Source organism: Clostridium sp. AM27-31LB, assembly GCF_003480745.1.
GTDB lineage: Bacteria > Bacillota > Clostridia > Lachnospirales > Lachnospiraceae > Butyribacter > Butyribacter intestini.
In genome coordinates, this window is record NZ_QUJS01000005.1 from 58093 (window position 1) to 115763 (window position 57671).

The 57671-nt window shown below is 37.1% G+C and carries 50 protein-coding genes (2 of these 50 only partly in view); 14 read left to right on the forward strand and 36 right to left on the reverse strand.

The features are described 5' to 3' along the window. The 7 genes from DW721_RS08725 to DW721_RS08755 all read right to left on the reverse strand — a co-directional run. A protein-coding gene (locus DW721_RS08725; RefSeq protein ID WP_118745507.1) for an oligopeptide transporter, OPT family crosses the window boundary here: on the reverse strand, positions 1-722 show its start. Its footprint begins 1183 nt before the window's first position; the window shows 722 of its 1905 coding nt (coding positions 1-722); it begins with the start codon at positions 720-722; the stop codon falls past the left edge of the window. Positions 723-918: 196 nt separating this feature from the next. Continuing rightward, positions 919-1413: a DNA-deoxyinosine glycosylase gene (locus DW721_RS08730; protein ID WP_055944717.1), complete on the reverse strand. Its 495-nt coding sequence runs from the start codon at positions 1411-1413 to the stop codon at positions 919-921. 44 nt (positions 1414-1457) lie between these two features. After that, a complete protein-coding gene (locus DW721_RS08735) occupies positions 1458-2672 on the reverse strand; it encodes a hypothetical protein (protein ID WP_118745508.1) in 1215 nt (404 codons plus the stop codon). A 93-nt stretch (positions 2673-2765) separates the two neighbouring features. Then, on the reverse strand, positions 2766-3302 hold the full coding sequence (locus tag DW721_RS08740) for a sigma-70 family RNA polymerase sigma factor (protein ID WP_118745509.1): 537 nt from the start codon (positions 3300-3302) through the stop codon (positions 2766-2768). A 300-nt stretch (positions 3303-3602) separates the two neighbouring features. Beyond that, complete coding sequence (locus DW721_RS08745) at positions 3603-4337, reverse strand: peptidylprolyl isomerase (protein ID WP_022014916.1); 735 nt, start codon at positions 4335-4337, stop codon at positions 3603-3605. 81 nt (positions 4338-4418) lie between these two features. Next, positions 4419-4748 carry a type II toxin-antitoxin system RelE/ParE family toxin gene (locus DW721_RS08750; RefSeq protein ID WP_118745510.1) on the reverse strand — a complete coding sequence of 110 codons (330 nt, stop codon included), beginning with the start codon at positions 4746-4748 and terminating at the stop codon, positions 4419-4421. Continuing rightward, positions 4745-5068 carry a type II toxin-antitoxin system Phd/YefM family antitoxin gene (locus DW721_RS08755; protein ID WP_055944726.1) on the reverse strand — a complete coding sequence of 108 codons (324 nt, stop codon included), beginning with the start codon at positions 5066-5068 and terminating at the stop codon, positions 4745-4747. Before DW721_RS08755 ends, DW721_RS08750 begins: the two co-directional genes overlap by 4 nt. Before the next feature lie 907 nt (positions 5069-5975). Here DW721_RS08755 and DW721_RS08760 point away from each other — a divergent pair. Beyond that, positions 5976-6554 carry a sigma-70 family RNA polymerase sigma factor gene (locus DW721_RS08760; protein WP_243020492.1) on the forward strand — a complete coding sequence of 193 codons (579 nt, stop codon included), beginning with the start codon at positions 5976-5978 and terminating at the stop codon, positions 6552-6554. Continuing rightward, positions 6547-8043, forward strand: coding sequence for a hypothetical protein (locus DW721_RS08765; RefSeq protein WP_118745511.1), 1497 nt, complete (start codon positions 6547-6549; stop codon positions 8041-8043). The genes DW721_RS08760 and DW721_RS08765 overlap by 8 nt, the downstream gene beginning before the upstream one ends. 11 nt (positions 8044-8054) lie before the next feature. Here DW721_RS08765 and DW721_RS08770 read toward each other — a convergent pair whose 3' ends face one another. From DW721_RS08770 to DW721_RS08795, 6 genes are all read right to left on the reverse strand, one after another. Then, the gene (locus tag DW721_RS08770; protein ID WP_118745512.1) at positions 8055-8237 is read right to left on the reverse strand and encodes a hypothetical protein; all 183 of its coding nucleotides are present in this window, start codon (positions 8235-8237) and stop codon (positions 8055-8057) included. A 64-nt stretch (positions 8238-8301) separates the two neighbouring features. Continuing rightward, positions 8302-10080 (reverse strand): methyl-accepting chemotaxis protein, encoded by a 1779-nt coding sequence (locus DW721_RS08775; protein WP_118745513.1) that lies wholly within the window; start codon positions 10078-10080, stop codon positions 8302-8304. 773 nt (positions 10081-10853) lie between these two features. Beyond that, on the reverse strand, positions 10854-12410 hold the full coding sequence (locus tag DW721_RS08780; RefSeq protein ID WP_118745514.1) for an alpha-amylase family glycosyl hydrolase: 1557 nt from the start codon (positions 12408-12410) through the stop codon (positions 10854-10856). 45 nt (positions 12411-12455) lie between these two features. Continuing rightward, a complete protein-coding gene (locus tag DW721_RS08785) occupies positions 12456-12764 on the reverse strand; it encodes a GxxExxY protein (protein ID WP_347560367.1) in 309 nt (102 codons plus the stop codon). 189 nt (positions 12765-12953) lie between these two features. Next, positions 12954-14738 carry an oleate hydratase gene (locus tag DW721_RS08790; protein WP_347560369.1) on the reverse strand — a complete coding sequence of 595 codons (1785 nt, stop codon included), beginning with the start codon at positions 14736-14738 and terminating at the stop codon, positions 12954-12956. A gap of 547 nt (positions 14739-15285) precedes the next feature. Next, a complete protein-coding gene (locus DW721_RS08795; RefSeq protein WP_182436279.1) occupies positions 15286-17538 on the reverse strand; it encodes a glycogen/starch/alpha-glucan phosphorylase in 2253 nt (750 codons plus the stop codon). Positions 17539-17907: 369 nt separating this feature from the next. On the opposite strand from DW721_RS08795, the gene DW721_RS08800 reads away from it, so the two are divergent. Next, entirely contained in the window at positions 17908-18780 is an 873-nt protein-coding gene (locus DW721_RS08800; RefSeq protein WP_118745517.1) for an AraC family transcriptional regulator, read from the forward strand. Positions 18781-18785: 5 nt separating this feature from the next. Here the strand turns inward: DW721_RS08800 and malQ are convergent, their stop codons facing one another. From malQ to DW721_RS08840, 8 genes are all read right to left on the reverse strand, one after another. Continuing rightward, a complete protein-coding gene (gene malQ / locus DW721_RS08805; protein WP_118745518.1) occupies positions 18786-20270 on the reverse strand; it encodes a 4-alpha-glucanotransferase in 1485 nt (494 codons plus the stop codon). A 181-nt stretch (positions 20271-20451) separates the two neighbouring features. Further along, on the reverse strand, positions 20452-21453 hold the full coding sequence (locus DW721_RS08810) for a LacI family DNA-binding transcriptional regulator (RefSeq protein WP_022014263.1): 1002 nt from the start codon (positions 21451-21453) through the stop codon (positions 20452-20454). Positions 21454-21574: 121 nt separating this feature from the next. Continuing rightward, positions 21575-22405: a carbohydrate ABC transporter permease gene (locus tag DW721_RS08815; RefSeq protein WP_022014264.1), complete on the reverse strand. Its 831-nt coding sequence runs from the start codon at positions 22403-22405 to the stop codon at positions 21575-21577. Next, positions 22405-23247 carry a sugar ABC transporter permease gene (locus tag DW721_RS08820; RefSeq protein WP_022014265.1) on the reverse strand — a complete coding sequence of 281 codons (843 nt, stop codon included), beginning with the start codon at positions 23245-23247 and terminating at the stop codon, positions 22405-22407. Before DW721_RS08820 ends, DW721_RS08815 begins: the two co-directional genes overlap by 1 nt. Positions 23248-23508: 261 nt before the next feature. After that, entirely contained in the window at positions 23509-24843 is a 1335-nt protein-coding gene (locus tag DW721_RS08825) for an ABC transporter substrate-binding protein (RefSeq protein ID WP_022014266.1), read from the reverse strand. A gap of 458 nt (positions 24844-25301) precedes the next feature. Next, positions 25302-26324 (reverse strand): DnaJ C-terminal domain-containing protein, encoded by a 1023-nt coding sequence (locus DW721_RS08830; protein WP_055945640.1) that lies wholly within the window; start codon positions 26322-26324, stop codon positions 25302-25304. Positions 26325-26566: 242 nt separating this feature from the next. Continuing rightward, positions 26567-26995 (reverse strand): Hsp20/alpha crystallin family protein, encoded by a 429-nt coding sequence (locus DW721_RS08835; RefSeq protein ID WP_118745519.1) that lies wholly within the window; start codon positions 26993-26995, stop codon positions 26567-26569. Positions 26996-27213: 218 nt separating this feature from the next. Next, the gene (locus tag DW721_RS08840; protein ID WP_118745520.1) at positions 27214-28125 is read right to left on the reverse strand and encodes a CorA family divalent cation transporter; all 912 of its coding nucleotides are present in this window, start codon (positions 28123-28125) and stop codon (positions 27214-27216) included. Positions 28126-28299: 174 nt separating this feature from the next. Between DW721_RS08840 and DW721_RS08845 the strand changes: the two genes are divergently transcribed. From DW721_RS08845 to DW721_RS08895, 11 genes are all read left to right on the forward strand, one after another. Beyond that, complete coding sequence (locus DW721_RS08845; protein ID WP_118745521.1) at positions 28300-29256, forward strand: TAXI family TRAP transporter solute-binding subunit; 957 nt, start codon at positions 28300-28302, stop codon at positions 29254-29256. A gap of 94 nt (positions 29257-29350) precedes the next feature. Further along, positions 29351-30538, forward strand: a complete 1188-nt coding sequence (gltS, locus tag DW721_RS08850; protein ID WP_118745522.1) for a sodium/glutamate symporter — start codon at positions 29351-29353, stop codon at positions 30536-30538. Positions 30539-30563: 25 nt separating this feature from the next. Then, positions 30564-30761, forward strand: a complete 198-nt coding sequence (locus tag DW721_RS08855; protein WP_055944796.1) for a hypothetical protein — start codon at positions 30564-30566, stop codon at positions 30759-30761. A gap of 222 nt (positions 30762-30983) precedes the next feature. Next, positions 30984-33038, forward strand: coding sequence for a methyl-accepting chemotaxis protein (locus tag DW721_RS08860; protein WP_118745523.1), 2055 nt, complete (start codon positions 30984-30986; stop codon positions 33036-33038). A gap of 177 nt (positions 33039-33215) precedes the next feature. Then, positions 33216-34580, forward strand: coding sequence for an MATE family efflux transporter (locus DW721_RS08865; RefSeq protein ID WP_055944802.1), 1365 nt, complete (start codon positions 33216-33218; stop codon positions 34578-34580). A gap of 170 nt (positions 34581-34750) precedes the next feature. Next, complete coding sequence (locus tag DW721_RS08870; protein WP_118745524.1) at positions 34751-35917, forward strand: ABC transporter substrate-binding protein; 1167 nt, start codon at positions 34751-34753, stop codon at positions 35915-35917. A 166-nt stretch (positions 35918-36083) separates the two neighbouring features. Continuing rightward, positions 36084-36968 carry a branched-chain amino acid ABC transporter permease gene (locus DW721_RS08875; protein WP_022015512.1) on the forward strand — a complete coding sequence of 295 codons (885 nt, stop codon included), beginning with the start codon at positions 36084-36086 and terminating at the stop codon, positions 36966-36968. A 14-nt stretch (positions 36969-36982) separates the two neighbouring features. Continuing rightward, a complete protein-coding gene (locus DW721_RS08880) occupies positions 36983-38041 on the forward strand; it encodes a branched-chain amino acid ABC transporter permease (RefSeq protein WP_022015513.1) in 1059 nt (352 codons plus the stop codon). A 1-nt stretch (position 38042) separates the two neighbouring features. Next, positions 38043-38804, forward strand: a complete 762-nt coding sequence (locus tag DW721_RS08885; protein WP_118745525.1) for an ABC transporter ATP-binding protein — start codon at positions 38043-38045, stop codon at positions 38802-38804. A 126-nt stretch (positions 38805-38930) separates the two neighbouring features. Then, the gene (locus tag DW721_RS08890) at positions 38931-39641 is read left to right on the forward strand and encodes an ABC transporter ATP-binding protein (protein WP_118499098.1); all 711 of its coding nucleotides are present in this window, start codon (positions 38931-38933) and stop codon (positions 39639-39641) included. Between the two features lie 187 nt (positions 39642-39828). Then, positions 39829-40452 carry a cytidylate kinase-like family protein gene (locus tag DW721_RS08895; protein WP_022015516.1) on the forward strand — a complete coding sequence of 208 codons (624 nt, stop codon included), beginning with the start codon at positions 39829-39831 and terminating at the stop codon, positions 40450-40452. A gap of 253 nt (positions 40453-40705) precedes the next feature. Here DW721_RS08895 and DW721_RS08900 read toward each other — a convergent pair whose 3' ends face one another. The 15 genes from DW721_RS08900 to DW721_RS08970 all read right to left on the reverse strand — a co-directional run. After that, positions 40706-42103, reverse strand: coding sequence for a M14 family zinc carboxypeptidase (locus tag DW721_RS08900; RefSeq protein ID WP_118745526.1), 1398 nt, complete (start codon positions 42101-42103; stop codon positions 40706-40708). Positions 42104-42248: 145 nt separating this feature from the next. Further along, positions 42249-43952, reverse strand: a complete 1704-nt coding sequence (locus DW721_RS08905; protein WP_118745527.1) for an AAA family ATPase — start codon at positions 43950-43952, stop codon at positions 42249-42251. A 401-nt stretch (positions 43953-44353) separates the two neighbouring features. Then, positions 44354-45295, reverse strand: a complete 942-nt coding sequence (locus tag DW721_RS08910) for a thiamine pyrophosphate-dependent enzyme (protein ID WP_022015520.1) — start codon at positions 45293-45295, stop codon at positions 44354-44356. 12 nt (positions 45296-45307) lie between these two features. Further along, positions 45308-46489: a pyruvate ferredoxin oxidoreductase gene (gene porA, locus DW721_RS08915; protein WP_118745528.1), complete on the reverse strand. Its 1182-nt coding sequence runs from the start codon at positions 46487-46489 to the stop codon at positions 45308-45310. After that, the gene (locus DW721_RS08920) at positions 46489-46794 is read right to left on the reverse strand and encodes a 4Fe-4S binding protein (RefSeq protein ID WP_055944819.1); all 306 of its coding nucleotides are present in this window, start codon (positions 46792-46794) and stop codon (positions 46489-46491) included. Before DW721_RS08920 ends, porA begins: the two co-directional genes overlap by 1 nt. Before the next feature lie 402 nt (positions 46795-47196). Next, positions 47197-47802, reverse strand: a complete 606-nt coding sequence (locus DW721_RS08925) for a 2-oxoacid:acceptor oxidoreductase family protein (protein ID WP_022015523.1) — start codon at positions 47800-47802, stop codon at positions 47197-47199. Positions 47803-48084: 282 nt separating this feature from the next. Next, on the reverse strand, positions 48085-48921 hold the full coding sequence (locus DW721_RS08930; protein WP_118745529.1) for a Cof-type HAD-IIB family hydrolase: 837 nt from the start codon (positions 48919-48921) through the stop codon (positions 48085-48087). Positions 48922-49022: 101 nt separating this feature from the next. Further along, positions 49023-49247 (reverse strand): hypothetical protein, encoded by a 225-nt coding sequence (locus tag DW721_RS08935; protein ID WP_118499106.1) that lies wholly within the window; start codon positions 49245-49247, stop codon positions 49023-49025. Positions 49248-49700: 453 nt separating this feature from the next. After that, positions 49701-51446 carry an ABC transporter ATP-binding protein gene (locus tag DW721_RS08940; protein ID WP_118745530.1) on the reverse strand — a complete coding sequence of 582 codons (1746 nt, stop codon included), beginning with the start codon at positions 51444-51446 and terminating at the stop codon, positions 49701-49703. Next, entirely contained in the window at positions 51446-53311 is a 1866-nt protein-coding gene (locus tag DW721_RS08945; protein ID WP_118745531.1) for an ABC transporter ATP-binding protein, read from the reverse strand. Before DW721_RS08945 ends, DW721_RS08940 begins: the two co-directional genes overlap by 1 nt. A gap of 325 nt (positions 53312-53636) precedes the next feature. Next, positions 53637-54779 (reverse strand): class I SAM-dependent RNA methyltransferase, encoded by a 1143-nt coding sequence (locus DW721_RS08950; protein WP_118745532.1) that lies wholly within the window; start codon positions 54777-54779, stop codon positions 53637-53639. A gap of 70 nt (positions 54780-54849) precedes the next feature. Next, a complete protein-coding gene (locus DW721_RS08955) occupies positions 54850-55206 on the reverse strand; it encodes a hypothetical protein (RefSeq protein WP_022013795.1) in 357 nt (118 codons plus the stop codon). Next, positions 55207-56589 carry a DNA repair protein RadA gene (gene radA / locus DW721_RS08960; protein ID WP_022013794.1) on the reverse strand — a complete coding sequence of 461 codons (1383 nt, stop codon included), beginning with the start codon at positions 56587-56589 and terminating at the stop codon, positions 55207-55209. 91 nt (positions 56590-56680) lie between these two features. Beyond that, positions 56681-57094 carry a hypothetical protein gene (locus DW721_RS08965; protein WP_055944836.1) on the reverse strand — a complete coding sequence of 138 codons (414 nt, stop codon included), beginning with the start codon at positions 57092-57094 and terminating at the stop codon, positions 56681-56683. A 468-nt stretch (positions 57095-57562) separates the two neighbouring features. Further along, on the reverse strand, positions 57563-57671 hold the 3' portion of the coding sequence (locus DW721_RS08970; RefSeq protein WP_118745533.1) for an ATP-dependent Clp protease ATP-binding subunit. The gene runs 2342 nt beyond the window's last position; 109 of the gene's 2451 nt are visible here — the last part of the coding sequence; the start codon falls outside the window, past its right edge; its stop codon occupies positions 57563-57565.

The window sequence follows — 57671 nt, forward strand, 5'->3', positions numbered from 1 at the left end:
CATCCTACAATAGCTCCGCCAAACATATATGAAGCAACTCTTGAACCACAGATGTAACCTACACCAATGAGAGCAGGCAGTACATCAAGTCCGAATGCTGATCCCTTATAAACTGAAATATCCCAGCTTATCTCTGACGGGAATAAGATAAGTCCATCTGTTACAAACTTATAAAGTGCTGAGATACCAAGACCTGAGAATACAAGTTTTGATTTGCTTCCGCCTTCTTCACCTGCAAGAAGAACCTCTGCACAGGCTGTTCCCTCAGGGAATGGAAGATTTCCATGCTCCTCAACGATAAGTGCCGTACGGAGCGGAATCATAAATAAAGTTCCGATAACACCACCTGCGACAGCGAGAGCTGCGATAGTGAAGAACGAAGGCATCTGGATAGATGAATCTTCTCTTGCCCACATATAAAGTGCAGGAAGTGTAAAAATTGCACCTGCGGCTAACGATTCACCCGCTGAACCGATAGTCTGAACCATGTTATTTTCAAGAATTGAATCTTTCTTTAAAATAAAACGAATGACACCCATTGAAATAACTGCTGCCGGTATAGATGCCGAAACTGTCATACCTACTCTAAGTCCGAGATAAGCATTTGCAGCTCCAAATACTACAGCAAGAATAATACCGAGAATAAGTGCTGTCGGTGTAAATTCTGGCATGACCTTGTCCGCGGGGATAAACGGCTTAAAGTCATTTTTTTCTTTGCTCATAAAAAGTCTCCTTTTCCTTTTGTATAATTAAACTAAAAATGTTACATGACTGTTGCAACAATAACATATTATATATATATGACCTCCCAGCATCATATACACAAAATATATTATAAGTACAGCCATTATATAATTATATTATAGACCAGAACTATTTACAATAGTAATTTTATCTTTTGATGTAAAAATTATACATTTAAATCCACATTTGCCAACACTCTAAAAGCCTTTCTAAACTGTAAGCCGCATTTGCAGGACTTGTAGATGGAAGTTTTATTATCTCTCTTCCGGTTTTACCATACTGGTATTTCATATAAAGTTCGTATGCCTTGCCGCCATTTGCATATATCCTGTCAATGTCAGCATTGTCTAAAATAACCGACAGGTCAACGGGCACAACATTTTTTATCGAACTGTCACTCGAACCTATAATATCACACTCAGAGATAACATCCCACACGGCTATATGATTTCTGAGCAACATCTGTTTTTTCTCCTCAATAGTCTGCGGGACAATGTCCTCATCACATAACGCCGCAATAAGTTTCCAAAACCTGTTCTGCGGATGCCCGTAATAAAAATTGTTCTCCCTTGACTTTACCGATGGAAGTGTCCCCAAAACCAGTATTTTTGAATTTTTATCAAAAACAGGCTCGAATTCATGTTTTATATGTGTGTACTCACTATTCATCTTTCATTATCTCCCTATCTTTCAAATATTTTCTCATAAAAATTTCAGATTGTGAAACTATTATAGTTCTTTTTTATAATCTTTTTAAGTGCCGCCGCATTTTCATCCGAAAGTTTCAAATATACTCCGGCTTTATGTTCAGGCTCAATATAAACATCAATGTTATTTTCGTCAAGTATTATTCCAAATACGCAAAGCTCACCCGCATTATTTTCAACCGCCAGATAATAGCACTTATCAGGATTCTCTTTTGCCGTCATTACAAACTTCTGCTTATACATATCTCTGAGTTCAAAATAATTTCCTTTTGTAAGAAGTTTATAAAACTCATTTCCTGATTTTTCATCCGCCCAAACGGCAAGTCTCTTATCAGGATTTTCTTTAGATTTTGCCTTAAATCTTTCAAGCATTATCTCACGAATTGCACTTCCGTCTTTTATGTCCATAATCTCCTTAAAATATTCCTCCGGAGAAATCCCACTCTTTGCACCTGATTTTTTTCTGTCTTTTATACTATGTTCTTTCAGACTTTCAATTCCAACACATTTTCCGATATACATCGCATCTGACCTGTCTTTATATAAAATAAACTTTCTACTGTTACGCCCACCTATAAAATATATACTTCCAACTGAATACTTGCTGCCCTTTGGAGCATTTCCCAAAAACGGCGTCAGCTTCTTAGTCTTATCCGCTTTTTTCAGTTCAATTCCCTTTTGTGTAATCTTTTTTTCTTCATCCTCATTCAGTTGATAAAGACTGTAAAGATAACCATTTTCCGAATAACTCTTTGTATCAACACAGACCGCAGTATTCTGCTGATTATAATAATGCCACTGCTGTTCTTCTTTTGTATTAATGCCGAGGTCTGCATCGTCATCACCCATCATTATATAATCCTGACGCAGAGCATAACGCTCCCTTGCGGTACTGCACACACTCTCAAGCACACTTGTCTCACCTGTCTGCTTTTGGCTTCCCATGTATATATAACCTATTGCAAGCCCTGCTATCAATACAAAACATACGACCGCAATACATATAATATGTGCCTTTGAGCGTGGATTTTTTATCGGCAGCCTGCTAATGACAGAATATATCTTATCTTCAAAAATCTTATCATCATTATATTCAAAATCAAAATCTCTCATGGAATTTTCCAAATCCTTCTCACTATAAATCTTAAAAGCTTTTCTTATAATCTCATCACTGCCTTTAAATCTATTTTTTTCAATAACACTTCTTATGCTACTACTCATAACGCTCACTCCTTTCTTCCTATTCAGAAAATTGCGAAACTATCATAAACTTTAATTAAATTGTATAAATATAACAAATAGTTAGTTTCACAATCACCAAAGACTTTTTAACAGCTTCTTTCTTCCACGGTTTATCTTCGACCGCACCGTATTATATGGAATTTCCAGTAAATCCGAGATTTCTCTCGTACTCATCTCATTTAAATAAAACAGCGACAAAACTTCACGGTAAGTAAAGTCAAGTTTATTTATCTCTTCCACAACTCTTTTTAACTCCATCGAGACAAGTATCTCATTTTCTATGTCAACATTCCCTGCCTGCTCTGTTATGTCCTCAATATTTATATTCGACTGTCTGCTTCTCTTGTTTTTTCTGTATATGTCAATGGCACAATGGCTTATGACCGTATATACAAAAGCTGCTGTTTTTGCTTCATCGTCAAAGTCTATGCAATCTGTATGTCTTGATATTGCTATTATGCTGTTTTGCACAGCGTCCTCAGCATCCTCACGCTGGTTTAAAATCTGCATTGCCCTGTAATACATTCTGCTGCCGTATAACTCATACACTTTTTCAAGTTTTTGTCTCTGTTCTTCTTCCCATTTTTTTGCTTTGGTGCCGTTTGACATTTTTTTCACCTCCCCAGTGTACTATGTACTTTTTATTTCTAATATTTATAACGGCACGGATATAAAATTTGATGCAGAAATAAGTATAAAATTTATATCTGTATGCAACATTCCTGCCATAAAAAGAGATTTAACAATACAATGAATAAACTTCAATATTGCCAATTACCTTTTTATAACTGAACTGTAACATTAAAAAATGCAAATTTCATTTTATGGCTTTATCAAAGACAATTTTTCTTCAAAGCCCTATGAAATTTGCATTTTATTGTGTGTTGTAAGGATTATTTTTTATTTTTTCTATTTGCAGTATTTCTCTCTGAGTTCTTTAAGTTTACTCTGGTATGTTTCCTGCTGTTTTTTGTTTACAAGATAACCTTTTACCTGCTCTGCTATACTGTCGTACTCAGGTACTTCGCCCTCGTTTTTGTCATCGACCCAGATAAGATGGTATCCGAACTGTGTTTTTACAGGACCTATTACTTTGTTTAGTTCCCCGTCAAATACGGCATTTTCAAATTCTTTTACCATCTGGCCTCTGCCAAATGTTCCAAGACTTCCGCCTTTCTGTGCTGATGGGCAGGTAGAATACTCTTTTGCCGCATCTTCAAAACTTTTTGCTCCTGATTCGATTTCTTCTTTTATCTGATTTGCCTTGTCCTCATTGTCTACGAGTACATGTTTTGCCGTTGCAGATGCTTTTGATGCAAATTCTTTTGAGTGACCTAAGAAATACTCTTTTGCTTCTGCATCTGTTACAGAAATGTCTTTTAAAAGGTCTGCCATAGCTATCTGGCTTAATATATCTCTCTTTGCCATAACCATTGATGTTTTAAACATCTCTGTCTCGTCTTTCTTTTCTTCCTCCCCGTACATTGCAAAAAGGCAGATTTCTTCTAATCTTTCCTCGCACTGCTTACGGAACTCAGGCATACTTCTATACATCTGCTGTTCCTGCGGCATACCTGAAATAAATGTGTCGATATCGACATCTGTTATCGTGTAATTTCCAATTTTAGTATTTGTTTCTGACATCTTTATCCTCCGATTTTTTGACAAATGATAGTCACTATTATGAGGGAATACAACAAAAGTTGCAAGTGTTTTTGCTCTTTTTTATAAACCATGCTTATTTCTTCTTTTTGCTGCTTCTCTATAAACCTGTTCATCAGTTCTTGCAGAAACAACAATAATCTTCATTACTCCATCCACACGCTCAATCTTATAAACAACTCTTATGCCTAAGTTTCTAAATTTTATTTTCATTAAATTAGTAAGATTTGTACCACTTTTATTACCTAAAGGCTTTCCATATCCGCCCTCCTCAGCAGGCAATGGATTTTTGCTTACTTTTGAAATGCCTTTTAATACTTGTATTTGAGCCGAATGGTCGAGTTTCTTCATATCATTTTCCGCTTCTTCTAAAAACTCAATATTCCATGTCATTCTATATCTACATCCTCCGCATCCAAAAGTTCATCTTCACTTATCCCAAGCTCATTCATTACAGTATCAAGTGAAACCGTTTTATTATTCCCATCAGCCTCCAAACGCCTGTTAGCTTCCAATAAAAGATAATAATCTTCTTCTATTTCAGTTAATCTTGTATATTCCTCAGGTGATAATATAATCGCCGATGGCTGATTATTTTTTAAAACTATCAATTCATTTTCAGAATGTAATCTGTCAAATATCTTAGCCGCCTGACCTTTATTAAACTGCGAAATAGGAACAAGACTTTGTAATATATCTGCTGCAATAGCCATAATAACCCTCATTTCTGCACACATTTTTTGCATAGTATCAAATATAATATATTTTCCACTTAAGATTTGTGCCAAGTGTGCAAAACACAAATCCGTTACTTTATTTTACTTATATTATATTCAGATTCGCTGCAAAAATCAATAAATATTACTTTTAATTTTCTATTATATTGTAACAGTTCAGCCCAAAAAAGATAAGTCAATAATACATGAGCTTGCTCAATGTATTATTGACTTGTTTTTTGGGGCTGAATAGCCTTTCATTTATGAAATGAAGTAAACACAAGCTGCATAGCAGCGACTGACAGCTTGCTGGCAGGTTTACGAATGTAATAAATGAGAGGCTGAACTGTTACATTATATTTTCATATATATTTAACATCTCATTTTAATATGCAAATTTTCAAATAATTACAAAACTATCATAATCCTTGATTAAATTGTGCAACTAACACAACATACAGTCAATTTATCAATTATCTATACAAACTTTTACAGATATTTTCAACTTTACCCTGTGAGATTTTCCCATAAAACCGTAGATTATAAATGACAGATAAAATACTTACCTGAATTTCTCTAAGTATCCAATGTCTGTCATAAAGAAATGACGTCTTTTCTAACAAATAGTCGCTTGCGACTCTTTGGCATTTGAGCGGAATGCGTAGCATTTACTTCTTTTCCGCGAAATGTGCATTCTCACGGAGTGTTTTTTGTGTTATAAAAAACATACTGCCGTTATAATACAACAGAATGTTTTTTCACATTTGATTATGCAGGGGATAAAATCAGATAACGATGCAGCGATATGCGGCATCAATTTTAAGCAAAATCCCTTTGAGCATGGCATTATTTTATGCTGCAATAATAACTATGTGCCGATTACGGCACAGAAACGAGGTTTACAATGCAAAACAAAAACAATGATATTTCCGATAAGGAAATAATATCATTATTTAACGAACGTTCCGAACAGGCAATAAGCAAGACAAGTGATAAATACAAAAATCTCTGCTTTAAGATTGCAAATAATATACTAAACGACAAACGGGACAGTGAGGAGTGTGTTTCTGATACATGGCTGGCTCTCTGGAACAATATTCCGCCCAAGTCACCAAATCCCCTTAAAGCCTACATATGCCGTATTGTCAAAAATCTTTCTCTTAAACGCTACGAATACAATTCGGCAGGCAAGAGAAAAAGCGAATATGAGGTGTCACTTGACGAACTCAACGATTGTCTGGACAAAAATAATGATACTTTAAAACAGATAGAACAAAAACAGCTCATTGAAACCATAAATGTATTTTTGAAAAAGCTGCCAAAAGAAAAACGCATCTTATTTATAAGACGATACTGGTTTATGGAGTCTGTTAAACAACTCGCAAAAGATTATGGAATATCTGAAACAGGAATTTCCATGCGGCTTTCAAGAATACGCAGCGAACTTAAATCTCATTTGATAAAGGAGGGTTATTATGACTGATAAAGATTTATTTAATGCGATAAATGAATGCGATGACAGTTTTATTGAAGAAACGATAAATGACTGTGATAAAAAATTTATTGAAAAAACGGCAAATAAATATGATGAAAAATTTACCGAAGAAACAACAAATGAACAGACCAATAATTTTAATAATAAACAAAAAGAAATAAATGGTTCGGCAATAACACCGGGAAAAAATTTCCGCAGAAATGAAAAATCTGATAAACCAAACAACAGACCGTCATTTATAAAAAGATGCCTGCCATTCACAGGACTCCCACTTATAAATGCCGCCGCCATCCTTATACTCGTGCTTGCTGTCGGATTTGGTGCTGCTGCCGCAACATCCGGCAAATTTCACAACTGGATTTTTACGGCATTTTCAAAACAAGACATACAAAAAGCCGAGCTTAACACTTCTGCACCCGACAAAATTTCTTCTGATAACGGACAGAGTACGGCTTCAAATCCTGACAATAACATAGACATAAAAGCCGACAAAAATAACCATCTGTCTCTTGGCAAAAATATCGACCTTGTCGGAGATAAAGAAAGTTTCATATACAAATATCACAAAAATGGCGATGACGAGATAGTAGACGAGGTATATTCCATTCAGGATAACGGTCTGTCAAAACTTGCGATAAAAACATTTTCAGGTACTTATTATGGTAGCAGCTTTTCTTTTGATTATTCTGTTATAAATAAAGAGATATTTGCATTTAACCAGACCGGAACTTTAGACAGCGTAGACTCTGTCATAGACGGCGATACTATTTATGCCCATTTTTCAAAAGTCAAAGGTGATACTATACTAAAAAGCAGTGTCGCAAAGCTGAACCTTAAAACAGGAATAATAGACAAATTTACTGACGACACCAAAATATGCAACTCAAAAATGTCTCCAAACGGAAAAATGATATTGTTTAATTACCGTACTGAGGGATACTGGACCGCCTTAGATACATCGACAGGCAAAGAGAGAAAAATCCCCGGCATAGACGGATATAACCACACAAACGAAATAAAATTTATTGACGATTACCATGTACTGTCACTCTTAGTAATTTCCACGGGAAATAATGCAAAGACATACAGTGAGCAGATTTGCACAAACCTTATAGACCTCACAACCGGAAAGACTCTGCACACTTACAAGGATTACGGAGAGATAAATGTTTTATGGAATTATAAATACAATGAAAAAAATAAATCATTGAAAGTTTACAATATAACAAATAAAAGCAGTTTCACAATTCCTGATATGAAATCAGAGGATATAGCTGCTGCAAACGGAAACTATGTACTTTTCGGTGACCTCGAGGAGCCTGACACATTCTGTCTATGCAACCTTGACACACATAAATATATCAAGTTTACGATACCAAAAGAACTTCGTTCAGATATAGAAATGTACCTCTCCGCCGTTAAAAGCAAAATGCTCATAACCGACGGAAAGGATGCCTATCTTGTGCAGTGTCCGTAAACTCATATCTACTAATTTCTTTCCTGTGCAAGATACTTTGACTCTTTTCCTGTCATATGCTCTATCTCTATACATATGACACACAATGCCTGTAGCTCAGAATCTATCTCCTTTTGCATTTCTTCTTCAAATCCGGGGCGGTACTTCTGGGCTATAAGTTTTGTAAGTCCTTTTATTTTGTGGTTAAATTTCAATACTATCTTAGCATAAATTTTAATAAATTGTTTTATTTATGTCTAAACTGCATCTACACTCTATCTAAATTTTGAACTTAGCAACTCCCTCACTGAGTTTATTCGCTCTCTCCTCTGCCGTCTTTGAGTTGTCATTGACAACTGAAGACCTTTCTGCAATCGAAACAGTCCTGTTTGCTATGTTCGTCGTTCCATTAGCACTCTCCTCAGTGGCAATGCTTATACCCTTTATCGAATCAAGTATTGATGAGATAGATGCCAGCAATTCTTCTGATGTAGCACTAAAATCTGATACAAGTTCGTTTACACTTGTCGCATCTTCATTATAAAATCCAGCAAGCTCATCAAATTTATGATAGCTGTCAGTAACATCCGTCTCAACAAATTCAAGCATTTGCTGTGCATCACTCTTAAGATTTTCAACTGCATTTTTTACGGCATCCGTCACACCCTGTATATTTTCAACATTTTCTTTTGACTGTTCAGCAAGTTTTCTTATCTCGTCTGCAACAACAGCAAAACCTTTTCCTGCCTCACCCGCTCTTGCTGCTTCAATAGATGCATTAAGTGAGAGAAGGTTTGTCTGTTCTGTAATTTCCATGATAGAATCGGCAAGTACATTTATCTGGTCTACAACTTTTGCATCCTCCATCGCTTTTTCAAGTTCACTCTTCATGGCTTTTTTTGTCTGACTTGCTTTCTCTCTTATAGATGCCACATTTTCTTTACCTTCTTTTGCTCTCTTATATATCTGTTCAACATGATTTGCACCATCCTGTGCTCTCAATGCAATATTTTTTGCCGCATCCTCTATCTCATGCGACATCGAATCTATACTCTCTGTCGTAGCTGCCGTTTCTTCCATTGATGCCGCAACTTCCTCTGTCGTTGCAGAAACATCCTCTATATCAGAATTAAGCAGTCCCATATCATTTGTTATCTCACCTACTACATTCTTTATGTCACCTGCACCTGTTTTCACATCACCTATCAGTCTTGAAAGATTTGCACGCATAGTCTCAAGTCTGTTTGCCAGAATACCAAAGTCATCTCTCCTTTTTAAATACTTATCATCTATTTCGCTTGTAAAGTCACCACTTTCAAGTACACCAAGCTCTCTGCCAACAGCTTCAAGCGGCTTAACTATATTTGCGATTATAAGGATTATAATTGCAATGAGCACAATTCCTATCGTACCATTTACGGCAATATAGATTTTTGTCATGTTGTTTGAATATTTTGTCAGTTCATCATGTCTGACCGCAACTGTTTTGTCTATATCGTCTGTATAATTTCCTGTTCCGATGACCCAGTCAAATTCCTTATAATAATATGTATAAGAACGCTTTGGTGAAGGCTCTGTCTCTCCCTCCTTAGGAAAATAATAGTTGGTATATGCCTCGTTATTCTTAACAGAATCCTCTATCATCTGTTTAACCATGGTAAATCCCTTTGAGTCTTTTGTATTCATACGGTTTGTTCCCTCAGTGTCACTTCCAAGAAGAACTACATTTGTTCCGTCAGACTGGTCTACCCAGAAGTAGCCGCTGTCACCGTATCTCATATCACGAATCTCATCAGCAGCATTTTTCTTAGCAAGCTGTTCTGTAAGAATCCCGCTCTTATACTGACCGTAATAGTGTTTTGCGACAGATACTGCCGCCGTAACTTCCGATTTGATGCTGTCATCATATGAACTTCTTATACTGCCCTCTATCTCAGCTACAGATTCGTTGTTTTGATTTTTCATGCATATGGCTGAAAATATAGTCCCAAATAACAAAATTACAAGAACCCCTGTCATAATAAGTAACATTTTAAACTTTACTTTAATGTTTTTCATATTATACCTCATTTCTGCACACATTTTTTGCATATCAAGTTTGTGTCAAGTGTGCACAGACACAAATCTTGTGTGTGAAAAATCATTTTTTCTACAATAAAATCCTGCATATATGTATTTTTCACACTAAAATCCCTTTTTTCTTTTTTGAAAATCGAACAAATTATTATCAATATTTTTTGTGCAACTTCAACATATCAATTATACAACTTTTTTAATTTTTATGCAACTTTAACATGATTTGAATTATTTTTACTGGTAACAGTTCAGCCATAAAAAGATAATTAGCAATACAATGAGCTTGTTCATTGTATTGTTAAGTACCTTTTTATGGTAGAATAGCCTTTCATTTCTGAAATGAGGTCAAAGCCCTCGCGAGCACGCTCAGATGGAACAAATTTATTTGTTCCATCCTCACTTTGCTTTCGCGTAAATAAACAAAAGCTGCAAAGCAGCGACTGACAGCTCGCTGGCAGGTTTATGAATGTAAGAAATGAAAGGCTGAACTGTTACTTTTACTGTAATTGCTTTTATACAGAGTAATTTGTTTAATTCTGAAATTGAGCATACAAAAAACTATTGTAAATAAATGAACATACAAAAAATGGACAAATAAACTTCCACATTGAATGTGGTAAGTTTTTTGTCCGAGTTTTTTATGATGTTTATAATATTTTGTAAAGCGGATATTCACAATCCGCTTTGCTTTTTACCCATAACACTATCAGCTGCTGTCGCAGCATATCATAAATGGCTTCCCTGATAGTTTTACATTACGCAAGTTTTATAAACGCTGCTGTCTGTCCTGATGCCTTTACGGTCTTGCCGTCACTTTCCACGCTTCCGCCGAAGCTGTAGATTGTTTCTCCTGGTTTTGCGTCAAATTCAAATGTTACTTCTTTTGCTGACGGATTTATAACAACAAGAATTTTCTCATCTTCACTGCTTCTTACATAAGCAAGAGGATATGTATCTTTCTTTGCTGCTACGAATTCTATCTCACCTTTGCTTAAGAGTGCCGTGTGTTCTTTTCTTATTTTTATGAGTTTCTTTATCTCATTGTAAAGTGAATTTTCATCTGCCGCCTGATTTTTGACTGTCGGACGATTTTCATCACTGTCCTGTGCGATATAGAGCATTTCTTTCTTTGCATTGCTGAAACCTGCATTTAAACTGTCATCCCACTGCATAGGTGTTCTTGAACCTGTTCTTCCATATCCGCCCTCTACTGATGTAAGTCCTTCTACATATTTCATTCCGATTTCATCACCATAATAGATAAACGGTGCTCCAGGCATTGATAAAAGGAACGCAAATGCAACTTTAAGTTCATCACCTTTTACTTCCTGTGAAAGTCGTCCCATATCATGATTTCCTGATGGAATACACATAAGTCCTTTCTTTTCTGATTTCTCATAATTTTCAAGGTACTTTTCTACAAAGGCTGATACATCACCTTTTCCTCTTGATGAGAAGAACGGTTCTTCACATCGGAACAAATCATTGTAATGAGATGGTCCAAAATGAAGAAGGAAATCCATATGAAAACCGCCCTGAAGTGATTTGTCAGGCTCTCCCCATTCTGAAACCATAGCGGCATTTGAAAATTCTTTATCGAGAAATTCTCTTACATTCTGCCAGAGTTTTATCGTTCCTTTTCCGTCCTCATCATTTTTTACAAGTGAGCCTGCCATATCTACCCTGAAACCGTCTGCCCCCATCTGAAGCCAGAAACGCATAACATCTTTCATTGCTTCAAGTGTGGCTTTTGGTCCCTCATCATCCATAGACTGCTGCCACGGACGCTCAGGCTTATAATATCCGTAATTAAGTGCCGGCTGGTGTGAGAAAAAGTTGACTGCACATGAACCGTCTCTGTCTGAAATTCCTCTGATGCAGCCCATCCCCTGTGGTTCTTCCCAAATACTGTCAGTCCATACATATCTGTCCGTAAACTCATTCTTTTCAGCTTTCATGGACTGCTTAAACCACTCATGCTGCACGGAAGTATGTCCCGGAACAAGGTCAAGGAGTATGTGCATATCTCTCTTGTGTGCCTCTTTGAAAAGATTTGCAAGGTCCTCATTTGTGCCGTATCTCGGTGCAACCATATAGTAGTCCTCAACATCGTAACCCGCATCACCAAAAGGTGATTTGAAACATGGATTTATCCATATGGCATTACAGCCTAAATCCTTTATGTAGTCAAGTTTCTCCGTAATACCATTTATGTCACCTATACCGTCAGCATTTGTGTCATTGAACGACTGCGGATAGATTTCATAAAAAACTGCGTTGTCAAGCCACTTTGGTTCATTTATATTGTTCATTTTAGTTCCTCCTGTTTTCTCGTTATTTGTTGTATTTTACTTCTTTTACACCATTACTTCAAGTATCTTCTTACACTTATAATCCAACTCATTTACCCCTGTTTTTTTGTTCTTATCAAAGTTAAAACTAAGCAAATAACCTTTATCCTGTTGATAATACTCAAGATAATCAAACAACTGCTTTTTCCCCCGTGAATTATATTCATCTCCATGCCAGATTTTTAACTCAATAATAAATCTTCTGCCTTTGTAATCTGCTATTATGTCAGAACGCCTGTTATTTCTTGTCCGGGCTTCAATATAATAGCATCTGGTATTTAGAATTGTACCATAAATCAATACATCTTTTTGCACATGATGAACAATACTGTGTTCATTGTACCACAATTTAGAAAAAGTGTGTAAGCTGCTCTAAATAAAACTTACACACTTTTTGACTATTTTTATAGCATTGAGCACTATTTCATTTTAAGTCTAAATCCTTACAGTCAAGCGGATATTCGTGGTACGCTCTGCTAATCGCTCAAAACAGTATTTCAAACCTTACCCCTCATTCAAAACACCATGCTCTTTTAAAAGTTTCTCTATATCTGTTCCCTTAATTTTCTTTAAGACCGCATTTTTCACCATATTTAACGGCTTTGGAAGTTCCATGTCAAGCGGTGACTTTCCATCCATAAGTCTTACCGAACTCTCAACCAGTTCTCTTATATCATATGTGCTGCCCCAGACTTCAGGTACTGCCCTGTCTACTCCACACAATCCGTAAACCGCCTCCATAGCTGTTCTTACTGAATATTCCGTTGTGAATATCGTATCTCTCGGTGTCTCGGCAAACTGTCCTAAAAATGCGGCATTTACACTTCCGTCAGGGATAACATCCGGTCTGTCTCCTTTTCTTCTCGGCATAAAGAATGCAGTTATATAAGGAAGCATTGTCGGTATGCAGTTTGTGTGCTCTTTTGCAAGCTCATCAATCTCATTTACAGGGACTCCAAGATGGTAAAGCCACTCTGCCGCAATCTCCCAGCCACAGCAGTCTTTCATCGGTTTTCTTATATAATCACCGACAGCATCAGTAAACAGACCGTAAACCCATATACATACTTCATCCTTTTTCTGTTTTTTGAACTGTCCCTGCCTGTTTATCGTCCAGCTAAGCAGCCATGAAGAATCCTTGCAGCTCACAATTCCGCCAGTGACAACTTTCCCTGAGCGTGAATCTCTCTTGCATATCTTCTCTATATATGAAATTATCTTTTCATCCGATGTTGTAATGGTTGCCGATTCCCATTTTGACTTTTCAACATCCGAACAGAACTTTTCAGGATTTCCAAATGCCATGTCCTGCCTTGCGATATTTTTCCAAAGACTCCAACAGCCGCTTTTTCTTATCTTTGCACTACCTGTCGGTGCGTGTTCATGGTCGCCGTATATTGTACTTTCCGTGCAGCTTCCGTTTGTGATGAAAACAAGGTCATTATCTGTAAGTTTTATTTCTTCATTTTTGCCCGCCACTACACACTCAATAGTTTTCGCTGTCTTTTTCTTTCCGTCAATGTCAAATATAACATTTGTTACCTCAGTGTTAAATTTAAATGAAACACCTGCATTTTCAAGATATTTAAGCATAGGCATTATAAGTGATTCATACTGATTGTATCTTGTAAATTTTAATGCTGAAAAATCGGGAAGTCCTGCTATGTGATGGATAAATCTCTTAAAATAGAGTTTCATTTCCAATGCACTGTGCCAGTTTTGAAAAGCGAACATTGTTCTCCAATAAAGCCAGAAGTTTGAGTCAAACACTTCATCATCAAAAAAATCTTCTATCTTTTTATCATACAGTTGTTCATCGGAAGTAAAGAACAATCTCATAATCTCCATACATCCCTTGCGGCTAAGTCCAAACTTTCCACCAAGTTCTGCATCTTTCCCCCTGTCTGTTGTGACCCTGCAAAGCGAATAATTTGGGTCTTCTTTATTCAGATAATAAAATTCGTCCAAAACCGACTCGTCTTTATTTTCCAAAGATGGAATACTCCTGAACAAATCCCACAGACATTCAAAATGATCCTCCATTTCACGACCGCCACGCATTATATATCCTCTCGAAGCATCGTTTATACCGTCACACGCTCCGCCGGCAATATCAAGTGCCTCAAGGATATGAATATTTTCTCCCGGCATCTTTGCATCCCTCACAAGAAAGCATGCTGCAGCAAGTGCACCAAGACCACTTCCCACGATGTACGCCGATTTTTCCTCGATACCGACCGGCTTTTTTGGTCTTGCAAATGCTTCGTAGTTGCCGCTTGCATAGTAAATGCCTTTGCTGTTCTTATCGTATTTTCCACGCTCCGTGTTCTGATAGTCAGATTTTTCATAATTATCTTTAGCATTGCCTCTGTTTTTGCTTTTAATCTTTCCATCACTATCATCAACATACTGACACCATTTTTCAATAACTCTATCCGACATTGACTTTTTGTCATCATCTTTTCCATTTGAATTTTTACATCCGCACGAACCACTGTCAGAGTCATTGTCTTTTGCAAACTTAGCCTTATACAAAGCCGCTGCTCCCGCTCCGACAGCGATAACAGAAGCTGTTTTAATAATTTTCTTATTCATGTTAATCTCCAATCTACTGCACATATTTTGTGTTACTGTAAAATCCAGTCATTACATTATTCATGAATAAGTATTTCCAAAAAAACAAAAAATATGCCCGAAATCCCCCATCAGTACATCTTCTGATTTAGGAAATTTCAAGCATATTTTTTATGCCTTACGGCAATCTATTTTGTTCCCATTTTTTACAAGTCAAGTTGATATTCGTAATACTATCTGCTACTTTCCTGATAGTGTTAAATTACAGTTTCCAAATATCCTCATTGTACTGTGCAATAGTTCTGTCTGATGAGAAAAATCCTGCCTGGCTTATATTAACAAGCATCTTCTTTGCCCAAGCCTCTCTGTCGTTAAAGTCAGCATATGCTTTTTCCTTTGTCTCTACATAACTGTCAAAGTCAAGGAATGTCATAAACCAGTCTTTGTTTAAAAGTTCATTTTTAAGACGGTTAAGCTGTGTTTCATCACCAATTTTAAGCATTGCATCACCTGTAATAAAATCAACCGCCTCTTTGAGTGCAGGATTTTTTTCATAGTAATCTCTTGATACATAGTCAGAGTTTGCGTAATGTGCTATTACCTCGTCACTCTCTGCTCCGAAGATGTAAATATTGTCATCACCTACAAACTGGTGGATTTCTACATTTGCACCGTCCTCAGTACCAAGTGTGATTGCTCCGTTAAGCATGAATTTCATGTTTCCTGTTCCGCTTGCTTCTTTTGATGCAAGTGAAATCTGCTCTGATATATCACACGCCGGAATAAGTCTTTCTGCCATTGTTACATTGTAGTTTTCTACCATAACAACATTTAGATATTTATTTACCTCAGGATCATTGTTGATAATCTCCTGCAAACATAAGATAAGGTGAATTATATCTTTTGCTATAATGTATGCCGGAGCTGCTTTTGCACCAAATATTACTGTGATTGGTGTCTCAGGTATGTTCCCTTTCTTAATCTCAAGATATTTATGAATTACAAATAATGCATTTAACTGCTGGCGTTTGTATTCATGCAGACGCTTAACCTGAATATCAAATATTGAATTAGGATTAAGTGTGATATTCTGAGTTCTCTTTATATAATCAACAAAATCTGCCTTGTTATCAGTTTTTATCTTAAGAAGTGTGTCGAGTGCATCCTTATCAGAAAGATATTTTTCAAGTTTCTTAAGTTCCTCTGCATCCTTTTTGTAACCGTCACCAATCCATTCTGTGAGCTGGTCTGTAAGTTCAGGATTGCAATGAAGAAGCCATCTTCTGAATGTGATACCGTTTGTTTTATTGTTAAACTTCTCAGGATAAATCTTATAGAAGTTGTTAAGTTCTGATTTTTCAAGGATTTCCGTGTGAAGTGCAGCTACACCGTTTACACTGAAGCCGTAATGAATGTCGATATGAGCCATATGTACTGTATCATTTTTGTCAATGATAACCACACTCTCATCATCAAAGCGGCGGCGTACTTTATCGTCAAGCACCTCTATAATAGGCACAAGCTGTGGTACAACTTCCTTAAGGAATGAAATAGGCCATTTTTCAAGTGCTTCTGCGAGAATTGTGTGGTTTGTATATGCACAAGTCTTTGAAACAATCTCGATTGCCTCATCAATATCAATTCCCTCTTCCATAAGCAGACGGATAAGCTCAGGTATAACCATTGTAGGATGTGTATCATTTATCTGGATTACTGCGTAATTATATAAATCGTGGAGGTTACTTCCCTTTTTCTTACACTCATCTATTATAAGTTTTGCACCATTGCTTACCATGAAATACTGCTGGTAAATTCTGAGTTTTCTTCCGTCATCATCACTGTCATCAGGATAAAGGAATAATGTAAGATTTTTCGCAATATCTTTCTTATCAAAATCAATTCCATCTCCTACAATACTATCATCTACAGTATCAAGGTCAAACAATTCAAGTTTATTTGTTCTGTTGTCATATCCTGTTACATCTATCTCATACATTCTCGACTGAACAGTAAAATCTTTAAATTTTACAGGATAGCTCACATCTGTTTTTCTAAGGAATGTATTCTCCTCAATCCATGGATTTGCAGTCTCTTTCTGCTTATTATTCTCAAATACCTGCTTGAATAATCCAAGATGGTAGTTAAGACCAATACCAGAACCGTTAAGTCCAAGGCTTGCTATCGAATCAAGGAAGCATGCTGCAAGACGGCCAAGACCACCATTACCAAGTGAAGGCTCTGCCTCAATCTCCTCAATCTCTGCAAGACTTATGCCGTTGTCAGCAAGGACTTTCTTTACATCAGCATAAATTCCAAGATTTATAAGATTGTTAGAAAGAAGTTTTCCTATCAAAAATTCTGCCGAAATATAATAAACTTTCTTTCCTGTGTCCTCCTGCACTTTTTCCTCTGACATATCTTTCGTGATATTTAAAAGTGCAATATAAATTTCCTGTTTGCTGCTGTCAGCAATACTTTTTCCAAGCTTCTGCTCTAAAGTGTTTTTGATATCCATAATAATCCTCCATTTTACACGCATTGTTGTTTACTTTGTAACATAAAATTCTCTATCTCTTATCCATATCCTTATTCACAATAAAATGTGAATTTTTAATTCCTGTCACCTGACACATTTTTATGTGCGGCAACTCTCTTAACTTTGTGACTATAATATATCATTTTAGTAAGTGTACTTCTTGTCTTTTCCTAGCACGATATGATACAATACTATCATTTAGAGATATTTTTTTAACGGACGCGAAACTGTTATGTGCTGTGATGATTGTGTATCTGTAGCAAATAATACCGTCGGCACGCTTTCGCTATGTTGTCACCGTGTAACAGTACATAAAGGGTGCAAATTATCTTTTAGGAGGTTTTACATATGAATGAAATTGAAAAAAATAAATACCATGAAACAAAGACCCATTCCAGTGCGGAATTTTTATTTAATACTTATCCATGTTCTATCCCTATTGATTTTCCGAGTGTTCCCCTGCACTGGCACAATGATATGGAACTTATTGTTATCAAGCATGGTTCGGCTAAAGTTACGCTTAACCTTACTACGCATCAGCTATCGGCAGGTGATATCCTTGTGGTTCTCCCTGAAAATCTTCATTCTATTGATTGTGCTATCGGCGATAAACTGGAGTACGAAAATATTATTTTTAAAAAGGAACTTCTCAGTTTTGTGACAAATGATATAACCATGTCCAAATATCTGACTCCTTTTTTTAATGGTGATTTTCCTATTGTAACTCATGTGCATATGGGATATTCTTTTTATTCCCATTTTGTGAAGATTATAAATACTATGGATGTTCTGTGTGATAAAAAAGAATTTGGCTACCAGCTTGCCATCAAGTCATGCCTGCTTGAACTGATACATATCATGATAAGACATCCGCCTAAAACGGAAGTTAATAAAAAATCGGAAAAATCGGTGGATAAAATAAAAGAAATACTTACTTATATGGAGCAGCATTATAATGAAGAAATTCCGATTGAAAAGATAGCTGATATATGTCATTACAGTCCGTCACATTTTATGAAGTTTTTTAAAAATCATATGGGAACAAGTTTTATTAAATACCTTAATGATTTTCGCCTGATAAAAGCACGAACCAGACTGCTCACCACTGAGGACACCGTGCTTGAGATAGCCGGTGACTGTGGTTTCAACAATCTGTCGCACTTTAACAGGCTTTATAAAAATAAGTATGGGATAACGCCGTCTATGACGAGGGAAATGTAAATTTCCTAAATTCTACCATACAGCTTCATCTCATGATGAAGTACATCTGCCAGCGTATCATTATATACTCCCGGCAGGCATCTCCAGCTCCAGTTTTTATCACTGAGTGTTGACGGTGTGTTCATTCTTGCATCTTTTCCAAGTCCAAGAATGTCCTGCATCTGCATAATTGCCGTATCCGCAACGCTTGCCCATGCCGTACGCATCATTCCCCAATGATATCCTTCTGCTTCTGAAAGACGCATATATTTCTTCGCATATTCTGCATCTTCTTCTGATATTTCATCAATCCATCCAAGAATTGTCTCATTATCATGTGTTCCTGCATATACAACACAGTTTTTAGGATAGAGATGAGGCAGATATCCTGACTCCGTATCCCTGCTGTCAAATGCAAACTCAAGAACTTTCATTCCCGGAAATCCTGTATCTTTAAGAAGCTTTCTTACTGAATCCGTCAAAAATCCGAGATCCTCTGCTATGATTGGAAGTTCTCCAAGTTTTTCTTTTATAACATTGAACAAATCTATTCCAGGTCCTTCTTTCCATTCTCCGTTTCTTGCAGTTTTGTCACCATATGGGATAGAATAATATGCATCGAACCCTCTAAAATGGTCTATACGAAGCATATCATATATCTGCGTCTGATATGCTATTCTGTCAACCCACCAGTTATAATCCTGTTCTTTCATGACTTTCCAGTTAAACAAAGGATTACCCCAAAGCTGACCATCTGCTGAAAATCCATCAGGCGGACATCCTGCCACACTTATCGGCATAAGATTATCATCAAGCTGAAACTGTTCGGGATTTGCCCAAACATCTGCACTGTCACTTGATACATAAATAGGAATGTCACCAATTATTTTAATTCCATTTTCATTTGCATAAGCTTTTAACTTTTTCCACTGTGTAAAGAATAAAAACTGTACACATTCCCAAAACTTTATCTCATCTTTTAACTTTTCTCTTTCTACTGCAAGAGCTTTGTTATCTCTTTTTCTAAGAATTTCCGGCCACTCAAGCCATGATACTCCATTTTGCTCGTCTTTTATTGCCATAAATAAAGCATAGTCAGAAAGCCATTTATGATTTTCTTTTCTAAATTCTGTAAGCTCTGTCTGATATTTTTCTTCTGCAGTCTTGGCAGCCTTCCTTAAAACTCCAAATCTCTTGTTGTATAGCAAACCATAATCTGCTTTCTCCGGGTTCCTGCCCCAATCTATATTTTTATACTCATCTTTTTCAAGAAGTCCGGCTTCACTAAGTTCATCAAGATCTATCATATACGGATTTCCGGCATATGATGAAAATGACTGATACGGCGAATCTCCATAACTTGTTGGACATATTGGTAATATCTGCCAGTATGATTGTCCTGCCTTATGTAAAAAGCGGACAAATTCTCTTGCTGCCTCTCCCATTGTTCCAATACCGTAAGGTGATGGCAATGATGTGATAGGCATTAAAATTCCTGCTTTTCTCAAAATATTTTCCTCCTTTTACACTTTTGAAATATAAAACTGTTATAGGCAGTGATGATTTTTACGCTATAACAATACCGACACGCTCCCGCTATATGTCGGCTAACATTATCTGTTATATATGCAAAGTCCAATAACATCATAATGTCAATTTCATATATATTTTTTATGTGATGTACTTTAATACTTATAAATTTCTTACACTTTCTCTTTCAAGAAGTTTAAATGGTATAGATACATCCCGTCCTTCATCCGGGTAATGTATCTGTCGCAACATAAGCTCTACTCCCTCTCTCGCCATTTTTTCCGTGTCTTGTTTTATAGTCGTAAGTCTTGGAATACAGTAATTTGAAAGACTTATCCCGTCAAATCCTATGACCGATATGTCATCCGGCACTTTTTTTCCTGCATCGCATATTGCACGCATCGCACCAACTGCTATCGTATCACTCAGTGCAATGACTGCCGTAACATCCGGCATATTCTTTAAAAGTTTTTTCATTGCCTGATATCCGTCCTCCATAGAAAATCGACATTGCACATAACCTTTTTTCTCATCAAACGGTATATTATTTTCCTGAAAACTCCGAATACATCCCGCATATCTTAGAGAACTTATCTGTGTTGCCGACAATATTCCACCTACAACACCTATCTTTTTATGACCTTTTTTTATAAAATAACTGCCGACTTTATATGCTGCTGCCTCATCATCTGTATAAAATGATGAAAGATTACTTATATTAAGACTTCCGGCACTATTTGTGACAAGAATACAAGGTACATCTATTCCTTCAAATTCATCAAAATAATCAAGATTTCCGCCGAGAAATATAATTCCTTTAGGATTTCTTTCACGACACAGCATAAGTGCACATTCCACTTCGTTTGCATCTTCATCTATATATGATACTTCTGCAATTTCTCCATTTTTTGAAAGGAGCATTTGCATTTTCTCAAGAATATCTGCAAACAGCATATTTTGATTTCCCTTTACAATGATTGAAAGCGATGACGCAGCCTGCCTCTTTAACTGCCGTGCATTACTGTTAGGCTGAAAATTACTTTCTTCTATAACTCCCATTATCTTTTTTCTTGCTTTGTCACTGACATCAGAATGATTGTTCAATACCCTGGATACAGTCCCTATACCATATCCTGACAATCTGGCGATATCTTTTATAGTCATACATTTGCCTCACTTTTTTATTTCCATGATATTTAAGAACTTTTTAGTCCCTAAAACACCTTTATCAGATAAAGTACCATATGACTTCATCTGATAAAGTATATTTCATGCAAAATGTATTTTAACCTTTAACGGCTCCGGCTGCAACTCCTTTGATGATATATTTCTGACAGCATAAGTAGAATACTATAACAGGGATAACTGCCATGATAAGACAAGCCATAATAGCACCCATATCAACTCTTCCGTAACTTCCCTTCATATACTGAATGATAATTGATATTGTCTTATATTTCTTTATATCAAGTGTAAGATATGGAAGAAGGAAATCGTTCCAAATCCACATTGCCTCAAGTATTCCTACAGATATAAGAGTAGGTTTCATCATTGGTACTACAACGCTGAAGAATGTTCTTATAGGACTGCAGCCGTCAATCATAGCTGCCTCCTCAACTTCAATAGGAATTGATTTTACAAATCCGCAGAACATAAATACCGCAAGACCTGCACCAAATCCAAGATATATTATCAAAAGACCCCATGGTGTATTAAGTCCAAGTGAATCTGCCGTTCCTGATAAGGTAAACATTACCATCTGGAATGGAATTACCATTGAGAATACACAAAGAAGATAAATTGCTTTTGTAATCTTTGTCTGTACTCTTGTGATAAACCATGCACACATTGAACAGCACACAAGAATAAGAACTACACCGCCTACCGTAATAAATACAGTCCAACCGACAGCCTTAATAAATTCATATTTTGTTATTGCCTCTTTAAAGTTCTCCAATCCGACAAAATTCTTTGATGTCGGCATTTTAAAAGGCTCAAGATTGATAAATGTCTTTTTCTTGAAAGAGTTCATCAATACAACAATAATTGGTGATACAAATATAATTGAAATAACCGTAAATAATAATGTAGCCAAAATTCCTTTTACTTTTTTCATTACTGCTGCACCTCCTTACTTCTTGTAAGTCTAAGCTGTAACATACTGATAACTATTACTGCAAGGAAGAAGATAACTGCCTTAGCCTGACCTACACCTTCATATCCAACTCTTCCATAGAATGTATCATAAATATTCAATGCAAGCATCTCCGTTTTATGAAGCGGCTCACCACCCGTAAGTGAAAGGTTCTGGTCAAAGAGTTTGAATGAGTTTGTTATTGTTAAGAATGTACATATTGTTATCGATGGCATCATGTTTGGAATAGTTACATGGAAAAGTCTCTTCCAAGCGTTTGCACCATCAATCATAGCAGCTTCTCTTAATGAATCAGGTATTGCCTGCAGACCCGCTATGTAAACTATCATCATATAACCTATCTGCTGCCAGCAGATTAAGATTACAAGACCCCAAAATCCTAATTTTGCATTAAGTTTTAATGCCATATCAAAATGACTGAATATACCATCAAATATAAGCTGCCATATATATCCAAGTACAATACCGCCAATAAGGTTTGGCATAAAGAATATTGTTCTAAAAATATTAGTTCCCTTAATTTTCTGTGTAAGTGCAAGTGCAAGTGCAAATGCAAGAACATTAACAAGTACAAGCGTCACTATCGCAAATACTGCCGTAAATCCAAATGCATGAGGGAAGGTCGTATCCTTAAATGCTTCGATATAATTGCCTATTCCCACAAAATCAGCATCCTTGATAGTGGTAAATTTACAAAATGATAAATAAATTCCTTCGATAAATGGCACGATAAATCCTATCATAAATGCTGCCATAGTAGGAAGCACAAATACCGGCCAGTATTTTCTTATTGCTTTTTCCATAATAATCCTCATTTCTGCACATTCCACTGTGCATAGCACAAAATGCATTGCCGCTCACTGTCCTGTGAACAGTAACCAAAATACAGTTGATTTATTAATATTTGTTCCCTTATTGTCATTACTTACACTACTATTTATGCAAACAATAACTCATTTTTAATAGAGGGGAAACATTTTACCGTTTCCCCGCCTATAATTTCTATCATGTCACTTCACGGTCTATACCGCAATTTAACAACTAAACTATTACCATTCCGGCATTTATTTCTTAGCTGCTGCTGCTTCTTTCTTCCAGCCATCTACAAATGCTTTCTTTACAAGATCCCAGTTTGCATCAGTCTGCTTAGAAGCATATGTTGTAAGTGCAGAGCCAAGGTCGTTCTTCCACTTCTCAGATGGCATAGTTGTAAAGTTCCATGTTACAGGTTTTTTACCCTGTTTTACATAATCGTTTGCAATGTTTACAAGCGGATTATCTGAAGTAAGGTTCTTTTTAAACGGAATAACAAATCCCATTCCATCCTGTCCTGATGGCATAGCTCCTGCTGCACCACACATACATTTTACTGCTGTATCATCTGTTACACACCAGTTCATGAAATCAAGTGTTGCCTGAATATCCTCTTTTGATGCTTTCTTATTTACACACCAGTAGTTCTCTGTACCTGTACAAAGTCCCTGGTTTTCCTCTCCGTCTGCACCAATATAGATAGGTAACATTCCAAGATTATCATCTCCAAGGTCTGCTATATCTGAGTATGCCCATGTACCATTCTGATAGAATACTGCTTTCTCTGTAACAAATTCTGCAACTGCATCATCACCAGTCTTTGTGCTAAGCTGTTTAGAGCTTGTTGTGGAATTGTTAATATATAAATTCCAGATATTGCGATAGTTGTCAAGATATGTTCCCTTGATGGCATCTGTATTCTCGATTCCATCCTTCTGATACTCATAGTAAATAGGAAGGTTTGCAAGATGTGTCTTGAATCTCCAATCTGAACTTCCATCCATACCTGCTGATGTAAATGCTGAGAATCCAAGGTCTTTGCTTCTCTTTGTTATGTCTTCTGCAACTTTCTTAAGATCATCAAAGCTCTTTATGTCATCCTGTGTATATCCGGCTTTCTTTAAAAGATTTTTGTTGTAAATGATACCATAAGATTCTATAGCATATCCGATACCATCAACTGCATCACCATCTTTTAACAAGAAATCATCACTTGTAACCTGTTTTGCAATATCAGAATCCTTAAGGTCATAACAATAATCTTTCCAAGATGCAAGTCCAACCGGTCCGTTTACCTGGAACAATGTTGGTGCTTCGCTCTTACCCATCTCACTCTTTAATGTTGTCTCATACTGGTTAGCTGCTGCAGTTACTACATTCACCTTAACACCTGTTTTATCTGTGTAAAGCTTTGCAAGTTCCTGCCACTGTGCATCAGCTTCAGGCTTGAAGTTTAAGTAATAAACTGTTCCTTTAGCTTCTTTCTTACCACTTTCCTTTTTATCACTTGCACCGCCACAGCCCGTAAGTGCTGATGCTGTCATAACTGCTGCAAGTCCAAATGCTACAAGTCCTTTCTTTCTCATAAATATCCTCCTAAATTATAATATTGTTGTTTCCACTGTTTATATTTTAAATAACTTTAAAATACTTTACTTTTTCATGGAAACGGTTTTGGAAATGTTTCTGGAAATGTTTCCATTTCGTTGTAACTAAAATATATAACATTTAGATAAAAATTGCAATATTTTTTTTTTAATTTTGTGCTTTTTGTCACTTTGCACAAATTTGTATTATTATTATGCTCATTTCAGACGCTTTTTTATGCACTTTTACTATATTTATTTTTACAGAGTGAACATTTGCCATTTATAAACCATCAAAAAAATGGCATCACACTACTTTACAAGCATTTTCCTATTCAATAAAAAAGCAATACAATCCTTTTTTTCAGATATGTATTGCTTTCTCTAAGCCAATAAAACATTATTTTTCTAATTCTAATGCTATTCCTTATGTGTATTTTAACCAAAATCTTCACATATTATGCAGTATTTTTACATAAATTGCGGTATTCCATAAGTTTATCCCGTGCACTCCTGCTTATGTGTTTTGGCACTTCTATTCCTACCGTGACATACTGGTCACCATAGGTCTTTCCATCCTTTTTAGATACAACACCTTTTCCCTTAAGGCGTATCTTCGTGCCGTACTGTGTTCCCTCTTTTATCTTACACTCTACATCGCCATAAAGAGTGTGAACACGCACATTTCCACCAAGAACTGCCGTTGTGTAAGGCACATTTACTTTTGTATATATATCCTGCCCTTTTCTCTCATAACCCGCTTTTTTACCTACTTTAACCCTGAGGAATAAGTCTCCGTCCTCTGCTTTTCCTATACCCGGATGACCTTTCCCTTTAAGTCTTATACTGTTTCCGTCGTCAATTCCAGCCGGTATATGAACTTTTAGCGACTGCTCATTTCCTGTACTGCCATTATGCAAAGTAATCACCTTATCACATCCAAATACAGCCTCATCAAATGTTACTTCTATGTCTGCCTCTGCATCATCGCCTCTCATATCATAACCAAATCCCGATTCCTGACCTCCTGTACTGTAAAAATGTGCTCCTGAAAATCCGTCATATCCTCCAAAATCTCCCCTTTCACGAAAGCTGCCATGACCACCAAAACTTCCACTTCCTCCAAAGTGACCGTCATTAAACAAATCGCCAAATATGTCACCAAATATATCCGATGCATCTCCCGTAAAATGATACTCTCTATGCATTCCGTCTGCGTTATAAGACTGACCGCCTCCCGGTGAAAATCCCTCTTCAAATGCAGCGTGACCAAACTGATCATAAAGTTTCTTTTTTTCAGCATCACTAAGTACATTGTATGCCTCTGTGACTTCCTTAAACTTCTGTTCAGCCGCCGCATTTCCCGGATTCATATCAGGATGATATTTCTTTGCCAGCTTACGATATGCTTTTTTTATCGTCTTATCATCAGCATTTTTGTCTATTCCAAGAACCTTATAATAATCCTGCTTTGCAGCCATAAGAAACTCCTCCTTTCTCATTTTCCGGTAATTGCCAAACTGCTTATATGTTATGTTACTTGTGCATATAAGCAGTTTCGCAATAACCTGTTTCAATTTTAAAAGGAGCGATTCTTTACCGCTCCTTCCATCACCTTTATCTAATATATGATAGTACAATTTTAAAATACGAAGATATATTAAGATATACATTCAGAACCTCTTTTTGACAATCCTGAATATATTATCCAATCTTATATCTATTACAAAATTGAGATATATTTGTCTTCTTCTTTCTGCGGTAATGCTTCTTTCTTTGGTACATTTAATGTAAGCACACCGTTTTCAAATTTTGCTTTTATATCTTCCTGTGTAAGTTCTTTGCCTACATAGAATGTTCTGCTGCAATTTGAATATACTCTCTCTCTGCATATATATCTGCTGTTTTCATCTTCTACTTTATTGTCTTTATCTGATGCGGCAGTGATTGTCATATATCCGTCTTTTAATTCAGCTTTTATCTCGTCTTTCTTAAATCCCGGCAGATCAATGATGACTTCAAAACCATCTTTGCTTTCTTTTATATCTGTTTTCATCAATCCGCTGTTATAATAATTCTTTTTGTAATTTCTTTCAGGTGCATCAAAAAATCCATCCATTAAATCATTTGCAAAAATACTAGGCATTAACATAATCAATCTCTCCTTCCAAAAATCTGTTACCGTCTGCATCTGTGATGCCGTTGGTAACTAAAACCTTATTTATTTTAATATTGTTTGTTTCTCTGTTGCTGATTATGTTATACTACTTTTATTAGCACTCGTCAATAGCGAGTGCTAATAATTTTTGTGAACTTTTTGTGAACTCGCTTTGTTTCTTAGTAACAGTTCAGCCCTTCATTTATGACACACTACCAGTATTTCTTTCTTTTAAAAACCACAAGACTCCCCACAACTATCAGCACACTTATACCTATAACGGTCGGATAAGCGTATTTCAGCTTTAACTCAGGCATATATGAAAAATTCATGCCGTACCAGCCTGCTATCAGTGTCAGTGGAAGAAAGATAGTCGTTACTATCGTAAGCATCTTCATTACATCATTCTGATGTATCTCTATCTCCGACTGATAAACATCCTGCACCTGCATCGCATATTCCCTTAATATCTGCGTTTCCTGTGCTAGTCTTGTCATTTTTTCCGAATACATCTTAAAAAGTTCCACCGTTTCTTCCGTGAAAAATTCTTCTTCATTGCCCGCAAGTTCATCCCCCGCTTCTGCGAGCTGTGTATAATAATGATAAAACCTCGCTATTATCTTTTTCAATTTCAAAAGACCTATATTAAATTTGTCGGACTGTTCTTTCATTACCTGCTCTTCTATCCCGGTTATTTTATGCTCTATTTTCTGCAAAAAAAGCAGCTCATCTTCTATAAATGACATAAAAAAATCATATATAAATCTTTCCAGTGAATAATCTTTTGCTATGGCATGCCCGGATATTCTTATTATATTTTTATCAATCGAATCATCATCACTTAATATTATTACCCTGTCTTTCAATATATATATTGCAAAAAGTTCATCCTTTTTTCCATATTCTTTTGCAGGCATCTGAAAAGTTCCATACAAAAAATCCCTGTGGCTCTCCATCTTGCAAAAATGAATTTCATCAACAGTATGCCATATTCCACACTTTTCCCACAATATTTTTTCATTGTCCCACTCAGTCATCTTAAATACACCGACACATTCCCCACTGTCCCAGAATGTGCCGAGGTCGATTTTAAATATACCATCCTCTTTTATCTTATAATACATTTGTTTACCTTCTTTATTTTATATTATGTGCTCCCGTTATCTTCTCAAAACAAAGATTTTCTAGAGTACACCATATTATTTCCCTTTAAATTCCTTTTTATTTGTTTTTTCTTAAAATTTATTGTAAAATGCTTAATGGATTTTTTGAATACTATATGAAAGGACGATTTATATATGAAGAAAAAGATATGTCTCCTGCTCTGTCTCTCGCTGGTGCTTCTATCGGCATGCGGCAGAAAGTCAGACAATATAAGGTTTGGTGCTGCCGATATAGGCGGTATGTACTATGCTTTTGCGAGCAGTTTTTCGGGTGCCGTATCAAAAGACACTTCCGATTACAAATTTGAAGTTAAAAACACTGCCGGATCTGCGGCAAATTTAAGACTTTTATCCGACAAATATATAGACCTCGGTATCGCACAGGCTGACCTTATAAAAGATGCCTATGACGGCACAGGATATTTTAATGGCAATGTCTGCAACGGTTACAAGGCGGTAGCCGCTCTTTACACCGAAGCCTGCCAAATAGTTGTAAAAGCAAATTCTGACATAAAAACGATTGATGACCTTCAGGGTAAAAAAATCTGCATAGGTGCTGAAGAATCCGGTACTGAGATCAATGCAAAGCAGATACTTGAATTAAGCGGTCTAAATTCAAAACTTGTTGAAATGGCAAACCTTGATTATACGGATGCCGCAAAACAGCTTGCAAACGGCAGGATTGATGCTTTTTTCTGTACGGCCGGTGTTCAGACAACAGTTATATCCGAGCTTACAAAAGAATGTCGCATAAAGATTTTAAATATTGATGATAAGTGTATTAAAAAACTTATTACTGCTTATCCTTATTATTGCAAATATGAAATTCCTGCAAACACATATGCGGGTCAGACTGAAAGCGTAAATACAATAGGTGTTAAATCAGTATTGCTTGCATCTGATAATCTTTCTGAAAATGCAGTAAAACAGTTTACTGAAACATTTTTCAAACACAGCAAAGATTTGCAATATGCAACCTCACTTGAGCTTATAACTGATGAAAAGACTGCTGTTTCAGGCATTGATATTCCTTTCCATCCGGGTGCAGCCGCATATTACAAAGAAAAAGGCATTACTGTTAAGACAAAATAAATAATGATAATAAATCATAAGCTATTTACTTATGAGCGAGGATAAATTGTTTTTATATATCATTATAATAACCTGCTTAGAAACGAGGAACTTTATGAAAATTCAATTAGATATGTATCAGACTCTCGCAGCAGCCGTTCTGGTACTTTTACTTGGAAATTATTTAAGAAAAAAAATAAACTTTTTGGAAAAATTCTGTATTCCGGCACCTGTTATCGGCGGATTGCTATTTGCTATCTTTACTTGTATATGCTATACCACGGGAATTATTGAATTTTCCTTTGATGATACGCTCAGAGAAGTCTGCATGGTATTTTTCTTTACATCAGTAGGATTTCAGGCAAATCTTAAAGTTTTAAAAAGTGGTGGAAGATCCCTGATAGTCTTTCTCGGTCTTGTCATTGTGCTGATATTTTCCCAGAACCTGCTTGCCATAGGACTCTCAAAACTGCTTAATTTAAACCCTCTTATAGGTATGTGTACCGGTTCGATACCTATGGTCGGCGGTCACGGTACTGCCGGTGCATTTGGTCCGGTTCTTGAGGATTTCAACATACAGGGAGCAACGACTATCTGTACGGCAGCCGCTACTTTTGGACTTATAACAGGAAGTCTTGTGGGTGGTCCTATTGGAAAGCGTCTTATTGAGAAAAGAAAACTTATGGACAATGTTCCGACTGAGGATGACAGCCTTCTGGTCGAAGATGAAGAAAAGCACCAGCGTCATACAAATATGTATGCAGCCGCAGTATTTCAGCTTATACTTGCAATAGGACTCGGTACGATATTCTCGTATTTTCTCACAAAGACCGGTCTTACATTTCCTATCTATATAGGTGCAATGCTCGCCGCTGCACTTATGCGTAATATTACCGAATATTCAGGTAAAGGAACAATTCATATGGGTGAGATAAACGACCTCGGCGGTATATGTCTTTCACTCTTTCTCGGAATGGCAATGATAACATTAAAGCTCTGGGAACTTGCCACTCTCGCCCTGCCGCTTGTTATCCTGCTCGCAGCACAGACGCTTCTCATATGCGTATTCACATACTTTGTCATATTCAATGTTATGGGAAGAGATTATGATGCAGCCGTGCTTTCTGCCGGAACCTGCGGCTTTGGTATGGGTGCAACACCAAATGCCATGGCAAATATGCAGGCTATCTGTGACCGCTATGTCCCGTCCGTGAAAGCTTACCTTATAATTCCGCTTATCGGAAGTTTATTTGCGGATTTTATCAACAGTCTTGTTATTACATTTTTCATCAATATACTATAATAATTTTTAAATGGAGGGATTTTTTATGTTTCATTGGAAAAATAAAAAAAAGGAAAAACATGATGAAGAACAACACGATTATGCTCTAACTTTTGACAATGTAGCAATTCCGGAAGTTCATACACACAAGACACACGAGGAAATGACAGAAAATGAAAATGAACAATCTTCCGTAAACTATGACAATCTGGCTATCCCAGAGGTTCATATCAGGAAAAAATAGACCGAGCAAAAAAACGCGGGATGCATCTTGGCTGTTAAAACAAGATGCATCCCGCGTGTTTTTGTTGTATAATAGTTTTGTCGTACAGGGTCACTTTCTTTCTTAATGTTATAGTTCAAATTCATTATACACCAGAAAGCCCTGTATGATTTCTTTTTTTGAAAAAAGTTGTAAAGTGGTGTATATTTACATAAAGATTTCGTACAAAAGGAGGAGTATCTTATGTTTAAAAATTTAAAAATGAAAACTGCATTGACAAGTGCAATAACCGTTCTGACTATAATATGTATAACAATATTATATATATTCACACAGACAGGAATGACAAAATTAATGAAAAAAAGTGCTCAGGACAGCATGAAAACTTCACTCAATTCACAGACTACACTTATAAGCGAATATGTTTCCCATCAGGAAGACCTTTTAAAAAAATTCAGTATAAGTCCCATGATAATTGATTATCTAAAAGACCTTAATAACAAAGACAAACAGCTTAAAGCACAGCAATTTACTGAAAATTATTTTAAAGGACTTGACAACTGGGAAGGTATATACTCAGGCGAATGGAATACTCATGTAGTTACCCACTCAAATCCAAAAGTTGTCGGTATGACTACGCGAAAAGGTGATTCCTTAAAGGCTCTTCAAAATGCCATGAAAGAAAATAACGGACTTTACAACGCAGGTATTATCGTTTCCCCTGCATCACAGAAGCTTATACTTTCTATGTACTGTCCTGTCTATGACACAGACGGAAGCACTATTGTAGGCTATGTCGGCGGTGGTCCATATATGGAAAAGCTCGAAAGTCTTTTAAATAAAACAAAAAAAAACGACAAAAAATCTATACAATATTCGATGCTAAATGTCTCGTCAAAAATGTATATTTTTAATGACGAGGATACCTCTCTTATCACAAAAGAAGCAACAGACAAAGGTATTTTAAATGTTATCAATGACATAGAAAAAAGCAAAAAAAATACTAATGATGCATTTACATACAAAAATTCAAACAATACATCCTATGTAATGTCTTACCAGTATGATAAAGAACATGACTGGGCTGTTATATCAAAAGCAAAAGAAAGCAGTTTATATTCAGATGTCTATAAGACAATGCGCACACTTGCATTATTCTGCATTATATCGTGCATAATGATATCTTCTTTATCATGGTTCTTTATACATATGCATACAAAACCTCTTACTTATGTAACAGACGCATTATTGGAATTAAAAGAACTCAAGATTAAAAAGCACGATAAATTACGAAAATATATCAATGCAAACAGTGAAGTAGGTCAGATAAGCACGGCACTTAACTCTCTGAGTGATTCATTTGAGGACATTATACAAAAACTCGGTTCATGCTCAGATTCACTTACAGATTCAGCGGTAAAGATGTCAGACTCTTCCGATATTCTTATACAGTGTGTTGATGACAATGCCAATGCAACCGAACAATTTGCCGGACATACTGACCAGATAAATGATACTGTTTCACAGGTTGATGATGGTATCAATGATATTTCAGATGTTGTATCACAAGTAGAAACAAAAATACAGCTTGGTGATGCACAGAGTAGCGAGCTTATAGAAAAAATCAGCCAGATGCGAGACATAACAAACGCCTCTCTTGAAACAGCAAATATAAAGATTGACGAAAACAATCATGCGATTCAGGAAGCTATCGTCAATTTGCAATCACTTACACAGATTGACGATATGGCAAAACAGATTCTTGATATCACAAGCCAGACAAACTTACTTGCCTTAAATGCCTCCATTGAAGCTGCACGTGCCGGTGAAGCCGGACGCGGTTTCAGTATTGTGGCAAACGAAATAGGTAATCTTGCAGAAAGTTCACGCCAGACAGCCACATCCATCCAGAATATATGTAATGAAACAAAAGAGCACATATGTATGGTACAAGACTGTTTTGACAACATTATAAACTTCATGGAAGAAGATATAAAATCACAATTTAAAGACTTCCTTGAGGCAACAAATGAATACAACACATCAATAGGACAGATAAAGAATATTATCCATGAAATGCACGATTGCTCAAACGAATTTGTTAAAGCCGTTTCAGATATCAAATCACAGATTGACAATGTACAGAATAATCCTGACGGTATTACAATGCACACTAAAGATGTTATTAAAAAAGTGGAACAGACTAAAAAAATCACGGAAGACCTTACAGATATTGTCCGCAAAAACGAAGAAAATGCTTTGGCTATTAAAGAAATAATGAATCGTTTTTCACTTTGACTTGAATTTAAGCACACTCTCCTCACTCCTTGCATCACAGCCTTCAAAATGATATAATCTTTTTTACAGAACACACATGGCTTTTGCAATGTGTGTTCTATGTTAATAACAATGTACTCCCGTTATCTTACGAACGAAGAATTTCGAGAGTTCATTACTAAAGAATGGAGGCTCCTTATGAGTGAAAACAAAGAATTTTTAGGTACTGAACCAGTCGGAAAACTTCTCTTAAAACTGGCAGTTCCATCCGTAATATCACAGATTGTCAATATGCTCTACAATATTGTAGACAGAATTTATATAGGTCATATCCCAAAGACCGGAAGTCTTGCTCTTACAGGACTTGGTGTCTGTATGCCTATCATTATGATAATATCAGCTTTCGCCGCCCTTATCGGTTTCGGCGGTGCTCCGAGAGCTTCAATCTTTATGGGCAAAGGCGAAAATGACTCAGCTGAAAAAACTCTCGGCAACTGTTTTACGACACAGATAATCATTTCGATCATTCTTACTATTGTTCTTCTCTTTGGCAACAGATTTTTCCTTATGGCATTTGGTGCCAGTGACAACACAATAGATTTTGCAACAAGCTATATGAACATCTATGCTTTAGGAACTATCTTTGTGCAGCTTACTCTCGGAATGAACTCTTTCGTAACGGCACAGGGCTTTTCAAAAACAGGAATGCTTACCGTAGTTATCGGAGCCGTATGCAATATCATACTCGACCCGATATTTATTTTTGTGCTTGGTCTTGGTGTAAAAGGTGCTGCCATTGCTACCATCATTTCGCAGGGTGTTTCCTGTATATGGGTAATCTCATTTTTGACAGGCAGAAAAACTTTTTTGAAAATAAAGAAAAAATACCTTATGCCTTCGGCTGATGTTATCCTGCCATGTATGGCTCTCGGTGTTTCAACATTTGTCATGCAGGCAAGCGAGAGTGTTATCTCAGTCTGCTTCAACTCATCACTCTTAAAATACGGCGGTGATGTTGCCGTGGGAGCAATGACAATACTTACAAGCGTTATGCAGTTCGCTATGCTTCCATTACAGGGTATCGGTCAGGGAGCACAGCCTGTCACCAGCTACAATTACGGCGCAAAAAACACAGACCGTGTCAAAAAGACATTCAAAATCCTAATCACTGTATCACTCAGCTATTCTGTTATTTTCTGGGCATTGATACAAATGTTTCCAAGTGTATTTGCAGGCATATTCAGTTCAGATAAATCACTTGTGACATTTACGGCTGATGCACTTAAAATCTATTGCGGAATGTTATTTATGTTTGGAATACAGATAGCGTGCCAGATGACATTTGTGGCAATAGGCAATGCAATATGCTCAGTTATAGTCGCAGTTGTGAGAAAATTTGTACTTCTTCTGCCGCTTATCTATATAGTTCCAAATTTTGTGTCAAATAAAACAAACGGAGTATATATGGCTGAACCGATTGCTGATTTTATTGCAGTATCATTTACCGTAATAATTTTCTCAGTCCAGTTTAAAAAAGCACTTTACAAATTGAAAGAAATTTAAAAAGAAACTTCGCAAATTGAGTAAAGTTTAACACCTGGTATATATATAGGTGAAAAATTGTCAATTATAGCTTTAATTTCCTTCAACTTTTGGTACTTTTTTCTATTGACAAATCAGTTCTAAAAAACTACCATACTTTAGTAAAAGAAAGAATGAATGGAGGAATCATTATGAGATTATGGAAAAAGGCATTAAGCCTTGTACTTGTATCAGCCATGGCATTTTCTATGTGTGCCTGCGGCGGCAAGAAAGACGAAGGAAGTAAAAAAACTGACACTTTTAAGATTGGCGGCATCGGACCTACAACAGGTGACGCAGCTATCTACGGAAAAGCCGTGCAGAATGGTATTCAGCTTGCAGTAGACGAGATAAACGCTGCCGGCGGCATCAACGGCAAAAAGATTGAATATAAATTTCAGGATGACCAGAACGACACAGAGAAATCTGTAAACGCTTACAACAGCTTAAAAGACTGGGGTATGCAGATGCTTGTCGGAACTGTTACATCAAACCCTTGTACAGCAGTTGTTGAGCAGACACACAATGACAATATGTTCCAGCTCACACCATCAGCAACAGCAGTAGAGTCAATCCAGTATGACAACGCATTCCGTATGTGTTTCTCAGATCCTAACCAGGGTATTGCTTCTGCTGATTATATCGCAGACCACAAACTTGCTTCAAAAATTGCAGTAATCTATAACAGTTCTGATCCTTACTCATCAGGTATCTACCAGAAATTTGCTGCTGAATCAAAAACAAAAGGACTTAATATCGTAGCTGCCGAAGCATTTACTGCTGACAGCAAGACAGATTTCTCAGTACAGATTCAGAAAGCTAAGAGTGCCGGTGCAGAAATGGTATTTCTTCCTATATATTATCAGGAGGCATCACTTATCCTTGCACAGGCAAAGAAAGCAAACTTCACACCTAAGTATTTCGGATGTGACGGTATGGACGGAATCCTTGCACTTGATGGATTTGACAAGAGTCTTGCAGAAGACCTTATGTTCCTCACACCATTTACACCTGATTCAAAAGACGATAAGACACAGACTTTTGTAAAAGCTTACAAAAAGGCATTTAAAGATACACCTATTCAGTTTGCTGCCGATGCTTACGACTGCATCTACACTATAAAAGCGGCTGCTGAGAAAGCAAAGCTCACACCTGATATGAGCATTTCTGATATGTCAGATGCATTAAAGAAATCCATGACAGAAATCAAGCTTAGCTGTCTTACTGCAAAGAGCATCAAATGGTCTGCAGACGGTGAACCAACAAAAGAGCCAACTGTTGTAGTTGTTAAAAATGGTGCATATGATATAGCTGAGTAAAATATAACGGATAATACCATAATTTCCGGTGCAAAATGTGTTTTATTCTTTGCATTATATGATGATTTTGTAGATTTTAAAGTAATTATATGGTAATATATAAGTCTGTATGAGTTTTAAACAATTCTCATACAGACTTTACTTTTAAAGAAACAGGAGGTAAACCATGAGCTTTATATCGTATTTATTTAACGGATTAAGTCTTGGAAGCGTTTATGCAATCATTGCCCTTGGTTATACAATGGTATATGGTATAGCAAAAATGCTTAACTTTGCACATGGAGATGTAATCATGATCGGTGCTTACATATCTCTTCTTTCTATGACAAACGCAGGAATACCGGCATTTCCGGCACTTATAATTTCGATTGTAGCCTGTACGGTTCTTGGTATTGTTATTGAAAGAATTGCTTATAAACCACTTAGGAATGCATCTTCTTCACTAGCAGTTCTCATCACTGCAATAGGTGTCAGCTATTTACTCCAGAATATCGCACTTTTGCTTTTTGGAGCAAATGCACAAACTTTCCCATCAGTTATCAAATGGGAAGGACTTTCACTTGCCGGAGGCAAACTCAATCTTTCAGGTGAGACAATCATTACTATCTTAGTATGTATAGTGATAATGGTTCTGCTTATGCTTTTCGTTCAGAAAACAAAACCGGGACAGGCTATGCGTGCCGTGTCTGAGGACCGTGGAGCAGCACTCCTTATGGGTATCAATGTAAACGGAACTATTGCACTCACATTTGCAATCGGTTCAGGACTTGCCGCAATCGCCGGTGTGCTTTTATGCTCAGCTTATCCAAGTCTTACACCTTACACTGGTGCAATGCCTGGTATCAAAGCCTTTGTCGCTGCTGTATTCGGTGGTATAGGTTCAATCCCCGGTGCATTTATAGGCGGTATCCTCTTAGGTATTATTGAGATATTTGGTAAAGCCTACATTTCATCACAAATGGCAGATGCGATTGTTTTTGCCGTACTTATCATTGTCCTTCTCGTTAAACCGACAGGACTCTTAGGCAAAAAAATTCAGGAAAAAGTATAGGAGGCAGATATATTATGTCAAAGAAATTATCTAAACAAAAATTAAATGATATTATCACTTATGGTATAGTTATAGCTGCTTTTGTCATAATGCAGATTCTTATAAATGCAGGAGAGATTTCCTCTCTCTTTCAGGGACTCATGGTTCCTCTTTGTACTTATATAATACTCGCCATTTCCCTTAATCTCGTTGTAGGTATTCTCGGCGAATTAAGCCTTGGTCATGCAGGTTTTATGTGTGTCGGTGCATTTACAAGTTCATTCTTTTCAAAAGCTATGCAGGACACTATTACAAATTCGACTGTGAGATTTCTTCTTGCACTTCTCATTGGAATAATCACGGCAGCAATCTTTGGAATCATCATTGGTATTCCGGTATTGCGATTAAACGGTGATTACCTTGCCATCGTTACACTTGCGTTTGGTGAGATAATCAAAAACCTTGTAAATGTCCTTTTTATAGGAAAGGATTCAAAAGGATTTCATTTTTCAACAAAAGATGCTGTAAGTTTAAATATGGAACCTGATGGAAAGATTATATTAAATGGACCTCAGGGAATAACCGGTACACCTAATGACTCGACTTTCTTTATCGGTTTTATACTTATTCTCGTAACATTATTTATAGTGTTAAACCTCATTCATTCAAGAGACGGTCGTGCGATTATGGCAATAAGAGACAACAGAATTGCCGCTGAGTCTATCGGTATCAATATTACAAAATACAAACTTATGACATTTACAATATCAGCAGCAATGGCAGGTGCAGCAGGTGTTCTTTACGCACACAACCTCTCAAACCTCACAGCCAACACAAACAACTTCGGTTACAATATGTCAATAAACATCCTTGTATTCGTAGTTCTCGGCGGTATCGGAAATATCAGAGGCTCTATCATAGCCGCTGTCGTGCTTACACTTCTTCCTGAGCTTTTGCGTGGAATGTCAGACTACCGTATGCTCATATATGCTATCGTGCTTATAGTCATGATGCTCTTTAACTGGGCACCAAAAGCTATCGAATGGCGCGAAAAACACCTTTCATTTAAAAAGAATAAAAAGGAGGCGGCATAGTATGGAAACTTTATTAGATGTTCAAAATCTTGGTATTTCTTTTGGTGGTCTCCGTGCCGTAAACAACTTCAGCATAAATATTGGCAAAGAGCAGCTTTACGGACTTATCGGACCTAACGGTGCAGGAAAAACAACTATATTCAACCTCTTGACAGGTGTTTACAAACCCGACAGCGGAAAGATAATCTTAGACGGTAATGACCTTACGGGAAAATCCACAATAGAGATAAACAAATCCGGAATAGCAAGAACATTCCAGAATATAAGACTTTTTTCACAGCTTACCGTGCTTGACAATGTTAAAACAGGACTTCACAACAACCACCATTATTCAACGCTCGACAGCATACTTCGTCTTCCACGCTATCACAAAGTCGAAAAAGAAATGAATGATATTGCAATGGAACTTCTTGAAGTGTTCGGACTTAAGGATGATGCGAATGTCCAGGCTCAAAATCTCCCTTACGGACAGCAGAGAAAACTTGAGATTGCAAGAGCACTTGCCACAAACCCAAAACTGCTTCTGCTCGATGAACCGGCTGCCGGCATGAATCCAAATGAAACAGAAGAACTTATGGATATGATAAAATTTGTAAGAGCCCATTTCCATATGACTATTCTTCTTATTGAACACGATATGAAACTCGTAAGCGGCATCTGTGAACAACTTACCGTACTTAACTTCGGCGAAGTGCTTGCACAGGGCGATACATCAGATGTGTTAAATAACCCACAGGTTATTAAAGCTTATCTAGGTGAGTAAATAGAGAAATTCCTATGGAGACATTCTCCATAGGAGACATTCTCCATAGGAATTTCTTGTGTAAACCACTATGTTGTTGAGTTTGGATTGCAGCATCTTTTTAATTTTAGAAATGAGGGATAAATTATGGCAATGCTTGAAGTTAAAGATTTGGAAGTTTATTATGGAATGATACAGGCGATTAAAGGTATCTCTTTTGAAGTAAATAAAGGTGAGGTTATCGCTCTTATCGGTGCCAACGGTGCAGGTAAGACTACTACCCTACACACGATAACAGGACTTCTCTCTCCTAAAAAAGGAAGTGTTATGTTTGAGGGAAAAGACATAACAAAGATACCTGCACATAAAATAGTATCAATGGGAATGGCTCATGTCCCTGAGGGGCGACGCGTTTTTGCAGACTTAAGCGTATATGAAAACCTTAAATTAGGAGCATACACTAGAAAAGACAAAGAAAACTTAAACAAAGACCTTGAAAGCATATATGAAAGATTTCCAAGACTTGCCGAGAGAAAGAACCAGTCGGCAGGAACATTGAGCGGTGGTGAACAGCAGATGCTCGCCATGGGACGCGCACTCATGTCAAAACCATCAATCATCCTTATGGATGAGCCGTCAATGGGACTTTCACCAATCCTTGTAAATGAGATATTTGATATTATCGAGTCTATAAGCAAATCCGGTACAACTGTTCTTCTTGTAGAACAGAACGCAAAAAAAGCTCTCTCAATCGCAGACAGGGCATATGTACTTGAAACAGGAAAAATCGTAACAAGCGGCAAAGCAAGTGAATTACTTGAAGATGACTCGATAAAGAAAGCTTATCTGGGAGAATAAATAGATAAGCTCCATAGGAGCTTATCATTAGAAGAATGCACAGGCATTAAAAAATGCCTTTATGCATTCTTCTACACCCCACTACTTTTTATTTTTATTCAAAATATATAGTTGCGAAACTATCGTAATATCTGATTAAATTGCAGTCAGTTTCGCAACTATTCACAAAACAAAAGGAGGTATCACGATGGGAAATATGGTTATTACGGTTTCTCGCCAGTACGGCAGCGGCGGTAAAACTATCGCTGCCATGCTTGCCCAGAAACTTGGTATCAACTGCTACAGCCGTGAAATTTTGAAGATGGCTTCTGAGGACAGTGGCATTAATGAAAGACTTTTCGGTATGTCCGATGAAAAAATCCGTCATGCAGGCTGGTTCAAGACTTTAAGCCGCCCTTACACGGGCGAACTTCTTCCACCTGAGGATAAGGGCTTTGTCTCCGATGACAATCTTTTTAATTATCAGGCTAAGACAATCAAAGAACTTGCCGAAAAAGAATCCTGCATCATTGTCGGAAGATGTGCAAATTACATATTAAGAGACAATCCTGATGTACTCAGTGTTTTTGTTCATGCTGATGATGATTTCTGTCTTGCAAGGGCTATGGAGCGTAACAGTTTCAGCGAAAAAGAAACTAAAAAATTTATTGAACGCACTGACAAATACCGTTCGGACTTTTATCACTATCACACGGGACATCACTGGACGGATGCGAGATATTATGACCTCTGTCTTGACAGTTCAAAACTCGGTTTTGAGAAATGTGTCGAGGAGATAGAAGCTTATGCTAAGATAAGATTTAGAAAGTAAAGGATTTTTCTATTGTTTTAAAAACCTAGTGTACTGACCTGATGACTTTTAGTTAAATAACTTAGGATAAATTTTCAGTCTGCAAGACGGAAGAATGAGCCGTAGCGGGCTACGGCGATTGATGACAACGAAGCAGATGGAAATTTATACAAGTTATTTGGCAAAATATCAACAAGTCAGTACACTAGGAGCATACTACCGCTTTTTACGGTAGTATGCTCCTGACTGTTTTTGATTATATTTACAAACACTCCTACAGCAGAAGCTTTGCCTCCCTCAATACAAGACTCTCATTTTTTCTCCATATCGAAGAAAATTGCGAAATCGGCAACGGACAGCCTGCTACACCTATCTCAAGTGTTATACACGGTGATTTAATCTTTTCCATCACATAATCACGCATACTTCCGACACTAGGACCGCTTGAAGAACCATAACTGTCCCCGCTTGCATATCCTGTTATCTTTCTTGCAAGCCGGTACATTTTCTGTGTTTCTTTTTTAACTTTTCCGCTTCCGCCGCTTCCAAATACTATAGAGCCCATAGCATGATAATTTACGACACCTTTTAATGTCTTGTTATTTTTTAACTGTTTTAACAATCCTGCGATTGCCTTTGTTTCCGGCTCACTTGCTGCCGATGGTCCTGAAAATCCCTCACTTCCACGCTTTCCACCATGATTTGCCTTAAAATGCGAATTTGAATTTCTGTTAAGGTCAACTCCCCTGGCATTTGCTTTCCATGTCGCAGTATGTGATGCACCAGACATTTTATAGAGAGCCTTACGGAGTTTCCTATCTCTTATCTTTGAAATTCCAAACTGAGAAATTGTTGTACCGTCAGGATTTGCCATCGGAATATAATGTACCGCCATCTTATTTAAAACATTTTTTACTTTTACTCCCTTGACACTTCCATTGTAATTTTTAAGGTAACTTTCTATCTGTGCCATACAAAGCTGTGCCGTCATATATTCCCTTGCATGAATATTTCCAATAACAAGCAATGTCTTTTTGGCTTTCTTGTTTCCTATGACAACATCATATATATTTCTTTTATCATTTGATTTTCCCACAACTTTTACACTGACATAATCAGAATAAGTATTTTTAAATGACTTTATATCACCGCACATCTCACTGTAACTGTACTTCTGATGTTTTGTGTTCACAAAATTTGCAATCCTGAAACTTTTAGCATTTGAATTACTTGCATATGTCTTTCCATCGTATGTCCTTTCTGACTTAACATAATACTTATATCTTTTTCCTGCCACAACCTTTTTATCCGTATATTTTAATTTGGTTGTTTTGGCGACTATTTTATACCCATTGTTATTTGTCTTTTTATATAAAATATACTTTTCTGCACCGGCAGACATGCTCCAGCTTACCTTTACTTTTTTACTTCCCAGTCTTGTAAAACTTATCTTACTCTTTGCAGGGATTTCAGGCTCCTCGATGACGGGACCCGATGAAACCTTTGTCTCGTTCTTTCTTATAATATCTTTCTTTGCCACAGTCAAAACCTCATTGTCAGTTTTTGCTGCTGCTGATACCTTTCTGTCCGCATTTGCCGCATATGAAATACTGCTCACTGCCATAGTCATCGCAAGTAATAATGCTATTAACTTGTACTGTTTTTTATTCATTTGTTTTTCCTTTCTTTTTTAATAAATTATATTTGTATATCTCTTAATCAAGCTTATATTCACAATCTGCATTTTGATAAATTTTGATTGTATTTTTCTTAATCAGACGAATATTTGCAACCCACTCAACCCCTACTTGATAGTTTTAAATTTTATGTGCAATCACCTTGCATTTTTTCTTACAAAAGGCAATTCCATAAATCATAATATCATGTCTGTCATCGTTTTTCAGATATTCATCATATCTTTTTTCTTTAATCTGGGTGATTGCTTTTTCACAGGCTTTATCCATTCCCGAAAATGTCTTTGAATATTTAAGTTCAATAATGATACCTGCGTCAAAGTCTTCTGTTTCAACTATTATGTCGGCGAAACCGTCTCCTGCTTCAACATTTGATTTTACGAGCCAGTCTGCATTTCCTACCAAAAGTCCAACCAAAAGTGTATGATAAGAACTTTCTTTTTCCTCGTCCCTTGCCTTTGTGTCGAAAACACTTATCGAATTGCTTAGTGTCCTGTTCAGATAATTCTCAACCGCCTTTGTGTCTCCCTCATCAAATGCTTTCCAAAAGTTTTTTAACTGTTCTGTGTTGCTCATTACTGTTCTCTTAAACCATTCTTTTATCTGAAGTTTATAAACCTCCCTGACCTCTTTATTCGGAATAACAAGCTTATACGCACCACTTTCAGTCATACCAGTCTGAGTCAGATACCCCGTTGTAAATAAAACACTCCAAAGATTGTCGATAGTAGTATCGATTTCATCATATGTCAGTTCAAGACTGACCTGCTTCTCGATTGTCTCACCTGAAACCAGCCGCTCGATTTCATCCCTTGTAGTCTTATTTGCCTTATCGATAAAGCGTTTGACAAGTCCGTTTCCGCTTGTATTTATCCAGTATGACTGCGGTTTTGCATCCGGTTCACCGCACAGTCTGTCTACATGATTTATAACATCCCACGGGCAGTAAACATCAGCATCACCAAAGTGATAACCGTCATACCATTCTTTTGTCTCTGAAATATGCTCCAAAAGACCGTATGACTCCAAAAGTGTTTGCACTTCTTCATCCGTAAACCCAAACTGCTCGTCAAAGCGTGTATCTGCGATTGAAAGCACTTTAAAATTATTTAATCCTGTAAAAATACTTTCTTTTGAAACGCGGAGACACCCTGTCAAAACGGCAAACTGTAAAAAATCATTGGTTTTAAGTGCGTCCCCAAACATTGCTCGTATAAGTGATACCATTTCTCTGTAATAGCCATTCTGAAATGCTTTATCTAAAGGAACATCATATTCATCTATAATTATTATTGTCTTTTTACCATAATGTTTATAAAGGAGTTCAGATAATAATCTCAATGCTGACGCAAGAATATTTACATCCATTGAATATCTGCCATTATCTAAACGGATAAGTGTCTTATATCTCTCTTTTTCATTTACCGTTAATTTTTCACTATCCAATAAAAAATAAAATCTTTCGGCTTCTCTGCCAATAATCTCAACAAATCTGTATAATGCTGTCTCAAAGTCAAGCCCCTCAACATTTTTAAGTGAGATAAATATAACCGGAAATTTTCCCATATATTCCTCACAGATTTTTTTATTATTTTTAATATATAATCCGTCAAACAGTGATTCATCTGTTCCGATTTCAAAAAAATAACGCAGCATACTCATATTTAAAGTTTTCCCAAATCGCCTTGGTCTGGTAAAAAGATTTACCTTTCCCCACTTTTCAAGAAGCTGCTCCAACAATTTTGTCTTATCAATATAGTAAAATTCTTCCTGTCGTATTTCCTTAAAATCCTCAATCCCCACCGGCAGTTTAATTTTTCTTCCCATAATTTTTCATTCCTCCATAAATCAATAAGTCAATGACATTCGTCATACACTTTGCTACTTGCTCATATAAAGTTTGTGCTACGCACAATCCGCTTCCAGTTCCATCACAATCACCTGATTGAAGAGTCCCCCATCACCCAAAGGTAATTAATTTCTATCAGACATTAGTTCCTATTTAACGGCTTTTAGGCATTATATAAACTCACTGAACATACCCCCATTTTAACATTACATATAATAAATAGCAAACAGGAGTATGTCATCATTTCAACATACTCCTGTCATAATTTATATATTTAATTTAACGCCTTAACATACTTTATATTAAAATGCAACCATAGTACAAAAACCTGCTTTTATGTTTGTAACAGTTCAGCCTTGCATTACTTATGTTTTTCATACTATCTCGCACATTTATACTGAAGGTCTTCCCATCTTCTGTCTACTTCTGCCTGGAACTGGGCTATCAGGTCCTCGTTTCCTTTTTTGAAAAGATGTTTAAATCTTCCCTGTTCTCTTAAGAAGTCTTCGATAGGAAGTTTCTTCTTTGGCTCATATGAGAGTATCCATTTTCCATGGTCTACCTCAAAGAGTGGCCAGTAGCAGGTTTCTACGGCAAGTTTGCATATTTTCATTATCTCTGATGCATCATATCTCCATCCTCTTGGACATGGTGTCATGATGTTTAAGAAACTTGCTCCCTCTGTGTAGATTGCTTTTTCTGATTTTCTGTGAATGTCTTTAAAATCCTGTAAGAGTGTTGTCTGTGCAACATATGGTACATCATGGTCTGCAATGATGCTTGCAAGGTCTTTGCGGTTCTGCATCTTACCATTAGACTGTGTTCCTACAGGTGTTGTTGTCGTATCTGCATACATTGGTGTTGCTGATGAACGCTGAATACCTGTGTTCATGTATGCACCGTTGTCGTAACACACATATACCATGTCATGTCCTCTCTCCATTGCTCCTGAGAGTGACTGAAATCCTATATCATATGTTCCACCGTCACCACCAAATGTGATAAATTTGAATGTTTCGTCCTTTGGAAGTTTCCCTCTCTTTTTGAGTGCCTTGTATGCCGTTTCAACACCACTGAGTGTTGCTCCTGCATTTTCAAATGCGTTGTGTATATAACTATCCTCCCATGCCGTATATGGGTACATGAATGAAGATACCTCCAGACAGCCTGTTGCATTTCCTATAACTGCCCTATCTCCCTCATGAAGTCCACGAAGCACGGCACGAACTGCTATCGTCGCACCACATCCTGCACACATACGGTGTCCCGGTGCAAGACGCTCTGGTTTATTCATCATTGTTTTTAAACTGTAATCGCTCATTATGGCCTCCTATTATTTGCGTAATCCGATATACTGATATTGCTCTACTTTCTTTCCATTCTCTACTGCTTCTTCAAGTTCAGCAAATATATCATATACTTCATTTACCGTGAAATCCCTGCCTGCAAGACCATAAATATAATTTACAGCTTCAATCATTACTTTGCTTCTGTAAAGTCCTGCTGTAACTTCACTTCCAAGAGGTCCGCCGTTTCCATTGTAGCTTTCACAACGGTCCATAATTGCGACTGCCTTACAGCCTTTGAGTGCTTTTGCTATCTCCTCTGCCGGGAACGGACGGAATACTCTGAGTTTAAGCACTCCCACTTTCTTTCCCTGCTCACGAAGATTGTCAACTGCCTCTTTTGCCGTTCCTGCTGCCGAACCCATGATAAGCATGATATAATCGGCATCTTCTGTCTTATATTCTTCAAAAAGTCCATACTCCCTGCCTGAAATCTCTTTAAATTTCTTTGCCACTTCAAGTATAACTTCTTTTGCGTTTTCTAATGCTGTCTCCTGATTTTTCTTTGCTTCCATAGCATAATTTGTCACTGAATAAGGACCTACTGCTATAGGCTTACCCGGATTTAAAAGATACTCTTCAGGCTCATATTCACCGACGAAATCTTTTACAAGCTCATCCTCCATAAGCTCAATATTTTCAACAGCATGGCTTGTGATAAATCCGTCCTGACATATCATAATAGGAAGATGCACCCTCTTATCCTCTGCGATAGGATATGCCTGAATGAAATTGTCATATGCCTCCTGATTGTTCTCTGCATATATCTGAATCCATCCTGTATCTCTCGCACCCATACCGTCTGAATGGTCGCAGTTAATATTTATAGGACCTGAAAGTGTACGGTTTACAAGTGTGAGTGCAAGCGGAAGTCTGTTTGATGCTGCAAGAAGAAGTTCCTCCCACATAAGTGCAAGTCCTGCCGATGATGTTGCAGTAAGACTTCTTGCTCCTGCTGCCTCTGCTCCGATTGCAGCACTCATTGATGAATGTTCACTCTCTACCGGGATAAACTCTGTATCCATCTCACCGTTTGCAATATATGTAGATACCATCTGCGGTATTTCTGTTGAAGGTGTTATAGGAAATGCCGGCATAACATCCGGATTTACCTGACGGATAGCATATGATACTGCCTCGTTTCCTGACATACGTTCTTTAATAGCCATTATTCTACGCCCTCCTTCATCTCAATCGCCCCAAATGGACAGACTTTTGCACATATTCCACAGCCCTTGCAATGGTCATAATCAAAATCAAGTCTCTTTCCGTCAACAACCGGAATACTCACATCCGGACAGACAGGTGCACAGAGTAAACACTGTTTGCATAAATCTGCTTTAAATACCGGTGTATTTGTTCTCCACTCTCCTGTATTAAAAAGCTTTGAAGTTCCTCCGGCAAATACCATAAGACCCTCTGTAAGCTCACCGACAGGAGTTTGTTCATTTATTTTTGTAATATCGGTTCTCATTTTTTTCTCCAATCAATTTATTTGTTTATCAGGTGATTGCATGATTTTGAAACTAAAATTATATTGCAAAAATTTGTGCAACATATACATTACTGAGAGTATCGCAATTACCTATAGTCATTTATGATTAAAGGGAAATGTAAACCCGTCCCTCATATCATTTTTAATTTTAAATATATTTTAATGAAATAAATCTGCCTTTTTTAAGTTTGTGATATTTACATTTTTTCATATCAGGAAAAATTTGTGCCCTGCATTCCTGATGCAGAGCACATTGTGTATTTTCATACACTTAGGACAACTTATTTTTGGCATTTATTTCTTGTCAGCTATTTATTATGTACTTTTATCTATGCAATAATGCTATGCAGTCATGCTGTGCAATAATGCTATGCAGTCATGCTATGCAGTCATGCTCATATCTTTGTCGATATCTTCTGCAAGTGTATCAAATGTCATCTCAAGAGCTTCCATATTTCCGTCAATGACCTCAGGCTTCTTTGCAAATTTGTGCTGGTATGAAGCTCTCATTTCTCTAATAAATGTATCTCTCGGCATTACATTACTTACTGCAACTACTGCTGCGAGCATCGGTGAGTTAGGGAAATTCTTTCCAAGTGTCTTTACTGAGATGTGTCTTGCATCTACAGTGTAAACCTTTCCCTCATAGCCATTGAGCTTATCCTTAATCTCGTCTCTTGACTTTGGTGTGTTGATAATGATAGCACCGTCTTTCTTAAGACCTGCCGTAACATCAACTGAGTCAAGGAGTGTCTCATCTACAACAACCACATAATCAGGTGTGTATATATTAGAATGAATACGGATCTTGTCTTCACTAATTCTATTGTAAGCCGTAATAGGTGCACCCATACGCTCCGGACCATACTCAGGAAATCCCTGAACATACTGTCCTGTCTTAAATGCTACATCTGCAAGAAGTAAAGCTGCTGTCTTTGCTCCCTGACCGCCACGACCATGCCATCTGATTTCAATTCCGTTATTCATGATTATTTCTCCTCATATAATATCTTTCAGATACATAAATAACATGTATCTCAGTTAAAAAGTTACCAAATCACTATTGCATTAAGATGAATCAAATTCATCTTAATAATGTTTTTTTCTCAAGTGCAAGTACCATTATATACGCAATTAAAAAAAAGTAAATACCTTTCATTCAATTTTTTTCATTTTATCGATGAAAGATATTCACTTAAAATCATTTTAGTTTTTCTTATTTTAAAACATATTCAAAAGCAGCATAACAACTTAACTTATCCACTTAAATCAATCATTTTCCTTCAATATCATCTCATATATAACCTGTGCGACACCATCCTCATCATTGGAAGCCGTTATATAATCTGCTACTGCCTTTACTTCCTCCTGTGCATTTGCCATAGCAACACCGACACCCGCATACTTTATCATAGAAATATCATTAAAGCCGTCACCACAGGCTATCATATTTTCCCTTGAACTTCCGATTATCTCACAGAGATGTTCTAAAGAAGCCGCCTTATCAATGCCCTTCGGTGTAATCTCAATAAAAAACGGCTCTGAGCGTGACACATTTATCCTGTCACCAAATCTGTCCTTAAAAGCCTGCTCTTTTTCAGGAGCAACCTCCGGCTCTGCTGTTCCAAGACACTTATTGAGAGGAAAATCAATATATTCTATAATATTCTTTTTATATGAAACCGGCAGATGATTTATCCTCGCTTCAAGGTCGATATACTTGTCAGGTCTGTCCGCAGCGATTATCCCTGTCCTGTCATATGAAACAAGTCCGATATTAAGCTCCTCAGCCAGTTTAAAAAGTTTGGGAACTATATCCTCCGGAAGTGTCTGCTGATAAATAACCTCACCCGTACCACAGTCAGTAATCTGACCGCCGTTAAACGCTGCGATAAAACCACCAAACTTATCAAGTTTAAGTTTCTTCGCAACAGGTTCCGCCCCCGGCGTAGGTCTGCCCGTCGCAATCACAATCTTGTGCCCCTGCTCCTGCATTTTCATAATAGCATCCAATGTTCTGTCCGTAATCTCCTTCTGCGAATTGGTAAGCGTACCATCCAAATCAAGAACAAGAACCTTTTTATCTTTACCTATTTTTGTACTCATTATTTTTACTCCTTTAAAACCTACAAAATATTTTTCACTTTATAAACATTTTCATTTATAATTTTTCAACTCATTTTATTAACATTAGAAAATAATCCTAATTATTTATCATGAAAAAATACTGGTATAAACTCCATTTTATCATATTTACCTTTCAAAAACTCGTATGTTTTTTTATCAATTATATATTTTGGTGTTAATAAAACAGGATTAGAACTTTGATTTTCATACTCTTCAGGAACAGAACCAAACAACTCTTTAGTTCTATTAATTCCTTTCAATTTATTTATGCATGACTCACCTATAAAATATGGTTCATTTCCCATAAAAAATCTCTTAACTCCACAATTCCTACAAAAATTTATATATTGTTTCATAACTATCGTCCACACCTTTTGCAATTCACACCTGAGTTAAACAACCTTCCTAAGCATTTTCGCTAAAGCGAAAACCGCAGTTTTTCAAACTGCTTAAAGCTTAGTCATGTCGTTTGGGTCAGGCTATTCGCCTTGATACAAGATATAGATATTGTTTTCTGCAAACAAGTTTGCAAAACTATAATATATCTTAATATTTTTAACCAATTCACACAGAACCCATCACGACATTCCTAAGCATTTTCGCCAAAGCGAAAACCGCAGTTTTTCAAACTGCTTAAAGCTTAGTCATGTCGTTTGGGTCAGGCTATTCGCCTTGATACAAGATACAGATATTGTTTTCTGCAAACAAGTTTGCAAAACTATATCTGTATCTTGTATTCTGTGTGAATTGTGACTTTTTTACGCAAACTGACTATTATAAAGATTATAATAAAATCCTTTTTTCTTAAGCAGTTCATCATGATTGCCCTGCTCTATTATATTTCCGTCTTTCATTACAAGTATAATATCCGCATTCTGTATCGTCGAAAGCCTGTGTGCAACTATAAAACTTGTTCTTCCCTCCATCAGCTTTCCAAATGCGTTTTGTATCTTTATCTCAGTTCTTGTATCTATTGACGATGTTGCCTCATCAAGTATGAGCATTGGCGGTTTTAAGAGCATTACTCTTGTGATACAGAGAAGCTGCTTCTGTCCCTGTGACAATGTGTCTCCGTCCTCTTTTATCACCGTGTCATAACCGTTTGCAAGTCTTTTTATAAAGCTGTGTGCGTGGGTTGCTTTTGCCGCCGCGATTACTTCTTCTTTTGTCGCATCCGGTTTTCCCATAACGATATTTTCAAATATAGTACCGTCTTTAAGCCAAGTCTCCTGAAGCACCATTCCTATGTTTTTCCTGAGACTTGCCCTTGTGAGATGTCTTATGTCTGTTCCGTCTACTTTTATGCTTCCCTCATTTACATCATAAAATCTCATCAAAAGATTTATAAGCGTTGTTTTTCCGCAGCCGGTAGGTCCTACTATTGCAACTCTCTGTCCCGGTTTTACATCAAGGTTAAAGTCGGTGATAAGTTTTTTGTCCTCGACATATGAGAAGTAAACTCCTGAAAGTTCCACCTCTCCTTTTACTCCGGTAAGCTCAACGGCATCATCGTCCTCCGGTATCTGAGGTTCTTCGTCGATAAGTTCAAGAACTCTCGCCGCACACGCAATGGCATTCTGAAGTTCCGTTACTACGCCTGAAATCTCATTGAACGGCTTTGTGTACTGGTTAGCATAACCTAAAAAGCATGATAACATTCCCACTGAAAGATACCCGTTTAATGCGAAAAATGCTCCAGTCACTCCTACTCCTGCATACACGATATTGTTGACAAATCTTGTTGCCGGATTTGTTATTGATGAGAAGAATGTTGCCTGAAGTGAATATTTTTGAAGTCTCTTGTTTATATCGTCAAACTTATCAAGTGCTTCTTTCTCGTGTCCGTATGCCTGCACAACTTTCTGGTTTCCTACCATCTCATCTATAAGTGCTGTCTGCTCTCCTCTTGTTGCCGATTGCAATTTAAACATAGTGTATGTCTTTCTAGCAATAAAACTCGCAACAAAAAATGACAACGGCGTTACAATTACAACGACAAGTGTTATCCATACATTGAGGCTTAACATAAAGATAAGCGTTCCAAGTATCGTAAGCACTCCCGTAAATGCCTGTGTAAATCCCATAAGAAGTCCGTCTGCAAACTGGTCGGCATCTGCGATAACCCTGCTCACAACATCACCTGACGGATGTCCGTCAATATATTTTAATGGAAGTATCTGAATTTTTTCAAACGCATCTTTTCTTATATCCCTTACAACATTGTAAGTTATCTTGTTGTTGCAAATATTCATAAGCCACTGTGCAAGTGCCGTAAACGCTATTATAACTACCATCTTCTTTAAAATAGCCATAAGTCCGGTAAATTTGACAGCATCTTTTCCGAGCATCAGGTCAACTGCATTACCCGTAAGTATAGGAAGATAAAGTGTAAGCACTACCGTTACCGCTGCGAGTATCAGTGAAAAAGCTATATAAATGTTGTATTTTTTTGTATATTTCAAAACACGCTTTATTGTTTCCCACTGTGATTTTTTCTTTTCCATTATGCTGACACCTCCTCATCTGCTTTTTTATCTTTAAACTGTGACATATAAATTTCATGGTAAACTTCACAATTTTCAAGAAGTTCGTCATGAGTTCCTTTTCCAACGACTTTTCCGTCGTCGAGTACAAGTATCATATCGGCGTGCTTTATTGACGATGTTCTCTGCGATACGATAAATGTTGTCGGCTCATAACCAAGCTGTTTAAGTGATTTTCTGAGTTTCGCATCAGTTGCAAAATCAAGTGCTGACGCACTGTCATCTAATATAAGGACTTTTGGTCGTCTTACAAGTGCTCTTGCAATCGTAAATCTCTGTTTTTGTCCACCTGAAAGATTGCGTCCGCTCTGCTCTATCATATAATCAAGACCGCCCTCTTTGCCTGCGACTATCTCTGCCGCCTGTGCATTTTCAAGTGCAAAATTTATCTCGTCATCGGTTGCCTTATCATTTCCCCACTTCATGTTTTCTCTTATGCTGCCTTTAAATAACACGGCTTTCTGCATAACGATACCGACAATACTTCTTACTTCTGATACTTTATAATCTTTTACATTTTTTCCGTCGATAAGAACTTTTCCTGCGGTCGCATCATAAAATCTCGGTATAAGGTTTACAAGTGAAGATTTTCCTGAACCTGTTCCTCCTATGATACCTATAGTCGAGCCGGCATTAGCCGTAAATGATATGTTTTCAAGTGACTTATCCCCTGCACCTTTATATGTCAGGTCTACATTTTCAAATACAACCTCTGCACCTTTTGCATTTTTATCTGCTGAATTATTACTTAAGTCTTTTCCTAAAGCTATCGTATTTTTCATATCATTATTCGTATCAGATTTAAGCTCACCACTTTTTGCACTATCCGTATCTTTTAAACTTATGTTTTCTTCATCCTCCGAAACAAAATCATCCGTAATCGACGGTTTCATCTCAAATACAGTCTGTATTCTTTTTCCACAGGCAACAGCCTTTGTAGAAAGCACAATGGTATTTGCAAGTTTTATAAGTTCAACAAGAATCTGTGACATATAATTAACGAGTGCAATAACTTTTCCCTGTGTGAGAACTCCTCCGTCAACTCTTATCGCACCGACATACAAAAGTACGACAAGTGCTACATTCAAAAAGATATATGTCACCGGATTTGTAAGTGCTGATATTTTTCCTACAAGAAGCTGTAGATTTGTAAGTATCTGATTTTCATTGTTGAAATCTTCTTTTTCCGCTTCCTCTTTGTCAAATGCCCTGATAACACGCACACCCGTAAGATTTTGTCTTGTCCTGCCTAGAATACCATCAAGTCCTGCCTGAACTTTTCTGTAAAGCGGCATACTGACAGCCATTATTCCAAGTACGACAATGGCAAGGATGGGGATAACAACAGCAAACACTATTGCAGCTTTTATATCAACCGTAAATGCCATGACTGCTGCACCAAACACAATAAATGGCGAGCGCAGGAACAGTCTGAGTGCCATATTTACACCTGACTGCATCTGGTTTATATCACTTGTCATTCTTGTAATAAGAGTTGAGATACCGACCGTATCCATCTCCGTAAATGAAAGTGACTCAATATGTTTAAAAAGTCCGTGTCTCAAATTTGTGGCAAATCCTACTGCTGCCTTAGCCGCAAAATATTGTGCAGTTATCGAACTTAAAAGTCCGACCGCTGCTAAAAGTATCAGGACACCGCCGTAGACAAGTATAAAATGAGAATCACTTTTTGCGATTCCTTCATCAATTATCTTTGCCATCACGATAGGCACCGTAAGATCAAAACAGGCCTCTAACAGCTTGAATAAAGGACCGAGGACACATTCCTTTTTGTAATCCTTTATATACTTTAATAATTCCTTCATGTTTTCCTCCATCTCTAAAGTCTTGTGGATTGCTGTATTGCTACGCAATTTATTTATTGTCGCACAGGCTGACAGCTAATGTCAAGCTGTGCAGCGATAAGAGCAGTATGTCTTGCCACACCTGAAAAGCAATAATTCTGCCACATCTAAAAGCAATATTTTAGGGAACTCTATTATAAAATAAAGTTCCCCTGTTCAGATTATTTCTATTCGCCCCAAAAATCAGCAGACTCCTGTGTTCTGCCTGATATTCCAAATAATATTAACATTATTATACTATATACATCTTTTTTTGCAACATAATTAACACGCGAATTTTACAGCACTATCTTCTCGGCGGCTTTGGTCCCATATACTGATAAAAATATGTTTTCATCATGCCGTTATATATCTTGCGGTTTTTGTCCGCTTTCCTGCCGATGTACTTTTCAGCCTGCTCATAAGCTGTTATAAGATACATTGACCATGAGTCAAGACTTCTATAGACATTTCCTATCTCTTTATAAAGTAAAGGCATTTCGTCAGGTTCATCGAGTCGTCTTCCGTATGGTGGATTTGTTATGATAAAACCATATTTCTTGCGGTGGCTCGTCTGGTTTAACGGTCGTCTCTGGAAATGAACAAGATGGTCCACCTCCGCATTTCTCGCATTTTCCATTGCTGCTTTTATCGCATTTTCACTTATATCGTAGCCCTGTATATCCATCTCTATGTCTCTGATTATCATATCCTCGGCTTCATCGATGGCATCATACCACTCTTTTTTAGGAATGATATGTGTCCATTCCTCTGAGATAAACGAACGGTTCATGCCCGGTGCGATATTTGCTCCTATCATTGCCGCTTCAATAGGAAATGTACCGCTTCCGCAGAACGGGTCGAGCAGTATGCGTTCTTTATTCCACGGTGTGAGCATGATAAGCGCCGCTGCAAGCGTCTCCGTAATCGGTGCTTTTACGGTGGCAAGACGATAACCTCTCTTGTGAAGTGACTCTCCCGATGTGTCAAGCCCCACCACTACTTCATCTTTCATTATAGTTACCCTCACCGGATAACTTGCTCCATCCTCCTGAAACCAACTTACATTATATTTGGATTTAAGTCTGTCAACCATTGCCTTTTTCATAATGGACTGTATGTCTGACGGACTGAATAACTTACTTTTTATGGATGTGGCTTTCGTAACCCAGAACTTTCCGTTTTCAGGAATGTAATTTTCCCACGGCAGTGCTTTTGTCCCCTCAAAGAGTTCATCAAATGTAGTTGCCTTAAAGCTGCCTATCTTAAGCAGTATTCTTTCTGTTGTTCTAAGAAATATATTTGCACGGCAGATTGCATCTGAATCTCCCGTAAATGTCACTTTTCCATCTTCCACTTTTACTATCTCGTATCCGAGTCGTATTATCTCTTTCTTTAAAACCGCTTCCAGTCCAAAATGACATGGTGCGATAAATTCATATTTTCCCACGATTATCTCCATTCCTATAATATCTTTTACAAGTATCACATTTTAATAAAATATATATTTAATATAAAAATCAAAACATTCCGTCACCGGATATGGCATACAGATAATCAACTATCTGCCTGATAGAATCTACAGTTTCTCTCTGATATACAGTTTCTTTTTCCAATTCATGAGATACATTGTTTACTTCAAATGAAGTCTCCAAAAGCTGATTAAAAATGCTTTCAACTCCCTGTAATGCTTCTTCTTTATCTTTTTCATCACCTGTCTTGAAAGCTGCAAACAGTTCTCTGGCATCACTAAGTAATGTAACTATACGGTCAGTTATATTTATTGAATCAAATGACATCTGTTCAAGATTCATCATTGTATTTTCCATTCTCTCCAATACAACTTCCGTAGTTTTTTCTGTTTCCTTCAACTCCATTTATATTTCCTCCAGCAATTCATATATACTCTTAACTCCTACAAGTTTCATCCCTTTTAACTGTGAACTGTCAATACTTAAACTTTCACAATTTACTTTAGGCATAATACATCTGTCAAAACCAAGTTTTGCAGCTTCGAGAACTCTCTGCTCTGCCTGGTTTACTGCTCTTACCTCGCCTACAAGTCCAACCTCGCCAAAACATATCGTCTTACTGTCAATAGCTATATTTTTATAACTTGAAAGAACAGCAAGAACTATGCCCATGTCAAGTGCAGGCTCATTTATCCTCATACCTCCTGCGACATTTATATATGCGTCGCAGTCGCCCAGATGCAGCCCTATCCTTTTTTCCATTACTGCCAATAGAAGATTTACCCTGTTATAATCAGTACCCGCTGATGTTCTTCTAGGCATATTAAAATTAGTGCGGCACACAAGTGCCTGTACCTCAACAAGTATCGGTCTTGTCCCCTCTATAGAACACGCAACGACCGACCCGGCTTCATTTTCAGGCTTTCCCTGAAGCATATATTCAGATGGATTTAAAACTTCCCTAAGCCCATCTGCACGCATCTCAAATACACCGATCTCATTTGTCGAACCAAATCTGTTCTTTACTCCTCTTAAAAATCTGAACGATGCACCACCGTCTCCCTCAAAATAAAGCACCGTATCTACCATATGTTCGAGAACCCTCGGACCTGCCACCACACCTTCTTTTGTAACATGGCCGACGATAAATACCGTTATATGAAGCCCCTTTGCTATCCTCATAAGAATACTTGTAGCTTCCCTTACCTGGCTTACGCTTCCTGGTGCAGAGCCTACATCTTCCCTATACATAGTTTGTATCGAGTCTATTATGACAACATCAGGCATCATGTCAGTTATGCTGTTTGATATTATATCAAGATCCGTCTCACACAATATGGAAATGTCTCTAGAAAATGTTCCAAGTCTCTCTGCTCTCATTTTTATCTGGCGAAGTGATTCCTCACCTGATACATAGAGAACTTTTTTACCCTCATCCGAAAGATTTCTGCACATCTGAAGCAAAAGTGTTGATTTTCCTATGCCGGGATCACCTCCCACGAGCACAAGCGAACCGACAACAATACCTCCTCCGAGAACTCTGTCCATCTCTGATATTTTTGTACTTATTCTGTTTTCATCATCTGTGGTAACATTAGAAAGCAGCGTCGGAACTGCATCCTTTTTAGTCGCAGAAACGGTACCCGAAACTCCCGGTACCGCTTTTGCAACTGGTTCTTCAACAAATGAATCCCACTCATGACATCCGGGACACTGTCCAAGCCACTTAGATGATTCATATCCGCACTGCTTACAGAAAAAAACCGTCTTTTTTTTAGATTTTGCCATACTTATCCTCATTATCGGCTGCTGTCCACACTTATGCGTGAACAGCTATGATTATTGTGTCATATTACACTACTTGGCAAGTTTATAAATATTACAACTTAACAACCTGAATCTTATACTGCTTTTCAGGCTCTACCTCTATGCTTATACTAATCTTTCCAGCAAGATTTGACTTCATTTTACCGATATTTGTACCATCTACAAATACTTTATATTCTGTATCAGGCTCAAGTTCAACCGTAATAGAACTGTCCTCCCAGCCCTCTACCATGAAACTCATTTCACTATCAGTATTCTTCATCTCAGTTACAACAGTTCCCGGTACTGATTCATAAACGAACAATCCGTTTTTCTCAAGTTTTGTTATCTCTTTAAAGGTCTTTACCTTATATAAATCTCCCTCATACTCAAAATCAGATTTCTTCTGTTTTGTGTCAAACTCAAAGTTTCCAAAACTTAATGTTCCGTCGTTCTCCTTGCGAATCAATTCCTTTATAACAGCCATAATCTTTCCTCCTATGTCCTTTTATTTTGACGAAATAATTATACGGAATGAATAAGCGTTTCACTCATATTTTCTTTCCGCTTATTGTATTTTGCTTTAAGTAACAATTCATCATTTCTTTTATGACTGAACTGTTACTGATTCACTCTTAGAATATCACATTTTGTTGCAATTTGCAAAAAAATATATCGGATTTTAGTCACTTTTTTGTAACAAGTTCAGCCATAAAAATATAATCGGTAATATCTGAGCTTGCTCATTGTATTGCTGATTATATTTTTATGGTAGAATAGCCTTTCATTTATTACATGAGGTAAACATAAGCTGCGTAGCAGCGACTGACATTTTACCGGCAGATTTATGAATGTAATAAATGGAAGGCTGAACTGTTATCACTTTTTTATAATTTTGATTTCCGTTGTCAAGTTGTCTAAAACAAATCGATTTGTTTGAAGCTGCAGCTATTTTCTACTGTCCCACTGATATGATTATCTTTTTCTCAGTTTCATCATAATCAACATTTACTTTCTCTCCCGCCTTAACTTCTCCTGCAAGAAGTTTATCTGCAAGAAGATCT

Excerpts from the sequence above, each read along its gene's own strand:
- DW721_RS08730 (WP_055944717.1), bottom strand. The coding sequence starts at position 1,413 with ATGAATAGTGAGTACACACATATAAAACATGAATTCGAGCCTGTTTTT.
- DW721_RS08735 (WP_118745508.1), bottom strand. The coding sequence starts at position 2,672 with ATGAGTAGTAGCATAAGAAGTGTTATTGAAAAAAATAGATTTAAAGGC.
- DW721_RS08740 (WP_118745509.1), bottom strand. The coding sequence starts at position 3,302 with ATGTCAAACGGCACCAAAGCAAAAAAATGGGAAGAAGAACAGAGACAA.
- DW721_RS08745 (WP_022014916.1), bottom strand. The coding sequence starts at position 4,337 with ATGTCAGAAACAAATACTAAAATTGGAAATTACACGATAACAGATGTC.
- DW721_RS08750 (WP_118745510.1), bottom strand. The coding sequence starts at position 4,748 with ATGACATGGAATATTGAGTTTTTAGAAGAAGCGGAAAATGATATGAAG.
- DW721_RS08755 (WP_055944726.1), bottom strand. The coding sequence starts at position 5,068 with ATGGCTATTGCAGCAGATATATTACAAAGTCTTGTTCCTATTTCGCAG.
- DW721_RS08760 (WP_243020492.1), top strand. The coding sequence starts at position 5,976 with ATGCAAAACAAAAACAATGATATTTCCGATAAGGAAATAATATCATTA.
- DW721_RS08765 (WP_118745511.1), top strand. The coding sequence starts at position 6,547 with ATGACTGATAAAGATTTATTTAATGCGATAAATGAATGCGATGACAGT.
- DW721_RS08775 (WP_118745513.1), bottom strand. The coding sequence starts at position 10,080 with ATGAAAAACATTAAAGTAAAGTTTAAAATGTTACTTATTATGACAGGG.
- DW721_RS08780 (WP_118745514.1), bottom strand. The coding sequence starts at position 12,410 with ATGAACAATATAAATGAACCAAAGTGGCTTGACAACGCAGTTTTTTAT.
- DW721_RS08795 (WP_182436279.1), bottom strand. The coding sequence starts at position 17,538 with ATGGATATCAAAAACACTTTAGAGCAGAAGCTTGGAAAAAGTATTGCT.
- DW721_RS08800 (WP_118745517.1), top strand. The coding sequence starts at position 17,908 with ATGAATGAAATTGAAAAAAATAAATACCATGAAACAAAGACCCATTCC.
- DW721_RS08810 (WP_022014263.1), bottom strand. The coding sequence starts at position 21,453 with ATGACTATAAAAGATATCGCCAGATTGTCAGGATATGGTATAGGGACT.
- DW721_RS08815 (WP_022014264.1), bottom strand. The coding sequence starts at position 22,405 with ATGAAAAAAGTAAAAGGAATTTTGGCTACATTATTATTTACGGTTATT.
- DW721_RS08820 (WP_022014265.1), bottom strand. The coding sequence starts at position 23,247 with ATGGAAAAAGCAATAAGAAAATACTGGCCGGTATTTGTGCTTCCTACT.
- DW721_RS08825 (WP_022014266.1), bottom strand. The coding sequence starts at position 24,843 with ATGAGAAAGAAAGGACTTGTAGCATTTGGACTTGCAGCAGTTATGACA.
- DW721_RS08830 (WP_055945640.1), bottom strand. The coding sequence starts at position 26,324 with ATGGCTGCAAAGCAGGATTATTATAAGGTTCTTGGAATAGACAAAAAT.
- DW721_RS08835 (WP_118745519.1), bottom strand. The coding sequence starts at position 26,995 with ATGTTAATGCCTAGTATTTTTGCAAATGATTTAATGGATGGATTTTTT.
- DW721_RS08840 (WP_118745520.1), bottom strand. The coding sequence starts at position 28,125 with ATGTATTATAAGATAAAAGAGGATGGTATATTTAAAATCGACCTCGGC.
- DW721_RS08845 (WP_118745521.1), top strand. The coding sequence starts at position 28,300 with ATGAAGAAAAAGATATGTCTCCTGCTCTGTCTCTCGCTGGTGCTTCTA.
- gltS (WP_118745522.1), top strand. The coding sequence starts at position 29,351 with ATGAAAATTCAATTAGATATGTATCAGACTCTCGCAGCAGCCGTTCTG.
- DW721_RS08855 (WP_055944796.1), top strand. The coding sequence starts at position 30,564 with ATGTTTCATTGGAAAAATAAAAAAAAGGAAAAACATGATGAAGAACAA.
- DW721_RS08860 (WP_118745523.1), top strand. The coding sequence starts at position 30,984 with ATGTTTAAAAATTTAAAAATGAAAACTGCATTGACAAGTGCAATAACC.
- DW721_RS08865 (WP_055944802.1), top strand. The coding sequence starts at position 33,216 with ATGAGTGAAAACAAAGAATTTTTAGGTACTGAACCAGTCGGAAAACTT.
- DW721_RS08870 (WP_118745524.1), top strand. The coding sequence starts at position 34,751 with ATGAGATTATGGAAAAAGGCATTAAGCCTTGTACTTGTATCAGCCATG.
- DW721_RS08875 (WP_022015512.1), top strand. The coding sequence starts at position 36,084 with ATGAGCTTTATATCGTATTTATTTAACGGATTAAGTCTTGGAAGCGTT.
- DW721_RS08880 (WP_022015513.1), top strand. The coding sequence starts at position 36,983 with ATGTCAAAGAAATTATCTAAACAAAAATTAAATGATATTATCACTTAT.
- DW721_RS08885 (WP_118745525.1), top strand. The coding sequence starts at position 38,043 with ATGGAAACTTTATTAGATGTTCAAAATCTTGGTATTTCTTTTGGTGGT.
- DW721_RS08890 (WP_118499098.1), top strand. The coding sequence starts at position 38,931 with ATGGCAATGCTTGAAGTTAAAGATTTGGAAGTTTATTATGGAATGATA.
- DW721_RS08895 (WP_022015516.1), top strand. The coding sequence starts at position 39,829 with ATGGGAAATATGGTTATTACGGTTTCTCGCCAGTACGGCAGCGGCGGT.
- DW721_RS08900 (WP_118745526.1), bottom strand. The coding sequence starts at position 42,103 with ATGAATAAAAAACAGTACAAGTTAATAGCATTATTACTTGCGATGACT.
- DW721_RS08905 (WP_118745527.1), bottom strand. The coding sequence starts at position 43,952 with ATGGGAAGAAAAATTAAACTGCCGGTGGGGATTGAGGATTTTAAGGAA.
- DW721_RS08910 (WP_022015520.1), bottom strand. The coding sequence starts at position 45,295 with ATGAGCGATTACAGTTTAAAAACAATGATGAATAAACCAGAGCGTCTT.
- porA (WP_118745528.1), bottom strand. The coding sequence starts at position 46,489 with ATGGCTATTAAAGAACGTATGTCAGGAAACGAGGCAGTATCATATGCT.
- DW721_RS08920 (WP_055944819.1), bottom strand. The coding sequence starts at position 46,794 with ATGAGAACCGATATTACAAAAATAAATGAACAAACTCCTGTCGGTGAG.
- DW721_RS08925 (WP_022015523.1), bottom strand. The coding sequence starts at position 47,802 with ATGAATAACGGAATTGAAATCAGATGGCATGGTCGTGGCGGTCAGGGA.
- DW721_RS08930 (WP_118745529.1), bottom strand. The coding sequence starts at position 48,921 with ATGAGTACAAAAATAGGTAAAGATAAAAAGGTTCTTGTTCTTGATTTG.
- DW721_RS08935 (WP_118499106.1), bottom strand. The coding sequence starts at position 49,247 with ATGGGAAATGAACCATATTTTATAGGTGAGTCATGCATAAATAAATTG.
- DW721_RS08940 (WP_118745530.1), bottom strand. The coding sequence starts at position 51,446 with ATGGAAAAGAAAAAATCACAGTGGGAAACAATAAAGCGTGTTTTGAAA.
- DW721_RS08945 (WP_118745531.1), bottom strand. The coding sequence starts at position 53,311 with ATGAAGGAATTATTAAAGTATATAAAGGATTACAAAAAGGAATGTGTC.
- DW721_RS08955 (WP_022013795.1), bottom strand. The coding sequence starts at position 55,206 with ATGGAGTTGAAGGAAACAGAAAAAACTACGGAAGTTGTATTGGAGAGA.
- radA (WP_022013794.1), bottom strand. The coding sequence starts at position 56,589 with ATGGCAAAATCTAAAAAAAAGACGGTTTTTTTCTGTAAGCAGTGCGGA.
- DW721_RS08965 (WP_055944836.1), bottom strand. The coding sequence starts at position 57,094 with ATGGCTGTTATAAAGGAATTGATTCGCAAGGAGAACGACGGAACATTA.